At 66.3% G+C, this 41,839-nt stretch carries 32 protein-coding genes; 18 read left to right on the top strand and 14 right to left on the bottom strand.

Annotated elements, in window-relative coordinates:
- Nucleotides 1–604: 604 nt before the first annotated feature.
- The 5 genes from ACWDTF_RS22810 to ACWDTF_RS22790 all read right to left on the bottom strand — a co-directional run bounded on the left by ACWDTF_RS22810 (nucleotide 605) and on the right by ACWDTF_RS22790 (nucleotide 5,859).
- Entirely contained in the window at nucleotides 605–2,032 is a 1,428-nt protein-coding gene (locus tag ACWDTF_RS22810; protein WP_240857353.1) for a lipase family protein, read from the bottom strand.
- Between the two features lie 120 nt (nucleotides 2,033–2,152).
- A complete protein-coding gene (locus ACWDTF_RS22805; protein WP_240857352.1) occupies nucleotides 2,153–2,770 on the bottom strand; it encodes a TetR/AcrR family transcriptional regulator in 618 nt (205 codons plus the stop codon).
- A 10-nt stretch (nucleotides 2,771–2,780) separates the two neighbouring features.
- Nucleotides 2,781–4,412, bottom strand: coding sequence for a Rieske 2Fe-2S domain-containing protein (locus ACWDTF_RS22800; RefSeq protein WP_449755114.1), 1,632 nt, complete (start codon nucleotides 4,410–4,412; stop codon nucleotides 2,781–2,783).
- A 124-nt stretch (nucleotides 4,413–4,536) separates the two neighbouring features.
- Nucleotides 4,537–5,094 carry a hypothetical protein gene (locus ACWDTF_RS22795; RefSeq protein ID WP_449755113.1) on the bottom strand — a complete coding sequence of 186 codons (558 nt, stop codon included), beginning with the start codon at nucleotides 5,092–5,094 and terminating at the stop codon, nucleotides 4,537–4,539.
- A gap of 21 nt (nucleotides 5,095–5,115) precedes the next feature.
- Nucleotides 5,116–5,859, bottom strand: coding sequence for a nuclear transport factor 2 family protein (locus ACWDTF_RS22790; RefSeq protein ID WP_355278783.1), 744 nt, complete (start codon nucleotides 5,857–5,859; stop codon nucleotides 5,116–5,118).
- Nucleotides 5,860–5,922: 63 nt separating this feature from the next.
- On the opposite strand from ACWDTF_RS22790, the gene ACWDTF_RS22785 reads away from it, so the two are divergent.
- From ACWDTF_RS22785 to ACWDTF_RS22770, 4 genes are all read left to right on the top strand, one after another.
- On the top strand, nucleotides 5,923–6,522 hold the full coding sequence (locus tag ACWDTF_RS22785; protein WP_449755112.1) for a TetR/AcrR family transcriptional regulator: 600 nt from the start codon (nucleotides 5,923–5,925) through the stop codon (nucleotides 6,520–6,522).
- Between the two features lie 132 nt (nucleotides 6,523–6,654).
- Nucleotides 6,655–7,422, top strand: a complete 768-nt coding sequence (locus tag ACWDTF_RS22780; protein WP_240857347.1) for a lysophospholipid acyltransferase family protein — start codon at nucleotides 6,655–6,657, stop codon at nucleotides 7,420–7,422.
- Between the two features lie 9 nt (nucleotides 7,423–7,431).
- Nucleotides 7,432–8,238: a lysophospholipid acyltransferase family protein gene (locus tag ACWDTF_RS22775; protein ID WP_240857346.1), complete on the top strand. Its 807-nt coding sequence runs from the start codon at nucleotides 7,432–7,434 to the stop codon at nucleotides 8,236–8,238.
- Complete coding sequence (locus ACWDTF_RS22770; RefSeq protein WP_449755111.1) at nucleotides 8,238–9,071, top strand: HAD family hydrolase; 834 nt, start codon at nucleotides 8,238–8,240, stop codon at nucleotides 9,069–9,071. The genes ACWDTF_RS22775 and ACWDTF_RS22770 overlap by 1 nt, the downstream gene beginning before the upstream one ends.
- A gap of 148 nt (nucleotides 9,072–9,219) precedes the next feature.
- Here ACWDTF_RS22770 and ACWDTF_RS22765 read toward each other — a convergent pair whose 3' ends face one another.
- The 4 genes from ACWDTF_RS22765 to ACWDTF_RS22750 form a co-directional block, all read right to left on the bottom strand.
- Nucleotides 9,220–10,389: an acyl-CoA dehydrogenase family protein gene (locus ACWDTF_RS22765; protein WP_355278768.1), complete on the bottom strand. Its 1,170-nt coding sequence runs from the start codon at nucleotides 10,387–10,389 to the stop codon at nucleotides 9,220–9,222.
- A 13-nt stretch (nucleotides 10,390–10,402) separates the two neighbouring features.
- The gene (locus ACWDTF_RS22760; protein WP_355278766.1) at nucleotides 10,403–11,017 is read right to left on the bottom strand and encodes a peroxidase-related enzyme; all 615 of its coding nucleotides are present in this window, start codon (nucleotides 11,015–11,017) and stop codon (nucleotides 10,403–10,405) included.
- Between the two features lie 26 nt (nucleotides 11,018–11,043).
- Nucleotides 11,044–11,631, bottom strand: a complete 588-nt coding sequence (locus ACWDTF_RS22755) for a peroxidase-related enzyme (protein WP_355278763.1) — start codon at nucleotides 11,629–11,631, stop codon at nucleotides 11,044–11,046.
- Between the two features lie 161 nt (nucleotides 11,632–11,792).
- Nucleotides 11,793–13,376, bottom strand: coding sequence for a peptidoglycan recognition protein family protein (locus ACWDTF_RS22750; RefSeq protein WP_449755110.1), 1,584 nt, complete (start codon nucleotides 13,374–13,376; stop codon nucleotides 11,793–11,795).
- 288 nt (nucleotides 13,377–13,664) lie between these two features.
- On the opposite strand from ACWDTF_RS22750, the gene ACWDTF_RS22745 reads away from it, so the two are divergent.
- Nucleotides 13,665–15,197, top strand: coding sequence for a SpoIID/LytB domain-containing protein (locus tag ACWDTF_RS22745; RefSeq protein ID WP_240857956.1), 1,533 nt, complete (start codon nucleotides 13,665–13,667; stop codon nucleotides 15,195–15,197).
- A 31-nt stretch (nucleotides 15,198–15,228) separates the two neighbouring features.
- Here the strand turns inward: ACWDTF_RS22745 and ACWDTF_RS22740 are convergent, their stop codons facing one another.
- The 5 genes from ACWDTF_RS22740 to ACWDTF_RS22720 all read right to left on the bottom strand — a co-directional run bounded on the left by ACWDTF_RS22740 (nucleotide 15,229) and on the right by ACWDTF_RS22720 (nucleotide 19,123).
- A complete protein-coding gene (locus ACWDTF_RS22740; RefSeq protein ID WP_355278797.1) occupies nucleotides 15,229–15,882 on the bottom strand; it encodes a GAF and ANTAR domain-containing protein in 654 nt (217 codons plus the stop codon).
- A gap of 94 nt (nucleotides 15,883–15,976) precedes the next feature.
- Nucleotides 15,977–16,645, bottom strand: a complete 669-nt coding sequence (locus ACWDTF_RS22735; RefSeq protein ID WP_355278758.1) for an SAM-dependent methyltransferase — start codon at nucleotides 16,643–16,645, stop codon at nucleotides 15,977–15,979.
- Entirely contained in the window at nucleotides 16,642–17,412 is a 771-nt protein-coding gene (locus ACWDTF_RS22730) for a PIG-L family deacetylase (RefSeq protein ID WP_433257400.1), read from the bottom strand. Before ACWDTF_RS22730 ends, ACWDTF_RS22735 begins: the two co-directional genes overlap by 4 nt.
- Entirely contained in the window at nucleotides 17,409–18,398 is a 990-nt protein-coding gene (locus ACWDTF_RS22725) for an acyl-CoA dehydrogenase family protein (RefSeq protein ID WP_449755109.1), read from the bottom strand. Before ACWDTF_RS22725 ends, ACWDTF_RS22730 begins: the two co-directional genes overlap by 4 nt.
- Nucleotides 18,395–19,123, bottom strand: a complete 729-nt coding sequence (locus ACWDTF_RS22720; protein WP_240857861.1) for a glycosyltransferase — start codon at nucleotides 19,121–19,123, stop codon at nucleotides 18,395–18,397. Before ACWDTF_RS22720 ends, ACWDTF_RS22725 begins: the two co-directional genes overlap by 4 nt.
- A 161-nt stretch (nucleotides 19,124–19,284) precedes the next feature.
- Here ACWDTF_RS22720 and glf point away from each other — a divergent pair, with 161 nt between their 5' ends.
- The 13 genes from glf to ACWDTF_RS22655 all read left to right on the top strand — a co-directional run bounded on the left by glf (nucleotide 19,285) and on the right by ACWDTF_RS22655 (nucleotide 41,648).
- Nucleotides 19,285–20,487: a UDP-galactopyranose mutase gene (gene glf / locus ACWDTF_RS22715; RefSeq protein ID WP_449755108.1), complete on the top strand. Its 1,203-nt coding sequence runs from the start codon at nucleotides 19,285–19,287 to the stop codon at nucleotides 20,485–20,487.
- Nucleotides 20,488–22,428 carry a glycosyltransferase gene (locus ACWDTF_RS22710; protein WP_355278747.1) on the top strand — a complete coding sequence of 647 codons (1,941 nt, stop codon included), beginning with the start codon at nucleotides 20,488–20,490 and terminating at the stop codon, nucleotides 22,426–22,428.
- Nucleotides 22,409–23,134: a phosphatase PAP2 family protein gene (locus ACWDTF_RS22705; protein WP_449755107.1), complete on the top strand. Its 726-nt coding sequence runs from the start codon at nucleotides 22,409–22,411 to the stop codon at nucleotides 23,132–23,134. The genes ACWDTF_RS22710 and ACWDTF_RS22705 overlap by 20 nt, the downstream gene beginning before the upstream one ends.
- Complete coding sequence (locus ACWDTF_RS22700) at nucleotides 23,131–24,054, top strand: decaprenyl-phosphate phosphoribosyltransferase (RefSeq protein ID WP_355277485.1); 924 nt, start codon at nucleotides 23,131–23,133, stop codon at nucleotides 24,052–24,054. Before ACWDTF_RS22705 ends, ACWDTF_RS22700 begins: the two co-directional genes overlap by 4 nt.
- The gene (gene zomB, locus ACWDTF_RS22695; protein ID WP_355277488.1) at nucleotides 24,041–26,269 is read left to right on the top strand and encodes a flagellar motor control protein ZomB; all 2,229 of its coding nucleotides are present in this window, start codon (nucleotides 24,041–24,043) and stop codon (nucleotides 26,267–26,269) included. The genes ACWDTF_RS22700 and zomB overlap by 14 nt, the downstream gene beginning before the upstream one ends.
- A gap of 443 nt (nucleotides 26,270–26,712) precedes the next feature.
- The gene (locus ACWDTF_RS22690; protein WP_240857867.1) at nucleotides 26,713–27,708 is read left to right on the top strand and encodes an alpha/beta hydrolase; all 996 of its coding nucleotides are present in this window, start codon (nucleotides 26,713–26,715) and stop codon (nucleotides 27,706–27,708) included.
- Between the two features lie 245 nt (nucleotides 27,709–27,953).
- On the top strand, nucleotides 27,954–29,384 hold the full coding sequence (locus ACWDTF_RS22685; protein ID WP_240857868.1) for an alpha/beta hydrolase-fold protein: 1,431 nt from the start codon (nucleotides 27,954–27,956) through the stop codon (nucleotides 29,382–29,384).
- Between the two features lie 168 nt (nucleotides 29,385–29,552).
- The gene (locus tag ACWDTF_RS22680; protein ID WP_240857869.1) at nucleotides 29,553–30,089 is read left to right on the top strand and encodes a DUF732 domain-containing protein; all 537 of its coding nucleotides are present in this window, start codon (nucleotides 29,553–29,555) and stop codon (nucleotides 30,087–30,089) included.
- 4 nt (nucleotides 30,090–30,093) lie between these two features.
- On the top strand, nucleotides 30,094–31,101 hold the full coding sequence (locus ACWDTF_RS22675; RefSeq protein ID WP_240857870.1) for a cutinase family protein: 1,008 nt from the start codon (nucleotides 30,094–30,096) through the stop codon (nucleotides 31,099–31,101).
- 231 nt (nucleotides 31,102–31,332) lie between these two features.
- On the top strand, nucleotides 31,333–32,334 hold the full coding sequence (locus tag ACWDTF_RS22670; protein WP_240857871.1) for an LLM class F420-dependent oxidoreductase: 1,002 nt from the start codon (nucleotides 31,333–31,335) through the stop codon (nucleotides 32,332–32,334).
- Nucleotides 32,335–32,618: 284 nt separating this feature from the next.
- Nucleotides 32,619–34,526, top strand: coding sequence for a long-chain-fatty-acid--AMP ligase FadD32 (gene fadD32, locus ACWDTF_RS22665; RefSeq protein ID WP_240857872.1), 1,908 nt, complete (start codon nucleotides 32,619–32,621; stop codon nucleotides 34,524–34,526).
- 190 nt (nucleotides 34,527–34,716) lie between these two features.
- Entirely contained in the window at nucleotides 34,717–40,095 is a 5,379-nt protein-coding gene (pks13, locus tag ACWDTF_RS22660; RefSeq protein WP_449755106.1) for a polyketide synthase Pks13, read from the top strand.
- A gap of 2 nt (nucleotides 40,096–40,097) precedes the next feature.
- A complete protein-coding gene (locus tag ACWDTF_RS22655) occupies nucleotides 40,098–41,648 on the top strand; it encodes an acyl-CoA carboxylase subunit beta (RefSeq protein WP_240857958.1) in 1,551 nt (516 codons plus the stop codon).
- Nucleotides 41,649–41,839 lie beyond the last annotated feature (191 nt).

The raw sequence follows: 41,839 nt of genomic DNA, 5'->3' as shown, positions 1-41,839 counted from the left end.
ATGGCCCACCCCAAGCCCCCACGACACGCCGGACCAGTCACGACCGGCTCAGCTGACGTCAGGACCGAAACCCCACCACCCCCTGGGACTCTCCCACAAAGAAGCGACCGAGGTCACCAACGATCCACAGCCTCCATGATCAGCCACCCCACCCGCGGTGACCACCCGAGCACACTTCCCGCCTCCACGATCGCCGCCGCAGGCGGCGGGTGGGTCGCTGATCCGAAGAGTTCTGTGACTAGTGCTCTGGCCTGCGCATAAGTGTCCACCACCCCACCGCTCTCTGAGGTACCCGAGGCGCCAGGTGAGGGATGCCTCGAAGGGCAGGCGAACGGGCCACGTCAGCGAGGCGCCGGACCACTGAAAGTAGGGGAAGGTTTTTCCCCTACTTTCTGCCCCTGCTTGTTGAGTCGTCCGCGAGAAAGTTCGCGGGGAGGACTCCAGGGGTAGGGGACGAGTTTCTTCCCCTATTTTTCGTGGATCATCGTTGCCGCGTCGCGCTCCACGGCCCTCTTCCCGCCTCCACGATCGCCGCCGCAGGCGGCGGGTGGGTCGCTGACTCGAAGGCAACGCTTGTGCGGTCGATGCCCTCCATTGATCAGGCTCAGGGGTGGCGCGGAACCCGCCCGAGTTGTTCTCCGATCAGAATGGCGAGGTTGTTGCCGACCAGGTTGACGAACGCCCGCCAGGTTGCGGGGTTCAACGCCATCGATCCCTGGTCGCTGGTGGTGCAGCCGCGTCGAACTGGCTTGCGGGCCAAGCGGTCAGCCATCCACACCACACCGGGGGCAAATCCTTCGACCGCCAGGGTGATGTGCTCGCTGAAATGGTCGCGGGTGTACTGCACGCGTGCGCCCGGATCGGCGCAGTAGGTGCGCACAAGGGTGTTGACCGGTCCGACAGGCGCGATCCAATCGGGGTTCGACTGGTAGATGAACATCGGAAACGTGGGTACGGACTTGCCCATTCTCATCTGGCCCAGCACTTTTCGTGGAGTGGGATAGCTCAGTGGATCGCCCGGCAGGTTGATCAGACCCTTGATGTTGACGAACGGGGCGAGTGCTGCCTGATAGGTCAGGCAGAGTGGACTCTTCACCGTCAGCAGCGCCCGGCCGAGAGGGTTCACATGGCGCTGCAGGAAGCGATCGAGTTCCGGGTACTCGCGGCTCACACCGATGATCCCGGCCATGATGAGGCCCGACGCCGCATTGCCGTTCGCCAGGTTGACCAGCGCTCCGATGTCGGCGGGGACACCGCCTTCGGCGGCTCCGACGATGGGTAGTTCTGGCGCGTAAGACGCGGCGAGCTCAGCCGCCCACCCGGTCGCGATCGACCCGCCGGAGTAACCCATCATCCCTACGCGCAGATCGTCTTTCAGTCCCAGCGGTCGGAAGTTTCGGGCACCGCGGATTCCGTCGAGCGTGATGCGGCCCGCGAGAGGGCCGGCAGCGAAGGCGGACTGAGGTCCTTGATGGTCGGGAATCACCACGGAATACCCCGCACCGACCAGCGACGTGATCTGCAAGACTTCGTACTGCGAGTCGACCGAGCCGGAAATCTGCCCGGGAATCGATGCCAACTGCATCACATACGAAGGGGCGCAGTACATGGCGGTCGAGTCCTCGGCAGACTGCCAAGACACCAGCTTCGACGGACCCGGACGCTGCGGACCGCGCGGTTTGAGTAGTGTCGCCACCGCCGGGATCGCTTCCCCGCGGGTGTTCGTCGAGCGGTAGGAGATCTGCCATGCGTCCACGTTGATCGGAATCGCCGAGAACGCAGCAAGATTGACGCGCCGGGCCGCGATCAACTCACCGGGCTTCTTCGACTCGACCACCCGCTGCGGCGGGAGATAGAAGGCGCGGTCGAACTCGGGGATCGCCGGCGGGACCGGAAAGGGCAGTGCAGGCTGCACCGGCACTGCCGACGCGTGCCCCGTGGCCAGAACGGAACTTCCGACGAAGGTCGTGACAAGCAATCCGATGATGAGACCAATTGCCTGAGCGCGCAACGTCGTCGACCCCCGACACATACAACCACCCCTTGTCCAGTTGTGAGACACCTGCGTCTCACATTCCTAGTGAAGATACACAGATGTGGTCTGCGCCACAAGGGTGGCGATGAGGAGGGCCAGCGGGCCTCGACTCTCGAGTCAGAGGGTGGTGAAGGCGAGCAGGATGTCGGCGAGTACGTCCACGATGTCGCCGAGTGGCGCCGGGTCGTCGGACGAACTCCATCGGTGGACGAGTCCGGTGAGGGCGCCGACGAAGCCGATGGCGAGGTGGCGCTGTCGATCCGAGGGTGGGCGCGCGGCGACGTCGGCCATCGTTGCGACGAAGAAATCGACCCACTCCTCGCGTCCGTCGATGCGGTGCTGCTCGACGCGACTGCTCACGCCGACCACCTGGACGAACGAGACTTCCGCGCGCCGCGGATCGGTGCCCACCGAGGACATGTAGGCGCGCATCGCTGTGGTGGCCAGGTCACGGAGATCGCGAGAAGGATTGTCGGACAACGCCTCCGAGACCGCGAGACGGGCGCCTCCCTGGATCTCGTCGTAGATCGCGATGAGGAGGTCCTCACGATCGGCGAAGAGCTCATAGAACTGCCGTCGCGACAGTCCGGCGGCCTTACAGAGGGAGGTCACCGACGACGCCGCGTAGCCCTTCGTCGAGAACTCATCGAGCGCCGCGTCGAGGAACCGACGGCGGCGATCGGCCAGCCGGTCGCTCACAGCGCGCCCACCGTAGGTTCGTTCTGCGGCGGTCATGATGAGCTCATCAGGTCCCGAGTCGCTGCGCCCGAAGGTCGTGCCCCTTGGAGGTCAGGCACCGACCGGTGGGCAGGTCCCATTGCCAGCCGTGCAGATTGCAGGTCAGCTTGTCGCCCTCGATGACACCGAACTTGCCGAGGTCGGCCTTGAGGTGCGGGCAGCGACGCTGCATCTCCCAGCCGTCCTTGGTGATCGACGCCGAATCGTCGTGTGCCTCGGCAAACCAGCCGTCGGCGTAGGCAATTCGCTCGTCGGTGAGGCATTTGAAGAAGGTGTAGAGGAACTCGTTGTACCCGCCGATCCGCCACGTGGTGAAGCGGGTGGAGAGGAAGATCGTGTTGACCCAGTCGGGCTCGTTGTCGCGAAGGACGGTCCGCACCAGCTCGGTGGCGATGCGGAATCCGTAGCGGTACTTGCCTTCTCCCTCCTTCGGCTCGCGCACGATGCGGTTGGGGAAGTCGATGACGACGATCTCGGTCTCGTCGGTGGTCTCCTTCGACGAACTGTGCGGCGTCATGACGAGACCGACGGGATAGCCGATGCCGTCGCAGATGAGGTCCGATTGCGCCATGATCGGCTCGAACAACTCACGAAGCTGCCCGATCAGCGGCTCGCCCTCGGCCGGGGCCCAGGTTGCCTTGTCGGCGGCGATGATCGGGGCGAACTTCTCCTTCATCCGCTCGAGGTAGGCCTGCTTGTTCTCGCCGAACACGTCGTGCGGAGCGTAGGGATAGCTGACCTCGTTGAGCGTCGATCCGGTGAAGTCGGCGACCGACCCCGACACCATCATCAGGCCACGATGACGCTCGCCGTCGTCGGTGCCGTGGATGCGCATCTGCTCCAGGAACGTCTCTTGGTCGGGGAAGATCGACGTGACGTCGGCCGGCCGAGCATTCTCCGGGTCGTCGATGCCGGAGCCGAAGTCGTTGAGCCCGAACAACTCCTCGTCGAGGAACATCGGCGGACCGGCCGACGGGACCACCCATGTCGCGCCGACCTGCTCGATGTAGGAGCGGGCGCGATCCATGCCGCGCTGACGCTTCTGCGACGCGAAGTTCGCCTTCGACTTGCGCGGGATGTCGTAGACCATCGGGTACCAGATGGCTCCCGAATACTGCAGCAGGTGGACGTCGACGCCACCGAACGCCTCGTCGATGACGTCGAGGTCGATGGGCCGGGCGTCGTTCATGTTGAAGCACACGGTCTCGCCGTCGGAGACGATGAGGCCGGAGTCGCCGATCGGGCCGTCGGCGGGGGCACGCAGCGCGATGATCATGACGTCGAGCGAGCCCTTGTCGTTCGTCACCGTGGTCTTCACCGAGTCGGTGGTCTCCACAAAGGTGTGGAAGCCGAGCTTCTCGAGTTCGCGCTTGAGGTCCGGCACGGGGTAGTCGGGCAGCAGGACGGTGGCGTCCTTGTTGACGTTCTCCCGCAGGTTGCGCTCATCGAAGTGGTCGCGGTGCAGGTGTGAGACGTAGAGGTAGTCGCACTGGCCAAGCGCCTTCCAATCCAGCTCGGAGTTGTCCGGGAACGGGATCCAGGAGGCGAAATAGGTGGGGTTCACCCACGGGTCGCAGAGGATCGACCCGGCGGCGGTCTGAATGTGGAAGCCGGCATGTCCGATGCTGGTGATCTGCACGTGTGGCGACCTTTCCTGGGCTGCGCGGGCTGAGCGCGTGCGGGCATTCGACATACCAATCTAACGAGTCGCCGCCGGGCCTGTCGTGGGCCGTTGTGCCTGCAGGATTCCCGCGTGATGGCGGTCACCGCTGTTTCAGCGACCGTAGCCAGTCGTCGACAGCCCGCTGACCGGCGAGCCGCAGAACCGGTTCACCGGCGTCGATGCGTGCCTGCATCCGATCTCGGGTCTCCGGATACATCACCCACGCCCAGCGGATGATGTTCTTGTCGGGGTCGCGGCGGAACCAGTCTCGCGGGTTCTCGCGGTTGCCGTGCCAGATCCCCTCACGGCGGACACCTCGGAGAACGGTTCGGCGGGTGACGCGGAACATGACCGTGCGTCGCGCGTGGTCGGGCCAGACCACGACATCGGGACCGTCGGGCGTGTCGGTGTCCAGAAGCCCGTCGAGGCGTCGTGTCCAGACGCCGTCGATCACCCAGCCGGTCGGGTTGTCGGCCAGAAATGTGCGGACGATAGCGCGTGCGTCGTCGAGGTCACGGAACGTCCAATCGGCGTCCCAGAACACCTCGTCGAGTTCGAGTCGCGGCAGGTCCAGAATGTCCGCGACCTGACGCGCGAGGGTCGACTTGCCCGTTCCCGACACCCCGACGATGTGGATACGGCGCGGCGGATCATCCACCGCGACAGTATGCCGGGGTGCTCAGCGCGACGTGAACCGCTGCGTCAGCCGCTGGACCGACACGGGGATCTTCGACGCGGCGAAGGCGGCGCGCAGCACGCGGCTGTCGTCGCGCGGGAGGATGCCGGCGCGCTGGGTGGCGTCGATGAAGTCGTAGAGGGTTTCGCCCTCTTCCATCAGGCGGTCGGTGTTGAAGTGGTAGCGGTCGACGGCCGTGCACTGGATGAACCTGCCGTCGCCATACAGCGTCGGCGCCGAACCGTCGTACGGGTAGAGACGCAGTGCACCGGAGAAGTGGCCGCTGCCGATGTAGCGGATCATGATGCGTACCTTGCCTTCTGGCGTGATATCGACGTACACCTGGTCGGGCAGGGGGTCGTAGCGCCAGTCGGGGATCGCGTCGAAGAAGGCGAAGTTGTAGGTCACGAAGTCGTCGATGCCGACGATGGTGCGGCCGAACGTGGTCACGTCGGTGTAGCGGAGGTCGGCTGCGTAGAGCTCGTCGTTGATGCTCATGTCGCGGACCAGGAAGCTCCACCAGTACTTCTTGGCCCAGGTCATCAGCCAGGCAACGTCGTTGCCCTGGCGTTCGAGGAAGTCGAGCTTCTTGGCGAACATGTCGAACCATTCGCGGGTCTGTTCCTGCAACTCCGGTTCGGAGATGGCTCGGATCGGGACACCCCGGTTCGACTTCAGATATTCCGGTGCGGGCTTGGCCAGTCGCGGACGTGCGAGTGCTTCTTGGAAGGCCTCTTCGGTAAACATGAATCACATGATTCATGTTGAATCGGGCGATGTCAATACGCCCGATGATGCAAGGATGAGCGGGTGAGTTCCGGAAAGCTGTGGCGAGGTCAGACACTGGCGGATCGCTCGACGGACCGTCGGGCGGTGTTGCTGGACGCCGGCCGCGCACTGCTGGGCGAGGGCGGCGCCGCAGCGGTGACGATGCGTGCGGTGATTCGCGAGGCCAAGCTCAGTCCGCGCTACTTCTACGAAAGCTTCGCCTCCCGTGAGGAACTGCTCACCGCCGTGTACGACGAGGTGTCCGCGGAGCTGTTCGAGACCCTGACTGCCGTCGCGGTGACGGGTCACCCGCGCCAGGACGTGCGCGCGTTTGTCGACGCCATCCGCGACTTCTTCGAGCGGGACCCGCGCCGGGCGCGCATCCTGCTGCGCGAACCCCTCGCCGACGACACGCTGCGCGACCATCGCGCGGCGGCGACCCCGCAGTTCGTCGGCGCGGCGGTCGCGATGGCCGGTGGTCGGATCGGCGCCGACCGCGACCTCGCCATCGTCTCGACCGCGCTCTCGGGCGCACTCGTCGCGCTCTACCTCGACTACTCCGACGGACGGCTCGACGTGGAACCGGACCAGCTCGTCGACGCGGCGGTGGAGCTCATCTTTGCCATCGCGGGGGAGCAGTAGAACCGGCTCGCACGGATGACACCGCTGAAGGCCTTCGCCGGGATAATCCAGTCGATGAACCTCATCGGTGTCATCCACGCAGACCTGCATCGCAGCGTCAGTCGATCGATTGCGCCGCAGTAAGCTCAATCCATGGAACCCGTCTATGGCACTGTGATCACCGCCGCGCGACTGCTGTGGCTGGCCGAGGGCCTCAAGTTCACGATCTCGGGCGTCGAGAACGTTCCCAAGACCGGTGCCGGCGTCGTCGCCTTCAATCACACCGGCTACCTCGACTTCACCTACGCCGGCATTCCCGCCTATCTGCAGGGCCATCGGTACGTGCGGTTCATGGCGAAGAAAGAGGTCTTCGACAACAAGTACGGCGGCCCGATCATGCGGTCGCTCAAGCACATTCCCGTCGACCGTGAGCAGGGGGGCGAGAGCTACCGCACCGCCGTGGAGTACCTCAAGCAGGGGGAACTGGTGGGGGTGTACCCAGAGGCGACGATCAGCCGCAGCTTCGAGATCAAAGGATTCAAGTCCGGCGCCGCCCGCATGGCGCTCGAGGCCAACGCACCGATCATCCCGACCGTCATCTGGGGTGCGCAGCGCGTGTGGACCAAGGGTCATCCCAAGAAGCTGGGCCGCTCGAACTACAAGATCATGGTCGGGGTGGCCGAACCGCTGGAACCGACCGGCGACGCCGACGCCCTGACCGCGAAGCTGCACAAGGTGATGAGCGAGAAACTGCTGGAGCTGCAGGACGCTTACGGCGAGCACCCCAAGGGCGAATTCTGGGTCCCGGCGCGACTCGGCGGGTCTGCTCCGACGTTGGAGGAGGCGAACCGGATGGATGCCGAGGAGCAGGCCGCGCGTGCGGCCAAGCGGGCAGCCCGCGAGCAAGGTGAGGACGGATAGGCTGGTCGCATGAGTCAGAGCCGTCCGCAGAGTCGCGAACCGGTCTTCCGGACTCTCGAACTGATCGCCAACGGGCTCGTCCGCGCGCAGGGTCTCGACCTTCGGTTCACCGGTATCCAGAACATCCCGGAGACCGGTGGCGCCGTCCTCGCCGTCAACCACACCGGCTACGTCGACTTCCTGCCCGCCGCGATCGGCCTCTACCGGGCCGGACGTCGGGCGCGGTTCATGATCAAGTCCGAGGTGATGGACGTGGCGATCATGCGCTTCCTCGTCAACCACACGAAGACGGTGCCGGTGGACCGGTCGGAGGGAGCCGAGGCCTATCGCGCGGCCGTGGACTCGTTGCGATCGGGGGAGATCGTCGTCGTGTATCCGGAGGCGACCATCAGCCGGAGTTTCGAGCTGAAGGGTTTCAAGACGGGCGCGGCCAGGATGGCGGCCGAGGCGCGGGTGCCGATCGTGCCGGCCATCGTGTGGGGTGCGCACCGCCAGTGGACCAAGGGCGGTAAACGGAACATGGGGCGCAGCAAGCTGCCGGTCGCCGTGCGCTACGGCCTTCCGATCGCTGTCGATTCGGCCGCCGACCCGTCTGCCGAGACCGCCCGGCTGCGTGAGGTGATGAAGACGATGTTGCTCGAGGTGCAGGACGGCTACGGCACCCATCCCGCGGGCGAATTCTGGGTGCCGGAACGGCTCGGCGGTTCGGCACCGACGATCGAGGAGGCGGCGACCATCGAAGCCGAAGAAGCAGAGCGCAAGGCGGAGGCACGCGCTCGTAAGGCCGCCGAGAAGTCGCGGCGCGGGACGTCCTGATGGCATTCGGACCGCCGACGCTGATCGCGAGCGATGTCGATGGCACCCTCATCGACGACGAAAACCGGGTATCCGCACGCACTCTCGACGTTCTCGGGGCAGCGCGCGGCGCCGGTGCCGAATTCGTGCTGGCGACTGGTCGCCCGCCGCGGTGGATCGCCGAGATCACCGACCAGTTCGACGGCACGCAGGCACAGGTCCGATACGCGGTGTGCGCCAACGGCGCTATCCTCTACGACGTGCTGCACGATCGGGTGATCTGGTCGGCGACGCTGCCGCCACCAGTCTTGGTGAAGCTGGGAGAGATTGCCAAGCAACGGATTCCGGGATGCGGAATCGCTGCGGAGCGCGCAGGCGAGTCCGCGCACGACGCCGCGACCGCGCCCTTCGTGGCCAGTGCGGGTTACCAGCACGCGTGGCTCAATCCCGACCACGTCGAGGTCGGCGACGACGACATCTATGCCGAGCCCGCCGTCAAACTGCTCGTCCGATCGCCCGGCATGGCAAGTGGCGAGATGGCGCAGCGCCTTTTGGGGTACGTCGGCGATCTCGCGCAGATAACCTTCTCCACCGACAACGGGCTCGTCGAACTGTCGGTGCCGGGAACGCACAAGGCGTCGGGTCTGGAACGCCTTGCCGCACAAGCCGATCTGCCGTCGGATGCGGTGATTGCGTTTGGTGACATGCCGAATGACGTGGAGATGCTCTCGTGGGCTCACCACGGGGTGGCGATGGGACACGGACATCACGCCGCCCTCGCCGCCGCCGACGAGGTGACGATCGGCAACAACGAGGACGGCGTGGCGGTTGTGTTGGAGCGGTGGTTCGGCTGAGGTTCGAACGGCCGCAAGAAACTAGGGGAAGAAACTCTTCCCCACTCTTGGTGTCGTCCCCGCGAAACTTCTCGCGGAGGACTCAAGAAGTAGGGGAGGAAGTTCTTCCCCTAGTTTTGTGCGGGACCCGTACCGAAAGTCCGTGCGGTTACAGCAACCCAAGCGCGAACGACCCGACGAAGGTGCGTGCGCTGTCGCTGTTCGGCGGATGGAAGGCGCCTGCCCGCACGTCGCGGTAGAGACGTTCGAGCTCGTTGCGTCGGTGCAGCGCTCCGGCCCCGGCGACCTCGAGCGCGAGGTCGGTGACGGTGCGTCCGGTCCGGGTGCCGTTCTCCTTGGCCGCGAACAGCCGCAGCAGCGCGCGGTCACCGAGATCCTCACCCGCGGTGAGCTGGGTGGTCAGCCGGTCGAGCTGTCCCTGGGTGCCTTCGAGAGCGAACTCCGCTTCGGCGACGTGATACTGGGTGAACGGCTTGTGCGCCACCGATTCTCCCCCGAGGCTCAGCGCGGTGCGCGACGTTGCCGACGCGATCGCGAGATCCAAAGCACGACGCCCGATTCCGAGGTAGATGTTGCCCAGCAGCGGGAGAACCCAGGGGAAGATACCGGCGACGTAGCCGGTCGGTGGCTCACCAACGGCGTGGACTCCGACGGTGCGCTCACTCGGGACGAAGACGTCGTCGAGGAGGGTGTCGTGGCTGGCGGTGGCGCGCACGCTGAGCGTGTCCCACGTCTCGACCGTCGACACGCCGACCTCGTCGCGCCGGACGAAAGTGTGCACGATCTTCGGGTTGTCGGGGTCGGAGTTGTCGCGCGCATGCACGCCCAGCCAATCCCACGCCGGCGACAGGGAGGTGAAGATCTTGTGTCCGGTGATGCGATAGCCACCGTCGACCGGCGTGGCGATGGTGGTGGAGTCGTCGATGACGAGGTCGTTGCCCGGTTCGCCGTGGCCGGCGGCGATCACCTTTCCGGCAACGATTTCCTCTGCGAGCCAGAGTAATTCCTTGTTGCCGGCGTTGAGCTGATCGGCCAGCGGGCCGGTCCAGTACAGGTGCATGTTGACCCCGAGTGCGGTGGCCGGCGCAAACGCAGCCAGGCGACGCTGCTCGAGATTCAGCTGGTGCAGGCTGATGCCGAGTCCGCCGTGCTCGCGGGGGAGTGCCGCCCGCAGGTAGCCGAGCTCGCGCAGCTCTTCGAGATCCTCTGCGAAGAAACGATTCTCACGGTCGTAGGTGACGGCTCGCTCGCGGAAGCGCTCGAGGGTGTCCTCGGGGAGGACGAATTCGGTGGTGGCTTGGCTGGTGGTGCTGGTCATGGGTTACTCCTGGTCACGAATGTGCGGCGGTGTGATCGCCGTCGAAGATCTCCGGGTCGGGCAGCAACCCGAGAGCGAGGGAGATCCGGTTGGTGGCGTTGAAGATGGCGGTGATCTGGACAGCTTCGAAGATCTCGGCGTCGGTGAGCCCGAGGCCGCGCAGGCCCTCGATGTCGTCGTCGGAGACGCCACCGGGATCGTCGGTGACCGTCAACGCCAGTTCGATGAGGGCGTGTTCGCGCTCGGACAGTTCGGGCACTTCCCGGTGGTCGAGCGAAATGCGGTGTGCGAGCCAGGCATCGCCGAGGAACTGGGCGAGTTCATGTACGTGCAGGGCGTGGCAGTACGCGCAGCCGTTGCGGACCGATACGACGGTCGCAAGGATCTCCCGTTCACGTCGGGTGATCGAACTCGGCACCGACGGGTCGCCCTGGACGAGCGGGAACAGGTAGGCGTTGAGGCGTTCGAAATGCCCCTCGTCGAGTGCGAAGCCGCGAAGCCAGTTCGGGACGAAGCCGGACTCCTTCTCGGTCTGATCAAAGAGTGCGGCGAGCGAGGGGGAGAGTTGGTCGTCGGTGGGCGTGCGCAGGCGCGAGATGCGAAGCGAGGCTCCGGTGGTGGCCGTCATGAGAGTGGATCTCCTTGTGTGCCAAGTCAGTTGAAGAACTGGTCGTCGGGTGTGACCTGCAGGAAGATGGTGAACCGGTTGGCGGCGGCGAAGGCCGAGATGACGTGCACCGCCTCGAAGATCTCCTCGTCGTTCAGGCCCAGATCGCGCAGTTCGTCGATGTCGGCGTCCTCGATCTCACCGGGATGCAAGGAGAGTTTGCCTGCGAAGCGAGCGAGCGTGCGGTGCCGCGGCGAGAGTTCACGCACCTCGCGGTAGTCGATGGCGACTCGGGTGCCGAGCTTGCGGTCACCGAGCGCCTCACCGAGGCTGCCTGCGTGGTTGAGGCGGCAATAGGAGCACTTGTTCTCGGCAGAACTCACCGTGGCGAGCACCTCACGGTCGACGTAGGGCAGTCGGCCGGTGTTCGGATCGAGAAGGCCGAGGATGTAATCGTTGAACCGTGCGGCGTGCGCACCACCGAGGCTGAGCGCGCTGGCCCAGTTGGGGATGTAGCCGAGCTGACGTTCGAGCGACTCGAGTTGCTGGCGTAGATTGTCGGGAAGCTCATGGAGCTCGGGGACGCGGAGTCGAGAAATGGTTGTGGCAGAGGGGGATTCGAGAGTGTCGGTCATGGCTCTTCTCACGATCGAGGAAGCGATCGGCGGCGTGGCCGGTCGCGGGTGACTCCTCAGACGGTAGAGCCGGCCGCGAGATCGTCACAGAGATGAACTTTGCGTGATCGCAACCCGTGAGATGTTCCCCCAGATTCAGTTCAGGGGATCGAATGGACTTGTCAGGCGGACGGGACCGGTACCGGATTCGTCGGTGTCGCAGAAGGCGTCGACTCCGGCGGCTTGACGGACGCACCGCCGGCCAGGCCGCGGATCTGTGCGAGAGCCGAGTAGCCGTGTGTGCCTGGGCAACTCGTGCTGTTGTAGTCGCGGTGCCCGGCGATCATCGGAAGGGTGGTCTGCGCTCCGGCGGGAAACTTGCTGCCGGAGAAGCCTTCCGAGGTCAGGTTGGCCGTCCCGCCGGGATTGAGCCCGGCCTTGCCGAGGCGCCAGCGCAGGAACCGGGCCACCGCGGCGACCATCGCGCCGGTGGGCGGTGTCTGGTCGAGGTTGCCGATCATCGACACCCCGACCGTCGACTTGTTGAAACCGCCGGTGTGCGTGCCCTCGACGTTGCGGTCCAGTCCGCCGAACGCGCCCTCGAAGATCTGACCGTACTTGTCGACGAGCACGTTGTAGCCGATGTCGCACCAGTTGAGGGTGCGGGCGTGATAGGCGTAGATGCCTCGGACGATCTCCACCGACTGCGCAGCGGTGTACTCGTTGGAACCGGCGGTGTGATGCAGGATCGCCCCGCGGACCGTCGGCGAGAACGTGGGCTGAGAACAACGAATGGCCTCGTCGGCGCCCCACTGCGCGCGGGCCACCACCGAGGGGCCGCCGAGTAGCGGCGTGAGTAGCGAAGAGCCAAGGGACAGAATTGATTCCGGGCTGATCAGAGTTGCCTTGATGGCCGACAGTGCGGTGGTGACGAGCTTGGTGATTATCTCACTGGCAGAGCCCATGGCCAGTTGCGCCGGTCCGCCGCCCTGTGGTTCGGCCGCCGGGATGGCCAGGCCGTTGTCGGTCGCGGCGATCTGCACCTCGCGTGCGTTGCCGATCCAGATGGGTTCGGTGCCGGCCGGGTGGTCGGGGCTCGCTTCGCTCCCAGCTGCTTGCTCGAGCGCGGTCCATGCACCCCATCGCCCATTCGGACGCTTGGCGCGAACGAACATGTCGACGTCGACCGGGCGGTCCCAGGTGAAGGCGAGCATCTTGATCGGGGTGCTCCGACGAAGCGTTGTGACCGCCGCGCCCACGGGCCGGCCGTCGGCCATGCGGGGTTGGGGCGCGCGTGCTCGGGCCGTGGATCGGGGTGTGCCGGACTTCGTCGAGGTCGTTGTCGTCGTCGAGGTCGAATCCGACGTCGTGGTAGTCGTCGATGTGGAGGTCGAATCCGGAGATGAGGACGTCGTGGTGGTCGCGGTGGGCGAGCTGCTCGTCGACGTCGAACTGGAATCCGAAGACGTGGTCGTGGGCACGAGCCCCGACGGTAGCGGCACGGCCAGGTCGGGCAGCGGGAACTGGTTCGGGTCGATCTTGGGCAGCTTGATGCCGGCGGCGCCGAGGCCCGACGACGCCATGTCGAGCACGACGGTCGACAGATCGCGCAGTGGTACCTGCTCGATCGTGGTGTCGGCCACCTTCTTGGTGCGATCCACCAGCTCGGGATCGTGTTTGCTCACACTGACCACGAGCGGACTCGCCACGGCAACGATCGCGATCGTGGCCAGCACGATCGACGGTTTGGGTCGGGCATAGCGCACAGGGGCTCCTCAAGTGAACGGGGCAGGTGTGTCCGGTTGGTCCGAATGGTCGATCCGGGAGTCATCGTGGAGGCGAGGATGCCGCGTCTTCGTGCACACACGCCGCGCGTGGCAACTCGTGATGCTGTTGTTATCTTCTGGGGTTGTTGTGAACCGAGTGAGTTCACTATGGTCACTTAAGTCTCAATCGTCACACCAGTCACAGGCGTTACGTCTGAGGCGAGTGTCCAACTCAGGGATGTGTTTCCGTCAGTGCAGAAGTTCCGTCCGATGACGTGGTTGTCGGGTATGGCGCCGGGTGTACGGCCTCGCCATGCCCGTCGGCGCACGCTGTCCTGGACGGCCTTCGGATTGGCGCCGGCGCTGTTGGCCGGCGGGCTGGCGGTCGCGGGATCGACCATGAGTCAGGACGTGGAACTCTCTGTGGGTTCGACGGTGACGCTGATTGGACATGGGCACGGCCACGGGCGCGGTATGGGTCAGTGGGGTGCCTACGGATACGCACGAAAAGGCTGGCCTGCCAGTCAGATTCTGCGCCACTATTACGGCGGCACCACCGCGGGGAAGGTGGACAGGCCCGAGATCACGGTGAGACTCACCGGTCAGAACTCGGTGAATGTGCACGCGGACGCCGGGATGCGAGTCGGTGGCCAGACCGTGGCTCCCGGACAAGCGGTCAGCTTGTCCGGGACCACGGCCACCATCATGAGCGGCTGCGGCGGTGGCGCGATTCGGACCGTGCGGCTGACGGCACCGTTCGTCGAGCCGATCAGCATGGCGCCCTCTCGACCGGCGCGCGACTTCCTCAAATTCTGCGGGTCCAACACGGCCTACCGCGGGGCACTCGGACTCGACGGCGGCCGCGTCGTCAACCGGCTGCACATCGACGACTACGTCAAGGGCGTCATCCCCAAGGAGAGCGTGCCCGCCTGGGGTGACTCCGGCGGCATGGAGGCGCTGAAGGCGCAAGCCGTCGTCGCGCGCACCTACGCGCTGGCCGCCATCGCCGGCGGCAAGAAGATCGACGACACCCAGAACTCACAGGTCTACGGCGGCGTCGCGAGCGAGGATCGTCGGACAAATGTCGCGGCCGACGCGACCACCGGCCAGATCCTGCGTCAGAACGGTCAACCGGCGTTCACCGAATTCTCCGCGTCGACCGGCGGCTTCACGGCGGGCGGACGATTCCCCGCCGTCGCCGACGAGGGCGACACGGCTTCACCGAACCACAACTGGACGGCGACGGTGAGTGCCGGGAGCATCGGCTCCGCGTTCGGCGTCGGCGCGCTGCGCAGTTTCGAGGTCGTCGAGGCCAACGGACTCGGCGCCGAGAACGGTCGCGCGCTCAAGGTGCGCGCGGTCGGTTCCGGCGGCACCAAGGAGGTCACCGGCGAGCAGGCGCGGACGATGCTGCAGCTGAAGTCGTCGTTCTTCTCGGTGCAGGGACAGGCGACGAAACCGAAGATCGTGCGACCGCCGGTCGGTCCGAGCGGTGGCGCCGGAAGTCTCGATCTGGGCAGCCTCAACGGACTCGCCGACCAGATCATCCCTGGCTCGTCACAGCTGCTCTCGATCGCGACAACCGCGCTGAGCGGCAAGTTCACCGACCTCGGTGGCGTACTCGGACCGCTGGGCAAGGCGATCGGCGTGCCGACCCTCACCGCAGACGCGGCCGGCGTCATCCAGGTCTTCGAGAAGGGCATCATGTACTTCAGCCGGCAGACCGGCGCGCATGCCCTCGCCGGCCGCGGACTGCAGCGCTATCAAGCCCGCGGCGGGATCGCGGTGCTCGGCTTCCCCAAGCGCGACGCCCTGCGCTGAGCCGATCAGGCGCCGCGGGGTGCTGAGCCGATCAGGCGCCGGGACCCGCGTGCACGATCTGCAGGGCGATGTCCACGAGTTTGGTGTTCGAGTCCTGGGAAAGCCGCGCAAGCAGCGAGAACGCAGCCGTGGCGTCGATGTGGTAGCGCTCCATCAACATTCCCTTGGCCTGCCCGATGATGTCGCGCGAACTGAGCGCCGCACGTAGCTGTTCCTTCTCCCGCACCGCCCCGAACGCGGTCGCCGCATGGGCGGCGAACAGTTCGCCGAGCAGGCGAGCGTCCTTGCCGAACGAATCGGGTTCGGTGCTGTGCAGGTTGAGGGCGCCGAAATCATTGCCCTCGATATAGAGGCAGAAGCACGCCATCGATCGGATACCCAGCGCCGCTGCTGCCGGGGCGAAACGCGGCCAGCGGGGCTCGCTGCGCATGTCCTCGATCCAGATCGTCTCATCGTCGACGGCGGCACGCACGCACGGACCCTCCTCGAACTCGCGCTGGAGCTCGTCGGACTTCCCGCCGAGATCACCGACGATCACTGGTGATTCGATGACCCCGCTGCGCACGAGGGTGATGGTCGCGTACTCCGCGCCCGGGAGGGTATCGACCGCGTACTTCGACATCTTGCGCAACACCGCTTCGGTGTCGTCGCTCTGCGACCGCAACTCGTTGGCAATCCGGGTCATCTCCGACCGGTCATCAGCCCACACGGTGCGTCCTCCTTCTTGTGCCACTTGCCCCACCAGCATCCGAATCGTGATCCCCCGTAGACCAGCAATTCTAGCTTGACCTGGACGCCTGGGTCGCGGACTCGACTGCCACGAGTCCGTCGCGCTCGGCAACCCACGGCGTGTCCCCAACGGTGAACGATTCGGCCCGGAAGTCGCGGTCGGTGTAGCCGGCCCGACGAAGAAGTGCCGGTGATCTGACGAGTGCGTCGTGGACGTCGTCGCCCGACGACGGGTACTCGGCGACGTGGTGACGCCAGTGGACCGCCACTACTTCGCCGCCCGCCGTCAGCGACCTCGCAAGCCGCGAGATCAGGTCCCCAAGCGCCTCCCCGTCGAGGTAGTACAGCAATTCGCTGACCACTATGAGGTCGAATTGGGCGTCCGGCCAGTCCGTGAACGCATCGCATGTCCGCAGGCGCACGTTGTCGGCATGCCGCAGGCGGTCACGGGCGAGGCCGATTGCCCGGTCGCTGATGTCGGTGCACAGAAGTCGATCGCATCGGGTGGCCAGCGCCTCGCTCAGCACGCCGATCGAGCATCCGGGTTCGAAACCCGACAGATATCGCGGCGACGACAGCAGCGCCAAGGTCAACGCGTACTTGCGTTGCTCGTACCACCGGCTGCCGAAACCCCAGGGGTCGTCGCTGCTCTCGTACATCGCGTCGAAGTACGAGAGCGGGACGTTGCGGTGTCCCGCACTGGGCTCCGGGCGTCTCATTCGAAGACGAACTCGCGGTCGCGCAGCAGGTGGGACAGCATGTGCGCGCTGAGAACCGCCTGGTCTTCCGGTGCGGGGGACAACGGTCGTATCTGAGAGGCGAACGCGCGTACGGCTGCCCGCTTGACCCCGAGCACCCCTTCCGCGAGGGGATGGGCCCGCAACCGATCCCAGGGGATCGCGGGGTCGCCGGGGCATGCCCAGTGCCACATCCACACCGGATACATCCAGACCGGGACGTTGCGTTGCGCGCCGATCGTCTGGGCGCAGCGGCCAACCGCCTCGTGATCGGGATGACCGTCGTGGGCCCACACCGACAGCAACCCGACGCGGCTGCCGCGATGTTCGTCGAGCAGAGCACCGACGATTACGGCCATGTCGTCCTCGCGCTGTTCGAGCGAACCGTCGGGTAGTCCGCACCACCGCGGCGGATCGAGACCGAGGATGGCAGCGGCCGTGTCGAGTTCGAGGTGGCGGCGCGCGGCGAGTTGGGTCGGCGACATGGTCGGCGACCCCGGATGAGAACCGGCGCCGTCGGACAGGCACACGGTCACCACATCGACACCGGCGGCGATGGCCGAGGACATCATTCCGCCCGCACCGAGCACCTCGTCGTCGGGGTGGGCGGCGAGAACCAGGAGGACCTCGACGTCGAAGTGGGGCCGCGGCCACGGGCCCTGTCGTTCCAGCCAGCTCGCCCACACCGGTTCAGCGGTGCCGATGTCCGACGGTGGTATCGCGGCGAATCGCGCCGCGGAGACGCTCACCGTGCATGCCCGTTTCGCGTGGCCGACAGGAGCGAATCGGGTTGCACCCGACTCGGGCCCGGGATGGCTCGCCCGGCCAGCGATCCGAGAACGACGAGGTCACGGTCGGCGTGCGACTGCCGGATGTACACCATGAGATCGGCGACGGCCTGAGCGTGGTCACCATCGGCGGCCAGCGGTCCGGGACCGAGCGCCCGGCCGGTGCGGTCGATGACGGTGGTGGCCACCTGCTCGATCGACCAGCGGACCTGGTGGGCCAGGCGTTTGGTGGATTCGTGAGGGTCGGCGTCGATGCGTCGGGCGGCGTCCTGCAACTGTGCCCAGCCCGCGGCGAGGACCGCGTCGACGGCCCCGAGATGCATCCGCAGCAGGGGGTCGTCGCGACGAATGGCAGCGCGGTAGAGCGGCGCCGCCACCCGGCGAGCACCACCGAACCAGCACGCCGCCACCCCGATCGCCCCATGCCAGAACCCGGGACGCTCGAGATATGCACCTGGTGGGCCCACCGGGTGGGCCCGCACACGGTCGAGCATCACCGTGCAGGTGTTCGACCCGCGCATGGCGTCGGTCTTCCACACCGAAGGGTCGGCCCGCACCCCGCCCTGACCGAGTTCGACGGCGAACAACCGATCCCCGAGCTCCGTGTGCGCGGTGATCAACGCATGGGTGCAGTGCTGCGCTCCGGAACACCACTGTTTGGTGCCGGACAGCTCCCATTCGTCGTCGCTGCCCAACGCATTGACTTGGGTGTTGGGTGGGTCGGCCGCCCACACCCCCCAGAATTCTCCCGGCCCGACCGACGCTCCGCCGATCTCGCCGAGGATCGCGTCGGCGTCCGCATGGGCCTCGATCAGCCGGCCGGTGGCGATGTCGTCCGTGCACGCCCGGGCCAGCGCGGCAAACCGCTCGCCGGTGTGTCCTGACCCGGGTCGGGGCAGGCCGAACCGGTCGGCTGTGACCGCGGCGAACGCGGCCCCCGCATTCATTGGGCAGCCTCGGTGGCCAGTTTGCGCAGATAGGCCGCGAATCCCTCGCCCACCCGGCTCGCCACGCGTGTCGACGTGCGCACCGGCGCTGCTGCGCACCGGGTGATCGAGCTGCCGAGTGCCTGCAGGCGGTCTACGAGATCGACGTCCTCGTGCACCGCCAGCGGTCGAAAACCGCCGACGGCCACATACGACGAGGCGCGCACACCGAGGTTCGCTCCGTGCACGTGTCGATGTCCGGGGCGGTGCGAATACCGCTCGAGGTAGCGCACCTCGAGGTCGTCGGGCCACTGGCCGAAACCGTCGGGGGTGACCGTGCCGACATACGCGTCGGTGCCCGCCTCGGCCGCGTCCAGATGCGTGCAGAGCCAGTCCTCGGGGACGGTGGAATCGGCGTCGGTGGTGGCGAACCACGTGGTGGCCGTCGGGCCGGATCTCTGAGTCGCGGCAAAACCCGCGCGGCGGGCGGCACCGACGTTGTGAGCGTCGATGCTCACCGCCGTGACACCGGGTCCGAGCACCGAGGCGGAATCGTCGTCGCAGGCGTCGAGTACGACGATGATCTCGACCGGCACGGGCACCGCCGCCGCGGCCGCGCAGAGCGCGTCGACACACGGTCGCAGGGTGTGCCGCTCGTTGTGTGCGGGCACCACCACGGTGACGGAGTGGATCGGTTCGGTGCCGAAACGGCGTTGGGAGAGGTCGGCAGGCTGTGAAGGCGTCACGCGGTCCCCTGATCGAGTGGGATGGGTGTCACGGGCCGCGTGTCTTCAGACCGATGTGTTCCTACCTTACCGGGGGGAGGCGCGACTGGTAGGGCAACGTTGTGATCGGAGCCGTGGTGGCGCGGAGAACCCTCAGGTTACGTCCGTTACCCTGAGGACCCGTGGCAGCCGATACCAGTTATGACCTGATCGTCGTCGGATCCGGATTCTTCGGACTCACCGTCGCCGAGCGGGCGGCGACCCAGCTGGGCAAACGGGTCCTGGTCCTCGAGCGTCGCCCGCACATCGGCGGCAATGCCTACTCCGAACCCGAGCCGACGACCGGCATCGAGATCCACAAGTACGGTGCGCACCTGTTCCACACCTCCAACAAGCGGGTGTGGGATTACGTGAACCAGTTCACCGACTTCACCGGCTACCAGCACCGCGTCTTTGCGATGCACGCCGGTCAGGCCTACCAGTTCCCGATGGGGCTCGGTCTGGTCGCGCAGTTCTTCGGCAAGTACTACAGCCCCGACGAGGCGCGTGCGCTGATCGCCGAGCAGGCGGCCGAGTTCGACACCAAGGAGGCGGCGAACTTCGAGGAGAAGGCGATCAGCCTGATCGGCCGCCCCCTGTATGAGGCCTTCGTCAAGAACTACACCGCCAAGCAGTGGGAGACCGACCCGAAGAACCTGCCGGCGAGCAACATCACCCGCCTCCCGGTGCGTTACACCTTCGACAACCGCTACTTCAACGACACCTACGAGGGGTTGCCGGTCGACGGGTACACCGCATGGCTGGAGAAGATGGCGGCCGACGAGCGCATCGAGGTGCGGCTGGACGTTGACTGGTTCGACGTACGCGACGACCTGCGCGCCGCCAATCCCGATGCCCCGGTGGTCTACACCGGTCCGCTGGATCGCTACTTCGACTACTCGGCAGGCCGACTCGGTTGGCGCACACTCGATTTCGAGACCGAGGTACTCGACACCGGGGACTTCCAGGGAACCCCGGTGATGAATTACAACGACGCCGACGTCCCCTACACCCGGATTCACGAGTTCCGCCACTTCCACCCGGAGCGCGACTCGTACCCGACCGACAAGACCGTCATCATGCGTGAGTACGGACGGTTCGCCAACGACGACGACGAGCCCTACTACCCGATCAACACCCCCGAGGACCGGGCCACCCTCGCGGCCTACCGCGAGCTGGCCCGAGACGAAACCGCATCGGCCAAGGTGCTTTTCGGTGGACGCCTGGGCACCTATCAATACCTGGACATGCACATGGCGATCGCGAGTGCGCTCACCATGTTCGACAACACGCTGGCGCCGCACCTCGCCGACGGTGCGCCCCTGACCGAAGACAGCGGAGAGTAGATGAGTCTGAGCCCCGTGACCCAATCCGAGATCCCGACCGCCGGTTCCGGGCCGTCGAACGCGAAATCCCTTCTGCAGCGGGTGATCTTCCCGCGCGCCGGCGAACCGCTGGACGTGCGCTCGCTGTACCTGGTGGAGGATGACCGCAACGCCCGGCGCGCGCATGCGCCGAGTCGGACGTCGGTGCTGCTCGGTGCGGAGTCGCAGGTCAGTTTCGAGACCTACTTCAACGCCTTCGCGGCGTCGTACTGGCGCCGGTGGAGCATCCTGGATTCCGTCGTCCTGCGCGTCGAGGTCATCGGCTCGTGCCGGGTGGATCTCTACCGCTCCAAGATCGACGGCTCCCGCATCGGGATCGGCGGCGATCTCATCGCCACCGACGAAACCGGGCGTGGCGTAGCGGAATTCGAGCTCGACCTCGGGCCGTTCGAGGACGGCGGCTGGATCTGGTTCGACGTCACCACCGACACCGACACCGAGATCCTCTCGGCCGGTTGGTACGCGCCGATCGACGCACCCGACGGCGAGTCGCGAGTGGGCATCACGGTCGGCATCCCGACCTTCAACCGGCCGAACGACGCGGTCGCCGCACTCGCCGCGCTGACCTCGGACCCGCTGGTCGACGAGGTGATCGACGCGGTGCTGATGCCCGACCAGGGCACCCGCAAGGTGGTCGACGAGCCGGGCTACACCGAAGCCGCTGCGCGCCTGGATGATCGGCTGCACATCTTCGACCAGGGCAACCTCGGTGGTTCTGGTGGGTATGCACGCATCATGTTCGAGGCGTTGCGGCTCACCGACAGCCCGTACGTGCTCTACATGGACGACGACATCGCCATCGAACCCGATTCGATCCTGCGTGCGCTCGCGATGTCGAGGTTCGCCAAGACCCCGATGCTGGTCGGCGGACAGATGCTCAACCTCCAGGACCGCAGTCACCTGCACTGCATGGGTGAGGTCATCGACCGCAACAAGTTCATGTGGACCGCGGCGCCGTTCGTCGATTATGACCACAACTTCTCGAAGTACCCACTGCGCGACCGGGACAACTCGACGAACCTGCACCGGCGCATCGACGTCGAGGGCAACGGCTGGTGGATGTGCATGATCCCGCGCGCCTGCGCCGAGACCATCGGTCTGCCGATGCCGCTGTTCATCAAGTGGGACGACTGGGAATTCGCCCTGCGCGCAGCGAAAGCCGGATATCCGACGGCCACCGTCCCCGGAATCGCGATCTGGCACATGGCCTGGAGCGACAAGGACGACGCCATCGACTGGCAGGCGTACTTCCACCTCCGCAACCGGCTGGTGGTCGCGTCGCTGCACCACGACGGTCCGATCACCGGCATCCTGCGGTCGATGACCAAGGCGGCGGCCAAACATCTTCTGTGCCTGGAGTATTCGACGGTTGCCATCCAGAGCGAGGCGATCCGCGACTTCCTCGCCGGACCCCACCACATCCGCGAACTGCTGCCCACCGCGCTGCCGAAGGTCGCGCAGATGCGCAAGCAGTTCCCCGACGCCGTCGTGCTTCCTTCGGCCACGGAACTGCCCCGGACGTCGGGTGAGGCGACTGCGCTCGGTACCAACCCGCCGGAGGGCAAGGTGGCCAAGGCCAAAGCCCTCGCCGCGTCGGTGCGTAACAACCTGCGTCCCGCCGATCCGCGGCATCACGAAGTGCCGCAAGCGAATTACCCGCCGATCGAGGCACGCTGGTTCAGTCTCGGCCGGGTCGACGGCGTGACCGTCACCACCGCCGACGGCCGCGGGGTGGTCTATCGGCAGCGGGACCGCGAGAAGGCGATCGCCCTGGCCCGCGAATACTTCGCGCTGGTCAAGGAACTGCGGGAGAGGTTCCCGGAGATGAAGGAACAGTATCGGGCCGCGCACGCGGAACTGACCGGCAAGGAGAGTTGGGCGCGTGTCTTCGGAATCGATTGAGCGGGTAGACGACCCAGCGTTGGGTGACCCGCGCGGCGAAGTGGCCGCACTCATCGCGGTGCAGGGTGCGCTGGTGGACAAGCCGGGCGTGGTCTCCACGGCGCGGGGGCTGTCGCACTTCGGTGAACACTCACTCGGCTGGCTGGCCATCTCCGCGATCGGCTGGGGTCTGGCCGTCAAACGCAACGACCCCGCCTCCGAGCGGCTCTGGGTCCAAGCCGGTGTCGGCGCCTTCGGTGCGCACGCCGCGTCGGTGATCATCAAACGCATCGTCCGGCGGAAGCGTCCGCACGACCCGAGGATCGTCGTCGGGGTGTCGACGCCGAGCCGGCTGAGCTTCCCGTCGAGCCACGCCACGTCGACCACCGCGGCCGCCATCCTGATCGGTCGGGCCGCCGGTTTGCCGAGGTGGCTGCTCCCGGCCGCACTCGTCCCGCCTATGCTCACCTCGCGGCTCGTGCTCGGTGTGCACTATCCGAGCGACGTCGCCGCGGGTGCGGTGATCGGCGCGCTCAGTGCCACTGCGATCACCGCGGGTGACGCGCTGGTCGAGCGCACGGCCCAGACCGCGGCGGCACATCCGCGCACCACGCGGGCCGCCGCGTGGGCGGTACGGGCGTCGGCGCTCGCCGTGGCGCCCGGAAAGACGGCGCGGGTGGCGGTGCCGGCCGCAGCACGGGTGTTGAGGAGCAGGGAGAACGCATGAGCGAGGAGCCGATCGAGCACGGCAAGGTTCTCGGGCCGCCGAAGAATCTGGCGACCGGGCTGATCAAGGCCGTCCGACCGCGGCAGTGGGTCAAGAACGTCCTGGTCCTGGCCGCGCCTCTGGCCGCCGGTACCGACGCCCTGACCAACAGCGGCGCGATGGGCCGCGTCGGCATCGCGTTTGTCTCGTTCTGCATGGTCGCGTCGTCGATCTACTTGATCAATGACGCACTCGACGTCGAGGCCGACCGCAACCACCCGACAAAACGGTTTCGCCCGATAGCCGCGGGTGTGGTGCCGCGCAATCTGGCTTTCGCGCTGGCCATCGTGCTGGCCGCCGCCTCGATCGGTATCGCCTTTGTGGCCAACTGGCAGACAGCCACCACCATCGCTGTCTACCTGGTCATCCAGCTCGGCTACTGCTTCGGGCTCAAACACCAGGCCGTCATCGACATCTGCATCGTGTCGTCGGGCTTCCTGCTGCGCGCGATCGCCGGTGGCGTGGCCGCCGGCATCGAGTTGTCACAGTGGTTCCTGCTGGTCATGGCGTTCGGGTCGCTGTTCATGGCCGCCGGCAAGCGATACGCCGAACTGCAGCTGGCCGAACGGACCGGCGCCAAGATCCGGAAATCGCTGGAGTACTACACCACGACGTATCTGCGGTTCATCTGGACGCTGTCGGCGACAGCGGTGGTCGTCTTCTACGGACTGTGGGCCTTCGACAAGGGTTCCCACGACACCAACGTCTGGTACGCGGTGTCGATGGTGCCGTTCACCATCGCCATCCTGCGGTACGCGGTCGACATCGACGGCGGTGAGGCCGGCGAGCCCGAAGAGGTCGCGCTCGGAGACCGGGTTCTGCAACTGCTGGCGGTCGCGTGGATAGTATGCGTGGGTGTCGCGGTCTATGCAGTCTCCTGATCAGCGAGATCTCCAGGATGAAGAGTCCGACGATCTCGTTCTCGACGACCAGCCGACCACCCGGATCGACCGGGTAACCGACGAGCACACCGACGACGCTGCCGATTCCGCCGTCGACGAGGTCTCGACGGACGGCAGCCGACGCGGGATTCGTGCGTGGGGTTCACGCCAGTGGGTTCCGGTCATCAGTTTTGCCGTCGGCGCGATCGCGGTCAGCACGTTCTTCGCCATCGGCGCCTGGCAGCGGCGGTGGATCGCCGACGACGGTTTGATCGTCCTACGCACCCTGCGCAATCTGTTCGCGGGCAACGGCCCGGTGTTCAACGCGGGTGAGCGCGTCGAGGCCAACACGTCGACCGCCTGGACCTACCTACTGTGGTTCTGGGCGTGGGTCACCGACGGGCAACTCGAATATGTCGCGCTGTGGGTTGCTCTGGTGCTGTCGGTGTCGGCCATCCCGATCGCCATGTACGGCACTGCGCGCCTTCTGGGTTCGCGACTCGGTGGCCTGACCGGCGACGGCTGGACGCTGCTGCTTCCGCTCGGCTCGATCGTCTACATCGCCGTTCCGCCCGCCCGCGACTTCGCGACGAGCGGCCTCGAGAACGGCCTCTGCATCTTCTGGGTGGCGGTGCTCTGGTGCCAGGCGGTGGCCTGGGCCCGGCGAGGTCCGACGGGCACCCGCTCGGCGGCAGCGTTCACGCTCTTGTTGGCATTCACGGCCGGGCTCGCGCCGTTGGTCCGTCCCGAATTGGCCGTACTCGGCGGCCTGGTCCTGGTTCTGGTCTTCCTCGCGCCGCTGGGCGCGAAGATGCGGGTCGGCGTCGTGGTGGCGGCTGCGATCGTGCCGGTGAGCTACCAGATCTTCCGGATGGGCTACTACGCGTTGCTGGTGCCCAACCCGGCGGTCGCCAAGGACGCCAGCGGCGCCAAGTGGCATCAGGGCTTCGTCTACCTCGGCAACCTGTTCGGGCCGTATGTGCTGGTCCTGCCGGTGATCCTGGCCGTGATCGCCGGAGTGCTCCTGACGGTCGGAGCGCGGATGCGCGAGCGACCCGACACCGAACCCGGCGCCGGACCTGTGTCGCTGAGGACCCGGCTCGGCGGTTGGTCGCGCGGACTGCAGACCCCCAAGGCTGTGGTGATCACCGTGGTGATCGCCGGCCTCATCGGCGGCATCTACTGGATCCGCCAAGGTGGCGACTTCATGCACGGGCGCGTGCTGCTGGTGTCTCTGTTCACGCTGCTGCTGCCGGTGATGGTGGTTCCGGTGACCGTGCCCGCACATGTTCGCGCGGCGTTCCGGCGCACCCCCACCCCCGCTGACGAGGAGGTTCCGCTCCCTGAGGTGCGAGCGGAGCGAGCCTCGAAGGGCGTTGACGGTGCGTCGGAAAGCGTTGACGGTGCGTCGGAAACCGTTGACCGTGCGCCTGACCGTCGTCGTATCCGGGCTCAACTGGTCGGGGCGACTCTGATGGCGGCATTGTGGGTGACGACGCTCGTCTGGGCGATCACCTGTCACGAGAACTCCCTGCCGAATGCCGGCATCGACATCGGGCGCAGCGGCATCGTCGACGAGCGCCGGTTCTACGTCACCAACATGGGCAACGAGAACCCGGTGACCGCCGAGGACTACCTGAACTATCCCCGCATGCGGGCGATGGTCGAGATGATCGACAAGTATCGCGAGGAGGGTGGTGTCATCCTGCCGTCGTCGAGTTACGACGAGTGGTACGTCGCCCGGATGCCGGGCGTGATGCCCAAGGGCGCGGAGCGCAAGGTCACCGTCTACTTCCTAAATCTCGGCATGACCAGCATGAATGCACCGCTCGACGTGCGGGTCATCGACCAGATGGGTCTTGCCTATCCGTTGGCCGCCCATACCGAACGTCTCGAGGACGGTCGCATCGGTCACGACAAGATCCTGCCGAGCGAGTGGGTCGTCGCCGATTCGGGTGCCTATCCCCGACGCCCGGTGCTGCCCGGCTACCTCGACGAGGACACCGTCCGGCAGGCGGAAGTGGCTCTCACCTGCCCGGAGACCAAGGACCGCGAGGCCTCCTTCACGGGTCCGTGGACGTGGGCACGGTTCAAGCACAATCTGCGGGAGTCGTTCCGATTCACCGACTACCGGATCGAACGCAATCCCGAGTACGAGTTGCAGCGATGCGGATTGCCGATCCCGCCGCCGCTGACGCCGTTGCCACCGAAGTGAGTCGACTCCGCCGCATCCCGTTCGCCCTCCGGGAATCTGTACGCGGGAGGTCAGTCAAGCGCACGGTGCACCTCGCCGGGTTGAGGCGTACAGCTTTCCTGCGTGGCCTTGACCGCCGACACGAAGCTCGTGTTGCCGAAGCATGTCTCGAATCGGTAACGTTCCCGCGGACCGCGGCGATACTCAGTTCGTCGTCGAGTGGTCTGGTCGAATGACCAGGCCTGCTTCGACGGCCGCTGTGTGACTGCGATCACACGGTTTGTCTGTCCTCTGGGATTGCAATAGGCTGCCGAAACGGTGAACAAAGCTCAAGAAAGAGCTGAGAATTCTCGTTTCGCCAGATGCTTTCGGGGGGACGGGCGACTGTGGTCGCTAAACCGATCCGGCTGGCAAGCTGTGGTAGAACCCCAGGTCAGACCGGTTGACGAGGGAGATTTGAGTCCATGCGCGAAGCTGTGAACCAGCCGCGAAAGCCCAGCCGGCACCGGTTGGGCAATCGCTTCATCGCCGCCACTGTTGCCCTGATGACCGTTTTCGGCCTCGCCGGAGTCGTGGTGGGGGCCGGCCAGGCCGACGCCCGGATCGGCGGCACCCAGTTCGGCAAGCAGGAGTTCTACGTCAACGGCTGTGGGATGCCCTCGGTCAAAGTGCGTGCCTGGAAGCGTAAGGGCAATTACAAGACCGTCATCATGCTCGACGGTATGCGTGCCCAGTACGACTACAGCGGCTGGGAGATCAACACCAACGTCCAGGAGATGGTCCGCTCCGGCGTGAACGTCGTCGAGCCGATCGGCGGGCCCGCCAGCTTCTACTCCGACTGGGATGCGCCGAGCAACTTCAACGGTCAGCGATACCGCTACCGCTGGAACTGCGTCATCAACCGCACCCTGGTGCCCGCGCTGGATCGCAAGGGCTTCCGCGTCGGCGCCAGCCGCAAGTACGCCATCATGGGCATCTCGTCTGGCGGCAACGCCGCACTGGTGCTCGCCGCCCAGAACCGCGCCGCCTTCGACCGCGCAGGTTCGTTGTCGGGCTACAACTTCCTGACGGCTCCCGGTATGCGGACCGCGTTGCGTCTCGCGATGCTCGACGTCGACCCCAAGCCGTGGAACATCGACTGCATGTGGGGCCCGCCGTGGAGCTTCCGCTGGTTCGACAACGACCCGTTCTGGAATCTCAACCGCATGCGCGGCATGAAGCTCTTCGTCGGCTCCGGCAACGGCCTGTTCGGCCGCTACAACGCACTGCCCAACGTCTTCGACGACCTGTTCAAGGGTTCGACGCTGGAACTGCTCGCGTTCACGCAGGCCAAGGCCTTCGAGGCGGCTGCATTTGTCCAGGGCATCCCGCTGATGACCTACTACGCCAACGGAACGCACGCGTGGGGTTACTGGCAGGACATGGTCTGGAACGCCAAGAACCGCGGTTTCTTCCGCTGATCTGAGCTCATCGAACGCCCCGCCCGGGACTACCCCGGGCGGGGCGTTTGTGTTGCTAGAAACCTCTGAAATCACATTGTTCACTCGTGTCACAGCGTGGCGCGCGTACATCGACACCCCTCGTCGTGTAAGAAACACCTGAGGCGTTTGTTGTTAGTGATGCTTGTGTGACTGGCGGGGAACCAGTCGGGCTCCGTATCCGTATCAGAACGCCAACGGACAGGGGCGAAGGAGTTCAGAAGACAATGCGGCGAACGGTAAGAGCTGAGCGGGTGGTCGGCACACGGGGGAACCGGCCACGCGGACGTGGGACCGTGGCAACGATCGTGGCGGTGTGTGCCGCCACGATCGCGTTGGTCCTCGCGGGCGGGGTCCCCGCCGGAGCGGAACCGGCACCGCCTCCCACGACCTCCCAGGAGGCACCTCCACCACCACCGGAGGCGAAGCCGGGCAAGGTCGTCAACACCTACTGGTACACGGACCGTCGCGTCGCGCTGTGGGTCTATTCACCGTCGATGAACACCAACATCCAGGTGCAGATCCTGCTCGCCCGTGATTGGTATGCGAAGCCGCGCGCCTCGTTCCCGCAGTTGACTATGCTCGACGGCCTGCGTGCGCAGGACGACCAGAGCGGGTGGGTGATCAACACCAAGGTCGTCGACTTCTACAAGGACAAGAACGTCAACGTCATCCTGCCCATCGGCGGTGAGTCGAGCTTCTACACCGACTGGAAAGAACCCGATCGAGGCAAGAACTACAAGTGGGAGACCTTCCTGATCCGCGAGTTGCCGCCGATCCTGGAGGGGCAGTGGCGCTCGACCGATGTACGCGGAATCGAGGGGCTCTCGATGGGCGGTTCGGCGGCGATGATGCTCGCCGCCCGCAACCCCGGGTTCTACAAGTTCGCGGCGTCGTTCTCCGGCATCCTGCAGATGACCTCGTACGGCATGCCGCAGGCAATCCAGTTCGCGCTGCGCGACGGCGGCGGCTACGACTCGATGAAGATGTTCGGTCCGCCCAGCGATCCGGCCTGGAAGGAGCACGACCCCTATCTGCTCGCCGAGAAGCTCCAGGGCACGAGTCTCTACATCTCATCCGGCAACGGACTCATCGGCGCACACGACAAACCGTCGGACATCCCGATGCTGGCGACCAACTATTCCGGCGTCGGCCTCGAGGTGCTGAGCCGGGTCACGTCGCAGCAGTTCGCGATCGAGTTGAACCGCAAGGGGATTCCCGGGCAGGCCGTGTACCGGCCGTCGGGTACCCACACCTGGCCCTATTGGGAGTTCGAGATGATTCAGGCGTGGCCGCAGGCCGCGAGTGCGCTGGGTCTGGCCGGCGACCGGGTCGCGTGTCGGGTCGGCGGCGCGTTCAAGAAGGTCTACGACCGCAACCGAGCACAGCTCGGTGGATGCCTCACGCCGGAGTACGGGGTGCCGGGCGGTCGGGCGCAGGACTTCTTCGGCGGACGCGTGTTCAGCGGCCCCAAGGGACCCAAGATCGTCACCGGAGCCATCGGCGGCGCCTACGCGTCCACCGGCGGCCCAGGCGGGCGTCTCGGCAAGCCGACGAGCGACGAGATGGCGACGCGCGACGGCAAGGGACGCTTCAACACCTTTGAGCACGGGCGGATCTTCTGGACCGCCAAGGGTGGCACCAAGGTGACGAAGTGATGTGTGCGGGCTGAAACTTCGCTGAGGAAACAGCGGGTTTCCGCAGGTGGAGCGGGTCGCGTGGCGGATGACCGGCCGCGTGGACGGTAGCCTGACCCGAGGTGGACGCAATGCGGCGTCCGCCCCGGGCGGGACCCGACCGGGAAGGACACGATCGAGGAAGTGGAGATGACGAGACCATTTGTTTCCACGGCGGTGATGGCCGTCGGACTCGTCCTGACACTCGGGTCGATCACGGCATGTGGCGACGACTCGACCGCGTCGGCCCCGATAACCGGCAACCCGGTCACGACCACGTCGTTGCTGTCGGGCGCCGATTCCAGCACCACCGCGGCGAATCCCTCGGCTTCGGCGACGCTCCCGAACTCGAGTACGCCGGGCGGTCAGCTGCCGGCGACCGGACCGAATCCGAGCACGACGGTGCCGTCGAACTATCCGGGTCCCAGTGGTGCGCCCCTCAGCGAGAAGGCCCGCCGGTATCTCGCGGCACTGAAGGCGCAGAACGTGACCTTCATGGGTGATTCGGACAACTCGGTGGCACTCACGATGGCCGAGTACGTGTGCGGCGCACGGGCCAAGGGCACCGACCCGACGACCGTGAAGGCCTTCGTGACCGCGTCGGTGGGGCCGGGCACCAAGACCGTCGAAGAAGCAAATGCCAAGGCCGACAAGGTGATTGCGGCCGCCGCGGACAACTACTGCTGACCGGGTGAACGCACGACGAGGATCGTCGACGGGCGGCAGACGCACCCGTCGGCGGATAGGGAAATTGGCGATCGCACTCGGTGCGCTCGCGATCCTCGCGATCATCCTGGTGGTGATCCTGGTGATCCAGCTGCTCGCACCCGGTCCCCAGCGCGGTCCGACACCGCCGAGGACCCCGACCACGCCGTCGGAGCGCCCGCAGGCTCAGCCCGCGGACTGCCCCGACGTGCTGACGGTGGTCATCCCCGGCACGTGGGAGTCGTCGCCCGACGACGACACCACCAACCCGAGTTCGAACCCCCGATCGCTGATGCTTCGGGTGTCCAAGGCCTTGCAGAGTGACTTCGACACCTCGCATTCGGAGGTGTACACCGTGGCCTACCTCGCGCAGTTCCGGAACCCGACCAACCTCGCCGACCGTCAGGCCGACTACAACGTGTCGCGCACCCAGGGATACAAGCGGGCCGCGGGCAAGATCATCGCCACCAACAAGCGCTGCCCGCTCACCCGATACGTCATCACCGGGTTCTCCCAGGGCGCGGTGATCGCCGGCGATCTCGCCAGCAACATCGGCAACGGGCGTGGCGTGCTCAAGGAAGGTGACCAAGACCTGGTGATCGGCGTCGGACTCATCGCCGACGGTCGACGCGAACCGGGTGAGCAGAACGACATCTCGCCCAGCCCGGACGGCGAAGGTGCCGAGATCGCGCTGGGCGGATTCGGCGGCCTCGTTCCGGGCATCACGATGACCGGTGCCCGCAATGGCGGCTTCGGCACGCTGCGCGACCGAGTTCAGTCGATCTGTGCCCCCGGCGATCTGATCTGCGACGCCCCGACGATCACCAATCCGCTGACCGCACTGGGACAACTCGCCAACGCGCAGAACAATCCGGTGCACGCCATGTACGCGACGACGCGGTACTGGGATCACGACGGGTCGAGCGCGACGCAGTGGATCTATCGGTGGGCGCACGACCTCATCGCCGACGCGCCCCAGCAGCCCCACGAGTGACTTCGATCGCTGGGACTCGAAAATCCGACCGACGTCACACGCGCGAGGGCTAACGTCTCGCGTATCGGCGACGACGTTCATCCGTACCCCGGGGACTGGTGGGACCCGATCGAAGACTGTGCGGTTCCTGCCAATCGATGGGCGCGTTTGGGTAGGCCACCTACGCTGCACTAACGTGTTGCCGGGTCGGCCGAACAGCCGACACCACCGAACCGACGAGGAGTGAGAGCGATGACGCAACCGGACGCCACATCGGAGCCGGGTCTGCGGAAGTTCCGCTTCGGGGCCGGCGGCGAAGGCAACAAGGACGAAGGCGGTGCGCGCAAGTTCGTCAAACTCGCGCAGACCGCCGAAGAGTACGGCTACGACACCTTCGCCATTCCCGATCACCTCGGTAACCAGGTCGGGCCGCTGGCCGCGCTGGGCGCGCTGACGCAGGCCACCAGCACCATCCGGCTGGCCACCTCGGTCCTCGCCAACGGCTTTCGCCACCCCGCTCTGCTGGCCAAGGAGGCCAACACCATCGACGTGTTGAGCAAGGGTCGTCTCGAGCTCGGCATCGGCGCAGGCTGGATGAAAGACGAGTTCGACAAGGCGGGCATCGAGTTCGAGTCGCCGGGCGTGCGCATCCGTCGCCTCGACGAGGCGCTGACCATCCTCGATGGCCTGATGCGCGGTGAGACGGTCGACTTCGACGGCGAGTTCTACCAGATCAACGGACTCGAAGGCACCCCGCGACCACGCCAGGGACCCCGACCCCCCATCGCCGTCGGTGGTGGCGGACCGAAGATGCTCGCGCTGGCGGCCAAGCACGCCGACATCATCTCTGTCGCCCCGGGCACCACGCCCGACGGCAAGATGAAGCTCTCCGACATGACGATCGAGAAGACCGCCGAGCGGGTCGACCGGATCCGCCAGGCAGCGGGAGACCGCTTTCCCGACATCGAACTCAACTGGACCATCGCCGTCATCGTCATCACCGACGACCGTCATGCGACCGCGGAAATGGCCCTCAAGGCGCTCGACCAGGGCTATCCGCCGAACATCGAGCGCGACACCGAGTTCACCGTCGACGATGTGTTGTCGTCGCCGTACATCGCGATCGGCAGCTTCGAGGAGATCGCCGATCAGATCCGCGAGGTGCGGCGTCGGACGTCGATGTCGTATGTCGGGGTGTTCCCGACCCAAATGGATGCGTTTGCGCCCGTCATCTCTCTCGTCAAGGGAGAGTAAGACGCAATCGGATAAAGAGTAGAATGGCCGACGGTCTTGCGAGCGAACTGCGAGGTGAGGGCGATGACACTCGTGGTGGGTGCCGGCCAGAGAACTGCACCACAACGAAGAAATGCTTGACGATCACAAGGACCACAGAACGGGTATTGGACGAGCGCTACCGTGACCCGGCGGTAGCCATTGGGGCGTGGACGCGCAGGGCTGCGGTGGTGTCGTGGGGAACGCCACACACAGGCATTGCGCGCATCGGTGGGGGAGTCCACGAGGGGGCCACAGGAGTATGAATGCTGAACACTGAATTCGAACAGTTCCTCGACGAGAACGGCAACCTGCACTTCACCGAGGATGCGACGCTGGTCGACTACGTCGAGCGCAATGTGCGCGACGAGGCCGACACGCTGGCCTACCGCTTCATCGACTACAGCCGCGAACGCGACGGCGAGGCACAGGACCTGACCTGGGCCCAGTTCGGTAAGCGCCTGCGTGCGGTGGCGGCCCGCCTCCAGCAGGTCACCAAGCCGGGCGACCGCGTCGCCATTCTCGCTCCGCAGTCGCTCGAATACGTGATCGGCTTCTTCTCGGCGCTGTACGCGAGCAACATCGCGGTACCGCTGTTTTCCCCCGACGAGCCCGGCCACACCGATCGCCTGCACGCGGTCCTGGCCGACTGCAAGCCGTCGGCCATCCTGACCTCCACCAAGTCCGCCGAAGCGGTGCGCGACTTCTTCGCGCCGCTGCCGGCCAAGGAGCGCCCGCGTGTGATCGCGGTCGACGCCGTGCCCGACTCCGTCGGTTCGAGCTGGGTCGCGCCGGTCGCCGGCAAGGACCACAACCGCGACACCGTCGCCTACCTCCAGTACACCTCCGGCTCGACGCGCGTCCCCGCCGGCGTGGAGATCACCTACGAGGCGGTCGCCGCGAACGTCCTGCAGATCTACGACTGCATCGAGATCGACCGCAACGCCCGCGGCGTCACCTGGCTGCCGATGTTCCACGACATGGGTCTGCTCACGGTGATCCTGCCCGCGCTGGGCGGCAAGTACATCACGATCATGAGCCCGCAGGCGTTCGTCCGCCGGCCGGGACGATGGATCAAGGAACTCGCCGCAGCGTCCGACGGCGCAGAGACCTACGCCGCCGCGCCGAACTTCGCGTTCGAACATGCCGCGGTCCGCGGCCTTCCGAAGCCCGGCGAGCAACTCGACCTGTCCAACGTCATCGGACTGATCAACGGGTCCGAGCCGGTCACGGTGAGTTCGATGAAGAAGTTCAACGAGGCCTTCGAGCCCTACGGTCTGCCCAAGACCGCGATCAAGCCGTGCTACGGCATGGCCGAGGCCACTCTGTTCGTCTCGGCGACGCAGCGCAACAACGAGGCGAAGATCATCTACGTCGATCGCGACGAACTCAATGCGGGCCGCTTCAAGATCGTCGACGTCGACGCGCCGAACGCCGTCGCGCAGGTGTCGTGCGGGCAGGTGGCTGTCAGCCAGTGGGCGACCATCGTCGACTCCGACACCGCCACCGAGCAGGCCGACGGGCACGTCGGTGAGATCTGGCTGCACGGCCTCAACATCGGTGCCGGCTACTGGAACAAGCCCGAGGAAACCGACGAGACCTTCCACAACACCCTCACCCATCCGCTCGCCGAGGGCAGCCATTCCGAGGGCGCGCCCGCCGATGCGCAATGGATGCGCACCGGCGACTACGGGGTGTGGCTCGACGGTGAGCTCTACATCACCGGCCGCGTGAAGGACCTCGTCATCGTCGACGGTCGCAATCACTACCCGCAGGACCTCGAGTTCAGCGCGCAGGAAGCCAGCACCGCGCTCCGACCGGGATTCGTCGCCGCGTTCGCGGTGCCCGCCAACCAGCTGCCCGCAGTGGTCTTCGAACAGGCGACCAGCGGACTGGCCTTCGACGCCGACGACGCCTCCGAACAGTTGGTCATCGTGGCCGAACGTGGGCCGGGCAAGAAGTCCGATCCACAGGAGATCGCCGACTCGGTCCGCGCCGCCATCGCTGCCCGCCACGGCGTGATGGCACGCGACATCCTGATGGTTCCCGCCGGCTCGATCCCCCGCACCTCGAGCGGAAAGATCGCGCGTCGGGCCACCAAGGCCGCCTACATCGACGGCAGCCTCCGCGGCGGCTACAAGCAGACCGCCTTCCCGGATGCGCCCGAGTCCTGATCCCACGAGCCAAGCCATTGCCGGCCCGAGAGTTGGTGCCGGCCCCCGAGCCATTGCCGGTCCCTGAGGTGCGAGGAGCGCAAGCGACGAGCCTCGAAGGGCTGGCGGACGGGTAAGCGAAGCGTGACCACCGGTCCCTGAGGTGCGAGCTTGCGAGCCTCGAAGGGCCCCGATCGTTAGTCTGGAAGCGATGTCTGAACTGAATACCGACCAGCCCGAAGCCCCCGCCGACACGACGGGGCACACCGACGGTGAGACCGCCGGCGATCTGACCGTCGCCGAGCTGCGGGACTGGCTGCGCAACTGGGTGTCGGAGGCGACGGGCCTGCCGGCCGACCAGATCTCCGACGACCGGCCGATGGAAGAGTTCGGGCTCTCGTCGCGCGACGCAGTGGCACTGGCCGCCGACGTCGAGGACAAGACCGGCGTGATCCTGACCGCGACCGCCGCCTACAACCACCCGACGATCGCGATGCTCGCCAAGCGCATCATCGAGGGCGACCCCGACGAGCTGCTCGACGATGCCGCCGACACCTACTGGCAGCGTGATCGCGACCCGGCAGACGACATCGCCATCGTCGGCCTCTCGACCCGGTTCCCCAAGGCCGGTTCCACGCCGGAATCCACCTGGGAAGCGCTGATCGAGGGCCGCGACGGCATCTCCGAGCTCCCCGACGACCGCTGGGTCGAGTTCAAATCCGATCCCCGCATGCTCGAGGTGCTCGAGCAGCGCAACCTCCGGGGCGGCTACCTCGACGACGTCAAGGGCTTCGACGCCGACTTCTTCCAGATGAGCCCGCGCGAGGTCGAGATGGTCGACCCGCAGCAGCGCCTCGCCATGGAACTGACGTGGGAGGCCCTCGAGGACGCCCACATCCCGGCCAGCGACCTCAAGGGCGGGCAGGTCGGCGTCTTCGTCGGCACATCCACCAACGACTACCAGCTGATGGCGGCGCTCGGCCTCGGCGAGGGCGCCGACGAGACCGCCGCCTACGCGCTCACCGGCACCGCCACCTCGATCATCGCCAACCGTGTCTCCTACTTCTTCGACTTCCACGGCCCGTCGGTCGCCATCGACACCGCATGTTCGTCGTCGTTGGTGGCGGTCCACCAGGCGGTGCGCAGCCTGCGTTCGGGTGAGTCCGACGTCGCGCTCGCGGGTGGCGTCAACATGATCCTCACGCCGGCCGCAACCGTCGGCTTCGACACCATCGGAGCCGTTGCCAAGGACGGCCACATCAAGGCATTCTCCGCAGACGCCGACGGCATGGTGCGTTCCGAGGGCGGCGGCATGTTCGTGCTCAAGCGCCTGTCCGACGCCCGGAACGACGGCGATGCGGTCCTCGCCGTGATCGCGGGGTCGGCGGTCAACTCCGACGGACGCTCCAACGGCATCTTCGCGCCGAATCCCGAGGCGCAGGTGGAGGTGCTCCGCAGCGCCTACACCGACGCGGCGATCTCCCCGCAGTCGGTCGACTACGTGGAGGCGCACGGCACCGGCACCATTCTCGGCGACCCCATCGAGGCCGACGCGCTCGGTCGCGTGGTCGGTCGGGGACGCGTGGTCGGCGCGCCCGCGCTGCTCGGCTCGGCCAAGACCAACTTCGGCCACATGGAGTCCGCCGCCGGTGCGGGTGCACTTGCCAAGGTCGTGCTCGCCTTGCAGCACAACACGATTCCCGCGTCGCTGAACTACTCCGGCCCCAACCCGTACATTCAGTTCGGCCCGAACGGCCTCAAGGTGGTCCCCGAGGCCACCGAATGGCCGCGCTACTCCGGGCACGCCATCGCCGGTGTCTCCGGCTTCGGCTTCGGCGGCACCAACGCGCATCTCGTTGTGCGCGAGGTGCTTCCGGGAGATCTTGCCGATGCCGGCCTTCTTGATGGGTCCCCTACCGCCGATACCTCACACGACGGAACCGTTTCTGCTGGTCGAGTAGCCACGAGCGAGCGCAGCGAGTCCGAGGCGTATCGAGACCTCGACGACGACGAGGAAGAGTTCCTCACCGAGGCCGAGCGTGCCGTCCTGGCCGCGCAGGCCAAGAAGGACGATGCCCCGGCCGAGATCGTCGAGAAGGATCCCGCCGAGGGCTTCGCGCCCTGCGCCGTCGAGGGTTCGGTTGTGCCGCTGGTGATCTCGGCATTCCTGCCGTCGCGCCGCCGCAAGGCCGCTGCGGACCTGTTGGAATGGCTCGAATCGGAGGCGGGGCAGTCGACTCCGCTCGCCGACATCGGGCGTGCGCTCGCGCACCGCAACCACGGCCGGTCGCGTGCCGTGGTCATGGCACGTACCCACGAGGACGCCGTCAAGGGCGTGCGGGCAGTCGCCGAGGGCAAGGCCAATCCGTCTGTCTACGCCTTCGATTCGCCCGACGCCGCGTCGGCGGTGTGGTTGCTGTCCGGGTTCGGCTCGCAGCACCGCAAGATGGCCAAACAGCTCTACACCGAGAACCCGGTGTTCAAGAAGTACGTCGACCGTGTCGACGAGTACATCCAGAACGAACTCGGCTACTCGATCGCCGAGATGTTCCTCGACGACGAGCAGACCTACGGCATCGAGACCTCACAGGTCGGCATCTACACCATCCAGGTCGCGCTGGCCGACACGCTGCGCCACTTCGGGGCGGAACCCGGTGTGTTGGTACCGCATTCGATGGGCGAGGCGTCGGCCGCCTACATCAGCGGCGGACTGTCGCTGCAGGACGCCACCCGCGTCATCTGTCAGCGGTCGCGGCTCATGGCCGAGGGCGAGGCAACGCTCACCGGCGACGACATCCGTCTGATGGCGCTGGTCGAGTACAGCGCCGACGACATCGAGGGCGTCCTGGTCGACTACCCCGACCTGGAGATCTGTGTGTACGCCGCGCCGACCCACACGGTCATCGGCGGTCCGGAGCCTCAGGTCGACGCGATCGTGGCGCGGGCCGAGGCGGAGGGCAAGCTGGGCCGCAAGCTGCAGACCAAGGGTGCCAGCCACACCTCGCAGGTCGATCCGATCCTGGGTGAGTTGGCCTACGAACTCACCGGAATCGAACCGCTGCGCCCGACGGTCGGCTTCTACAGTTCGGTCGATCGGGAGGTCTTCTACCGACCGGGGCACGAGCCGGTGCACACCATCGACTACTTCCTCAAGGGCATGCGGCACAGCGTCTGGTTCTCGCAGGCGGTCGCCAAGTCGGTGGACAACGGTCATCGAACCTTCCTGGAGCTGTCGCCCAATCCTGCGGTGCTCATCTCCGTTGCCGCAGTGACCTTCTCGTCCGGACTGCACGACGCGGAGCTGATCGAAACGTTGCGTCGCAAGGAGGACGAGAGCTACGGCCTCGTCAACGCGCTGATGAAGCTGTACGTGCACGGCCATCCGGTCAACGTCGGATCACTCTTCGGCACAGGCGATTTTGCCGACATCCCGCGAACGCGATTCGAACGCAAGGACTACTGGCTGCAGGCATCGGTCAACAGTGGTGGCGGCACGGGTCGTGTTCCGGGCTCCCACGTCGCACTGCCCGACGGCCGTCACGCCTGGGAGGTCAACGCCTCCGCTGTCACCGATGTGCGCGAACTGGTCCGCGCCGCGGCCGCCGAGGTGCTGTCCGGCGCCACGGTGGGTGTGGCCGTCCCCCACGGTGAGATTCCGGCGACTGGCACCCTCACCACCACGCTGAGCCCGCATCCGGGCGGTGCGTCGGTGACAGTACATGTCAAGCAGGACAAGAACTTCCGCCTGCTCTTTGAAGCTGCGGTGACCGGCGATCTCGCCGACGGTGCGGTGGCTGCTTCCCCTCCGCTCCCCGAGGTGCCGGCGGCCGACCGCATCGACCCCACCAAGGTCGGCTACATCGACAACACCGTCACGGTCGAGGAAGAGATCATCGACGACATCGGGAACAAGTGGAGCCCCGATTCCGGTGAGTCGGTCCAGGATCGGCTGGCGATCATCGTCGGCGAATCGATGGGCTACGACCCGATGGACCTCCCTCGGGAGATCCCGCTCATCGAACTCGGTCTCGACTCGCTGATGGCGGTGCGGATCAAGAACCGCGTCGAGTACGAGTTCGACATCCCGCAACTGCAGCTGCAGGCGATGCGGCAGGCGAATCTCGCCGACGTCACCAAGTTCGTCGAGTTCGCGGTCACCCACCGCGACCAGCTCGACGACCTGGCCTCCAACGCCGCCGGCGGAGGCGAACTCGACACCGCGGCCCTCAACGCCTATATCGACGAGCAGAACGCCAAGGACACCGCCGCCCCCGCCGCGACGGACTCCACCTCCCCCTCCGCTGGTGATGCCGCCACCCCCTCCGTTGGTGACGCCGCCGGCCCTTCCGCGACGGACTCCACCCCCGCTGGTCGAGGAGGCACGAGCGAGCGTAGCGAGCCCGAGCCGTCTCGAGACCACCCAGCCGCGCCCGATCAGTCCGCGCCCGCCGACCTCAGCGACCAGGCCGCCGTCGCTGCGGCTGCCGGCTCCGACGTCCCGCCCCGCGATGCTGCGGAGCGTCTCACGTTCGGTGTCTACGCGGTGGTGACCAAGCGTTCGGCGGGCGGCATCTTCAACAAGTTGCCGGTGCTCGAAGAGGAAGTCGCACAAGAACTCACGGACCGTCTGAACGAGCGGACCGGCGGCGACATCGACCTCGAGGACATCCTCGACTCGGAGACCATCGAGGAGATGTCGGATTACGTCCGCCAGTACCTCGACGCAGCCGCCGACACCGACGGCTTCGTCAGGTACCTGCGCCTGATCGACGGCAAGAAGTCCTACGACCCGTCGGCCGGAGACCCCGTGCCCGCGTTGCTGTTCCATCCCGCGGGCGGCAACACGTCGGCCTACGAGGCTTTGCTCAAGCGGCTTCCGGACAGTGTGCCGGTGATCGGCTTCGACCGGGTCGAGGGCACCATCGAGGAGCGTGTGCGCCAGTACATGCCGCGTCTGCGTGAAGTGCAACCGCACGGACCTTACGTCCTCATCGGCTGGTCGCTGGGTGGTGCTCTGGCCTACGGATGCGCCCAGGTGCTGACCGATGAGGGTGAGGACGTGTCGTTCGTCGGTCTCATCGACGTCGTGCGACCGTCGAAGCCGGTGATCGAGACGCCGGACACCAAGCGTGAGCGGCTCGAACGCTGGAAGGATTTCGCGATCCGCAACTACGATCTCGACGCCGACATCCCGATCCCGATGGACCGGCTCGTCGAGGCCGACGACGAGGGGCAGTTCGCGATCATCATGGAGATGATGTCGATGTCGGGCACCAAGATCCCCGGCGGCATCATCGAGCATCAGCGCACTTCCTTCCTCGACAACCGTGCGCTCACCAACATCGAGCCGACCCCTTACGGCGGCAAGGTGGTGCTCTACCGGGCCGACAAGATGCACGACGGGGCTGTCGAACTCGAGCCGCAGTGGGCTGAGATCGACGAGGACGGACGTTGGGGCGAGGTGGTCGACGATCTGGAGATCATCCACATCGGCGGTGATCACCTGTCTATCGTGGACGAGCCGTTCATCGGTCAGATCGGGGCCGATCTGACTCGACGCCTCGGCGAGGTCGAGAAGGAAGTGAAGTGACCGTGACCGACAGCACCGCAGCCAAGCTCGCAGACCTCCGGCAAAAGCTGGAGGCGGCGCGGGAACCGGGTGGTGAGAAGGCGCTCGCGAAGCGGGCCGCAAAGGGGATCTGTTCGCCGCGTGAGCGACTGAACATGCTCTTCGATCCGGGGACCTTCGTCGAGATCGGCGCGTTGGCCAAGATGCCGGGTGCCGCGCATTCGGGTTACGGCGACGGTGTGGTGACCGGGCACGGGCTGGTTCACGGCCGTCCGGTCGCGGCCTTCTCCCACGATCAGACCGTCTTCGGTGGCACGGTCGGAGAGATGTTCGGCCGCAAGGTATCCGCGTTGATGGAGTGGGCGGGCAAGATCGGCTGCCCGATGGTCGGGATCAACGACTCGGCCGGTGCCCGCATCCAGGACGCGGTGACCTCGCTGGCGTGGTACGCGGAGATGGGCCGACGCAACGATCTGCTGTCTGGTCTCGCGCCGCAGGTCTCGGTGATCCTCGGAAAGTGCGCGGGCGGTGCGGTGTACACGCCCGCCAACACCGACATCCTGGTGGCGGTAGAGGACAAGAGCTACATGTTCGTCACCGGACCCGACGTCCTGAAACAGGTCAACGGCGAGGACATCTCGGCCGAAGACCTGGGCAGCGCCCACAATCAGGCGCGGTGGGGCAACATCCATCACGTCGCCCCCGACGAGAAGTCGGCCTTCGAGTGGGTGCGCGAGTACCTGCAGTACATGCCGTCGAGTTGCTACGAGCGGCCGCCGGTGATCAACCCCGGACTTGAGCCGGAGATCACCGAGACCGATCTCGCGCTGAACAGCTTCATGCCCGACAACGACAACGCGGGCTACGACATGCACGACATCATCATCAAACTCTTCGACGACGGCGCCTTCCACGAGGTGGGAGAGTTGTTCGCGCCCAACCTGATCACCGGGTACGCCCGCGTCGACGGGCACAGCGTGGGCGTCGTGGCCAATCAGCCGAGCGTCATGTCGGGTGTACTCGACACGGACAGCTCCGAGAAGGCCACGCGATTCGTGCGTATCTGCAACGCCTTTAGCATCCCACTGGTCTTCCTCGTGGACACACCCGGCATCCTGCCGGGTCTCGCGGAGGAGCAGAAGGGCACCATCCGTCGCTCCGGCAAGTTCCTGTTCGCCTACGTGGAGGCCGATGTCCCCAAGGTCACCGTCGTGCTGCGCAAGGCGTATGGCGGGGCGTATGCGGTGATGGGCTGCAAGCAGCTCGGCGCCGACATCAACTTCGCCTGGCCCACAGCGAAGATCGCGGTGATGGGTGCGGAGTCGGCGGCCGCTGTGCTCACCCGGCGTCAGACCGAGGGTCTCTCTGCTCGGGATGCCGACAAGGTCCGACGCGACTTCATCGACTTCTACAACGAGCACATGGCCACGCCGTACCTGGCAGCCGAGCGCGGCTACATCGACGCCGTCATCGAACCCGCCGAGACACGTCTGCAACTCCGAAAGGCGTTGGCGCAGTTGCGCGACAAAGAAATGCTGCGCACCCCGCGCAAGCACTTCCTGATGCCCATCTGATCCGAAGAGTACTGTCTCAGGCCTCCTGACCTGCGGAAACATGCAAAGTGCCTGCCCGCAAAATCTAGGGGAAGAAGTCTCCTCCGCGAGGTTCGGTGCCGACACCGTCGTCGGACGTCATGGAGAGTGGCGTCACCGACTCCAACGCCGACACCGCGGTGCCGGCCTACCTCACCAGCCTGTTCAACGAC

The sequence above is a fragment of the Gordonia sp. NPDC003422 genome (assembly GCF_053588675.1).
The sequence above is the reverse complement of the archived record's forward strand: the minus strand, read 5'-3'. Positions and strand labels throughout refer to the sequence as shown.

What these genes read in the sequence shown, in the direction of transcription:
- ACWDTF_RS22775 (WP_240857346.1), top strand. Translation starts at nt 7,432, where the DNA reads ATGAGTCAGAGCCGTCCGCAGAGTCGCGAACCGGTCTTCCGGACTCTC.
- ACWDTF_RS22745 (WP_240857956.1), top strand. Translation starts at nt 13,665, where the DNA reads ATGGCGCCGGGTGTACGGCCTCGCCATGCCCGTCGGCGCACGCTGTCC.
- ACWDTF_RS22740 (WP_355278797.1), bottom strand. Translation starts at nt 15,882, where the DNA reads ATGACCCGGATTGCCAACGAGTTGCGGTCGCAGAGCGACGACACCGAA.
- pks13 (WP_449755106.1), top strand. Translation starts at nt 34,717, where the DNA reads ATGTCTGAACTGAATACCGACCAGCCCGAAGCCCCCGCCGACACGACG.
- ACWDTF_RS22805 (WP_240857352.1), bottom strand. Translation starts at nt 2,770, where the DNA reads ATGACCGCCGCAGAACGAACCTACGGTGGGCGCGCTGTGAGCGACCGG.
- zomB (WP_355277488.1), top strand. Translation starts at nt 24,041, where the DNA reads ATGCAGTCTCCTGATCAGCGAGATCTCCAGGATGAAGAGTCCGACGAT.
- ACWDTF_RS22725 (WP_449755109.1), bottom strand. Translation starts at nt 18,398, where the DNA reads ATGAATGCGGGGGCCGCGTTCGCCGCGGTCACAGCCGACCGGTTCGGC.
- ACWDTF_RS22710 (WP_355278747.1), top strand. Translation starts at nt 20,488, where the DNA reads ATGAGTCTGAGCCCCGTGACCCAATCCGAGATCCCGACCGCCGGTTCC.
- ACWDTF_RS22780 (WP_240857347.1), top strand. Translation starts at nt 6,655, where the DNA reads ATGGAACCCGTCTATGGCACTGTGATCACCGCCGCGCGACTGCTGTGG.
- ACWDTF_RS22810 (WP_240857353.1), bottom strand. Translation starts at nt 2,032, where the DNA reads ATGTGTCGGGGGTCGACGACGTTGCGCGCTCAGGCAATTGGTCTCATC.
- ACWDTF_RS22670 (WP_240857871.1), top strand. Translation starts at nt 31,333, where the DNA reads ATGACGCAACCGGACGCCACATCGGAGCCGGGTCTGCGGAAGTTCCGC.
- ACWDTF_RS22760 (WP_355278766.1), bottom strand. Translation starts at nt 11,017, where the DNA reads ATGACGGCCACCACCGGAGCCTCGCTTCGCATCTCGCGCCTGCGCACG.
- ACWDTF_RS22690 (WP_240857867.1), top strand. Translation starts at nt 26,713, where the DNA reads ATGCGCGAAGCTGTGAACCAGCCGCGAAAGCCCAGCCGGCACCGGTTG.
- fadD32 (WP_240857872.1), top strand. Translation starts at nt 32,619, where the DNA reads ATGCTGAACACTGAATTCGAACAGTTCCTCGACGAGAACGGCAACCTG.
- ACWDTF_RS22765 (WP_355278768.1), bottom strand. Translation starts at nt 10,389, where the DNA reads ATGACCAGCACCACCAGCCAAGCCACCACCGAATTCGTCCTCCCCGAG.
- ACWDTF_RS22685 (WP_240857868.1), top strand. Translation starts at nt 27,954, where the DNA reads ATGCGGCGAACGGTAAGAGCTGAGCGGGTGGTCGGCACACGGGGGAAC.
- ACWDTF_RS22770 (WP_449755111.1), top strand. Translation starts at nt 8,238, where the DNA reads ATGGCATTCGGACCGCCGACGCTGATCGCGAGCGATGTCGATGGCACC.
- ACWDTF_RS22700 (WP_355277485.1), top strand. Translation starts at nt 23,131, where the DNA reads ATGAGCGAGGAGCCGATCGAGCACGGCAAGGTTCTCGGGCCGCCGAAG.
- ACWDTF_RS22755 (WP_355278763.1), bottom strand. Translation starts at nt 11,631, where the DNA reads ATGACCGACACTCTCGAATCCCCCTCTGCCACAACCATTTCTCGACTC.
- ACWDTF_RS22790 (WP_355278783.1), bottom strand. Translation starts at nt 5,859, where the DNA reads ATGTTTACCGAAGAGGCCTTCCAAGAAGCACTCGCACGTCCGCGACTG.
- ACWDTF_RS22735 (WP_355278758.1), bottom strand. Translation starts at nt 16,645, where the DNA reads ATGAGACGCCCGGAGCCCAGTGCGGGACACCGCAACGTCCCGCTCTCG.
- ACWDTF_RS22680 (WP_240857869.1), top strand. Translation starts at nt 29,553, where the DNA reads ATGACGAGACCATTTGTTTCCACGGCGGTGATGGCCGTCGGACTCGTC.